This window comes from Azotobacter salinestris (assembly GCF_009363155.1).
Taxonomy (GTDB): Bacteria; Pseudomonadota; Gammaproteobacteria; order Pseudomonadales; family Pseudomonadaceae; genus Azotobacter; species Azotobacter salinestris.
In genome coordinates, this window is record NZ_CP045302.1 from 2,080,001 (window position 1) to 2,135,901 (window position 55,901).

Annotated in this window: 52 protein-coding genes and 2 pseudogenes; 20 read left to right on the forward strand and 34 right to left on the reverse strand. The window is 67.3% G+C overall.

Translation table 11 applies throughout. From position 1 onward, the window contains the following. Positions 1–447: 447 nt before the first annotated feature. The 12 genes from GCU53_RS25690 to bioB form a co-directional block, all read right to left on the reverse strand. A complete protein-coding gene (locus GCU53_RS25690) occupies positions 448–612 on the reverse strand; it encodes a hypothetical protein (protein WP_208845469.1) in 165 nt (54 codons plus the stop codon). Positions 613–617: 5 nt separating this feature from the next. Next, positions 618–1,109 (reverse strand): tetratricopeptide repeat protein, encoded by a 492-nt coding sequence (locus tag GCU53_RS09755; protein ID WP_208845470.1) that lies wholly within the window; start codon positions 1,107–1,109, stop codon positions 618–620. 94 nt (positions 1,110–1,203) lie between these two features. After that, on the reverse strand, positions 1,204–2,037 hold the full coding sequence (locus GCU53_RS09760; protein ID WP_152387436.1) for an arylamine N-acetyltransferase family protein: 834 nt from the start codon (positions 2,035–2,037) through the stop codon (positions 1,204–1,206). Positions 2,038–2,130: 93 nt separating this feature from the next. Further along, a complete protein-coding gene (locus GCU53_RS09765; RefSeq protein ID WP_152387437.1) occupies positions 2,131–2,682 on the reverse strand; it encodes a pyridoxamine 5'-phosphate oxidase family protein in 552 nt (183 codons plus the stop codon). Positions 2,683–2,781: 99 nt separating this feature from the next. After that, on the reverse strand, positions 2,782–3,162 hold the full coding sequence (locus tag GCU53_RS26770) for an HIT domain-containing protein (protein WP_425278166.1): 381 nt from the start codon (positions 3,160–3,162) through the stop codon (positions 2,782–2,784). 139 nt (positions 3,163–3,301) lie between these two features. After that, entirely contained in the window at positions 3,302–4,234 is a 933-nt protein-coding gene (locus GCU53_RS09775; protein ID WP_152387439.1) for a phosphatidate cytidylyltransferase, read from the reverse strand. Further along, complete coding sequence (locus GCU53_RS09780) at positions 4,234–4,926, reverse strand: lysophospholipid acyltransferase family protein (protein ID WP_152387440.1); 693 nt, start codon at positions 4,924–4,926, stop codon at positions 4,234–4,236. Before GCU53_RS09780 ends, GCU53_RS09775 begins: the two co-directional genes overlap by 1 nt. Before the next feature lie 31 nt (positions 4,927–4,957). Next, positions 4,958–5,581 carry a CDP-alcohol phosphatidyltransferase family protein gene (locus GCU53_RS09785; protein WP_152387441.1) on the reverse strand — a complete coding sequence of 208 codons (624 nt, stop codon included), beginning with the start codon at positions 5,579–5,581 and terminating at the stop codon, positions 4,958–4,960. 84 nt (positions 5,582–5,665) lie between these two features. After that, positions 5,666–6,469: a malonyl-ACP O-methyltransferase BioC gene (bioC, locus tag GCU53_RS09790; protein ID WP_152387442.1), complete on the reverse strand. Its 804-nt coding sequence runs from the start codon at positions 6,467–6,469 to the stop codon at positions 5,666–5,668. Then, positions 6,462–7,184: an alpha/beta fold hydrolase gene (locus GCU53_RS09795; protein WP_152387443.1), complete on the reverse strand. Its 723-nt coding sequence runs from the start codon at positions 7,182–7,184 to the stop codon at positions 6,462–6,464. Before GCU53_RS09795 ends, bioC begins: the two co-directional genes overlap by 8 nt. After that, positions 7,181–8,365 carry an 8-amino-7-oxononanoate synthase gene (gene bioF / locus GCU53_RS09800; RefSeq protein ID WP_152387444.1) on the reverse strand — a complete coding sequence of 395 codons (1,185 nt, stop codon included), beginning with the start codon at positions 8,363–8,365 and terminating at the stop codon, positions 7,181–7,183. Before bioF ends, GCU53_RS09795 begins: the two co-directional genes overlap by 4 nt. A 116-nt stretch (positions 8,366–8,481) precedes the next feature. Next, positions 8,482–9,534: a biotin synthase BioB gene (gene bioB / locus GCU53_RS09805; protein WP_152387445.1), complete on the reverse strand. Its 1,053-nt coding sequence runs from the start codon at positions 9,532–9,534 to the stop codon at positions 8,482–8,484. Positions 9,535–9,646: 112 nt separating this feature from the next. Here bioB and GCU53_RS09810 point away from each other — a divergent pair, with 112 nt between their 5' ends. The 5 genes from GCU53_RS09810 to dsbG all read left to right on the forward strand — a co-directional run bounded on the left by GCU53_RS09810 (position 9,647) and on the right by dsbG (position 14,317). Beyond that, positions 9,647–10,384, forward strand: a complete 738-nt coding sequence (locus GCU53_RS09810; protein ID WP_208845471.1) for a ComF family protein — start codon at positions 9,647–9,649, stop codon at positions 10,382–10,384. A gap of 117 nt (positions 10,385–10,501) precedes the next feature. Next, entirely contained in the window at positions 10,502–11,476 is a 975-nt protein-coding gene (locus GCU53_RS09815; protein ID WP_152387447.1) for a serine/threonine protein kinase, read from the forward strand. A gap of 111 nt (positions 11,477–11,587) precedes the next feature. Continuing rightward, complete coding sequence (rarD, locus tag GCU53_RS09820) at positions 11,588–12,484, forward strand: EamA family transporter RarD (protein ID WP_152387448.1); 897 nt, start codon at positions 11,588–11,590, stop codon at positions 12,482–12,484. A 256-nt stretch (positions 12,485–12,740) separates the two neighbouring features. Then, positions 12,741–13,556, forward strand: a complete 816-nt coding sequence (locus tag GCU53_RS09825) for a TlpA family protein disulfide reductase (RefSeq protein WP_152387449.1) — start codon at positions 12,741–12,743, stop codon at positions 13,554–13,556. Continuing rightward, entirely contained in the window at positions 13,553–14,317 is a 765-nt protein-coding gene (gene dsbG / locus GCU53_RS09830; protein WP_152387450.1) for a thiol:disulfide interchange protein DsbG, read from the forward strand. The genes GCU53_RS09825 and dsbG overlap by 4 nt, the downstream gene beginning before the upstream one ends. A 6-nt stretch (positions 14,318–14,323) precedes the next feature. Here the strand turns inward: dsbG and GCU53_RS09835 are convergent, their stop codons facing one another. Beyond that, entirely contained in the window at positions 14,324–14,845 is a 522-nt protein-coding gene (locus GCU53_RS09835) for a glycine cleavage system transcriptional repressor (RefSeq protein WP_152387451.1), read from the reverse strand. A gap of 302 nt (positions 14,846–15,147) precedes the next feature. Here GCU53_RS09835 and GCU53_RS09840 point away from each other — a divergent pair, with 302 nt between their 5' ends. From GCU53_RS09840 to GCU53_RS09850, 3 genes are all read left to right on the forward strand, one after another. Further along, entirely contained in the window at positions 15,148–17,322 is a 2,175-nt protein-coding gene (locus tag GCU53_RS09840) for a malate synthase G (protein WP_152387452.1), read from the forward strand. Positions 17,323–17,535: 213 nt separating this feature from the next. Further along, positions 17,536–19,473 (forward strand): putative nucleotidyltransferase substrate binding domain-containing protein, encoded by a 1,938-nt coding sequence (locus GCU53_RS09845; protein WP_152387453.1) that lies wholly within the window; start codon positions 17,536–17,538, stop codon positions 19,471–19,473. Next, positions 19,470–20,192, forward strand: a complete 723-nt coding sequence (locus tag GCU53_RS09850) for a 3'-5' exonuclease (RefSeq protein WP_152387454.1) — start codon at positions 19,470–19,472, stop codon at positions 20,190–20,192. Before GCU53_RS09845 ends, GCU53_RS09850 begins: the two co-directional genes overlap by 4 nt. A gap of 216 nt (positions 20,193–20,408) precedes the next feature. Here the strand turns inward: GCU53_RS09850 and GCU53_RS09855 are convergent, their stop codons facing one another. Both GCU53_RS09855 and GCU53_RS09860 read right to left on the reverse strand, forming a co-directional pair. After that, positions 20,409–22,178, reverse strand: a complete 1,770-nt coding sequence (locus GCU53_RS09855) for a sodium:solute symporter family protein (RefSeq protein WP_152387455.1) — start codon at positions 22,176–22,178, stop codon at positions 20,409–20,411. 10 nt (positions 22,179–22,188) lie between these two features. Continuing rightward, positions 22,189–22,458: a DUF4212 domain-containing protein gene (locus tag GCU53_RS09860; RefSeq protein WP_152387456.1), complete on the reverse strand. Its 270-nt coding sequence runs from the start codon at positions 22,456–22,458 to the stop codon at positions 22,189–22,191. 230 nt (positions 22,459–22,688) lie between these two features. On the opposite strand from GCU53_RS09860, the gene GCU53_RS09865 reads away from it, so the two are divergent. Beyond that, a complete protein-coding gene (locus GCU53_RS09865; protein WP_152387457.1) occupies positions 22,689–23,579 on the forward strand; it encodes an acyltransferase in 891 nt (296 codons plus the stop codon). A 3-nt stretch (positions 23,580–23,582) separates the two neighbouring features. Here the strand turns inward: GCU53_RS09865 and GCU53_RS09870 are convergent, their stop codons facing one another. Further along, a complete protein-coding gene (locus tag GCU53_RS09870; RefSeq protein ID WP_280115873.1) occupies positions 23,583–24,305 on the reverse strand; it encodes a TraX family protein in 723 nt (240 codons plus the stop codon). A gap of 64 nt (positions 24,306–24,369) precedes the next feature. Then, on the reverse strand, positions 24,370–24,675 hold the full coding sequence (locus tag GCU53_RS09875; RefSeq protein ID WP_152387458.1) for a hypothetical protein: 306 nt from the start codon (positions 24,673–24,675) through the stop codon (positions 24,370–24,372). 170 nt (positions 24,676–24,845) lie between these two features. On the opposite strand from GCU53_RS09875, the gene mdtD reads away from it, so the two are divergent. Both mdtD and GCU53_RS09890 read left to right on the forward strand, forming a co-directional pair. Beyond that, positions 24,846–26,267 (forward strand): multidrug transporter subunit MdtD, encoded by a 1,422-nt coding sequence (mdtD, locus tag GCU53_RS09885; protein ID WP_152387460.1) that lies wholly within the window; start codon positions 24,846–24,848, stop codon positions 26,265–26,267. A gap of 147 nt (positions 26,268–26,414) precedes the next feature. Next, the gene (locus GCU53_RS09890; protein WP_152387461.1) at positions 26,415–28,325 is read left to right on the forward strand and encodes a diguanylate cyclase; all 1,911 of its coding nucleotides are present in this window, start codon (positions 26,415–26,417) and stop codon (positions 28,323–28,325) included. Between the two features lie 24 nt (positions 28,326–28,349). On the opposite strand, the gene GCU53_RS09895 is transcribed toward GCU53_RS09890, so the two are convergent. The 7 genes and pseudogenes from GCU53_RS09895 to GCU53_RS09925 form a co-directional block, all read right to left on the reverse strand. Then, on the reverse strand, positions 28,350–29,039 hold the full coding sequence (locus GCU53_RS09895; protein ID WP_152387462.1) for a glutathione S-transferase N-terminal domain-containing protein: 690 nt from the start codon (positions 29,037–29,039) through the stop codon (positions 28,350–28,352). Between the two features lie 12 nt (positions 29,040–29,051). Then, positions 29,052–29,738 carry a glutathione S-transferase N-terminal domain-containing protein gene (locus GCU53_RS09900; protein ID WP_244307099.1) on the reverse strand — a complete coding sequence of 229 codons (687 nt, stop codon included), beginning with the start codon at positions 29,736–29,738 and terminating at the stop codon, positions 29,052–29,054. A 48-nt stretch (positions 29,739–29,786) separates the two neighbouring features. After that, complete coding sequence (locus tag GCU53_RS09905; protein ID WP_152387464.1) at positions 29,787–30,374, reverse strand: TetR/AcrR family transcriptional regulator; 588 nt, start codon at positions 30,372–30,374, stop codon at positions 29,787–29,789. 170 nt (positions 30,375–30,544) lie between these two features. Then, positions 30,545–30,940 (reverse strand): annotated as a pseudogene (locus GCU53_RS09910) (IS4 family transposase); the annotation flags it as partial. Between the two features lie 115 nt (positions 30,941–31,055). Further along, positions 31,056–32,507 (reverse strand): GntP family permease, encoded by a 1,452-nt coding sequence (locus tag GCU53_RS09915; protein WP_152387465.1) that lies wholly within the window; start codon positions 32,505–32,507, stop codon positions 31,056–31,058. Further along, on the reverse strand, positions 32,504–33,592 hold the full coding sequence (locus GCU53_RS09920) for a patatin-like phospholipase family protein (protein ID WP_152387466.1): 1,089 nt from the start codon (positions 33,590–33,592) through the stop codon (positions 32,504–32,506). Before GCU53_RS09920 ends, GCU53_RS09915 begins: the two co-directional genes overlap by 4 nt. A 233-nt stretch (positions 33,593–33,825) precedes the next feature. After that, positions 33,826–34,170: a DUF3175 domain-containing protein gene (locus GCU53_RS09925; protein ID WP_152387467.1), complete on the reverse strand. Its 345-nt coding sequence runs from the start codon at positions 34,168–34,170 to the stop codon at positions 33,826–33,828. A 297-nt stretch (positions 34,171–34,467) separates the two neighbouring features. Here GCU53_RS09925 and GCU53_RS09930 point away from each other — a divergent pair. Then, a pseudogene (locus GCU53_RS09930) lies at positions 34,468–34,863 on the forward strand (IS110 family transposase); the annotation flags it as partial. Between the two features lie 117 nt (positions 34,864–34,980). Here GCU53_RS09930 and ald read toward each other — a convergent pair. The 3 genes from ald to GCU53_RS09945 all read right to left on the reverse strand — a co-directional run bounded on the left by ald (position 34,981) and on the right by GCU53_RS09945 (position 38,412). Next, entirely contained in the window at positions 34,981–36,102 is a 1,122-nt protein-coding gene (gene ald / locus GCU53_RS09935) for an alanine dehydrogenase (RefSeq protein ID WP_152387468.1), read from the reverse strand. A gap of 140 nt (positions 36,103–36,242) precedes the next feature. After that, positions 36,243–37,001 carry a slipin family protein gene (locus tag GCU53_RS09940; RefSeq protein ID WP_152387469.1) on the reverse strand — a complete coding sequence of 253 codons (759 nt, stop codon included), beginning with the start codon at positions 36,999–37,001 and terminating at the stop codon, positions 36,243–36,245. Position 37,002: 1 nt separating this feature from the next. Continuing rightward, positions 37,003–38,412, reverse strand: coding sequence for an NfeD family protein (locus GCU53_RS09945; protein WP_152387470.1), 1,410 nt, complete (start codon positions 38,410–38,412; stop codon positions 37,003–37,005). 215 nt (positions 38,413–38,627) lie between these two features. On the opposite strand from GCU53_RS09945, the gene yccS reads away from it, so the two are divergent. From yccS to GCU53_RS09960, 3 genes are all read left to right on the forward strand, one after another. Beyond that, positions 38,628–40,802: a YccS family putative transporter gene (yccS, locus tag GCU53_RS09950; protein ID WP_152389846.1), complete on the forward strand. Its 2,175-nt coding sequence runs from the start codon at positions 38,628–38,630 to the stop codon at positions 40,800–40,802. A gap of 123 nt (positions 40,803–40,925) precedes the next feature. Then, positions 40,926–42,323, forward strand: a complete 1,398-nt coding sequence (locus GCU53_RS09955; protein ID WP_152387471.1) for a cytochrome B6 — start codon at positions 40,926–40,928, stop codon at positions 42,321–42,323. 151 nt (positions 42,324–42,474) lie between these two features. Next, positions 42,475–42,957: a GreA/GreB family elongation factor gene (locus tag GCU53_RS09960; RefSeq protein WP_152389847.1), complete on the forward strand. Its 483-nt coding sequence runs from the start codon at positions 42,475–42,477 to the stop codon at positions 42,955–42,957. 43 nt (positions 42,958–43,000) lie between these two features. Here GCU53_RS09960 and GCU53_RS09965 read toward each other — a convergent pair whose 3' ends face one another. The 3 genes from GCU53_RS09965 to GCU53_RS09975 all read right to left on the reverse strand — a co-directional run bounded on the left by GCU53_RS09965 (position 43,001) and on the right by GCU53_RS09975 (position 45,117). After that, a complete protein-coding gene (locus GCU53_RS09965; RefSeq protein WP_152387472.1) occupies positions 43,001–43,936 on the reverse strand; it encodes a DUF808 domain-containing protein in 936 nt (311 codons plus the stop codon). Between the two features lie 213 nt (positions 43,937–44,149). Next, positions 44,150–44,428 (reverse strand): DUF3509 domain-containing protein, encoded by a 279-nt coding sequence (locus GCU53_RS09970; RefSeq protein ID WP_152387473.1) that lies wholly within the window; start codon positions 44,426–44,428, stop codon positions 44,150–44,152. 173 nt (positions 44,429–44,601) lie between these two features. After that, positions 44,602–45,117 (reverse strand): YgjP-like metallopeptidase domain-containing protein, encoded by a 516-nt coding sequence (locus GCU53_RS09975; protein ID WP_152387474.1) that lies wholly within the window; start codon positions 45,115–45,117, stop codon positions 44,602–44,604. Between the two features lie 283 nt (positions 45,118–45,400). Here GCU53_RS09975 and GCU53_RS09980 point away from each other — a divergent pair, with 283 nt between their 5' ends. The 3 genes from GCU53_RS09980 to GCU53_RS09990 are packed head-to-tail and all read left to right on the forward strand — an operon-like array spanning position 45,401 to position 47,662. Beyond that, a complete protein-coding gene (locus GCU53_RS09980; protein ID WP_152387475.1) occupies positions 45,401–46,180 on the forward strand; it encodes a DeoR/GlpR family DNA-binding transcription regulator in 780 nt (259 codons plus the stop codon). After that, a complete protein-coding gene (locus tag GCU53_RS09985; protein WP_244307101.1) occupies positions 46,173–47,198 on the forward strand; it encodes an oxidoreductase in 1,026 nt (341 codons plus the stop codon). The genes GCU53_RS09980 and GCU53_RS09985 overlap by 8 nt, the downstream gene beginning before the upstream one ends. Then, complete coding sequence (locus GCU53_RS09990) at positions 47,195–47,662, forward strand: heme-degrading domain-containing protein (protein WP_152387476.1); 468 nt, start codon at positions 47,195–47,197, stop codon at positions 47,660–47,662. The genes GCU53_RS09985 and GCU53_RS09990 overlap by 4 nt, the downstream gene beginning before the upstream one ends. Before the next feature lie 45 nt (positions 47,663–47,707). Here GCU53_RS09990 and fba read toward each other — a convergent pair whose 3' ends face one another. The 4 genes from fba to tkt form a co-directional block, all read right to left on the reverse strand. Further along, on the reverse strand, positions 47,708–48,772 hold the full coding sequence (gene fba / locus GCU53_RS09995; RefSeq protein ID WP_152387477.1) for a class II fructose-bisphosphate aldolase: 1,065 nt from the start codon (positions 48,770–48,772) through the stop codon (positions 47,708–47,710). Between the two features lie 144 nt (positions 48,773–48,916). Continuing rightward, a complete protein-coding gene (locus GCU53_RS10000; protein ID WP_152387478.1) occupies positions 48,917–50,077 on the reverse strand; it encodes a phosphoglycerate kinase in 1,161 nt (386 codons plus the stop codon). Positions 50,078–50,107: 30 nt separating this feature from the next. Then, the gene (epd, locus tag GCU53_RS10005) at positions 50,108–51,154 is read right to left on the reverse strand and encodes an erythrose-4-phosphate dehydrogenase (protein ID WP_152387479.1); all 1,047 of its coding nucleotides are present in this window, start codon (positions 51,152–51,154) and stop codon (positions 50,108–50,110) included. A gap of 127 nt (positions 51,155–51,281) precedes the next feature. Then, entirely contained in the window at positions 51,282–53,279 is a 1,998-nt protein-coding gene (gene tkt / locus GCU53_RS10010) for a transketolase (RefSeq protein ID WP_152387480.1), read from the reverse strand. 268 nt (positions 53,280–53,547) lie between these two features. Between tkt and GCU53_RS10015 the strand changes: the two genes are divergently transcribed. Further along, on the forward strand, positions 53,548–54,558 hold the full coding sequence (locus tag GCU53_RS10015; protein WP_152387481.1) for an ArsR/SmtB family transcription factor: 1,011 nt from the start codon (positions 53,548–53,550) through the stop codon (positions 54,556–54,558). A 60-nt stretch (positions 54,559–54,618) separates the two neighbouring features. Then, on the forward strand, positions 54,619–55,809 hold the full coding sequence (metK, locus tag GCU53_RS10020) for a methionine adenosyltransferase (protein ID WP_152387482.1): 1,191 nt from the start codon (positions 54,619–54,621) through the stop codon (positions 55,807–55,809). Positions 55,810–55,901 lie beyond the last annotated feature (92 nt).

A 55,901-nucleotide genomic window follows, 5' to 3' on the forward strand; every position in this document is an offset into this window, starting at 1 on the left:
GCGACCACCGGTTCTATCCACAAGCACCCACACGAATTGCTTGATTCGACTTGTTAAAGAGCGTTTCGCTTGAGCTTTCGTCTCAACCGAGGCCGCGCATTCTACAGCAGCCTTGAAGCCTGTCAAGCGTTTCGATGAAGGTCGTTTCGCATCCCTCTCGAGCGCCTGCCCCCGCTACCAGCCTCACAGGCAAGCCCTTGATTTTCAAGGGTTTCCGGTGCCACTGCGCAGGAAGTGGGGCGCATTATAGGGCCTCGAAGCGGGGCGTCAACAGTTAATTGAAATATTCTTTTAAGAACATCTGAATACCACAAGTAAGCCACGCCCTAACCTGAGGCCCTTCGCCAACATAACCTGGCAATGATTGCTTGACCGGTGCATATGGGAAGCCTATCCGCCTACCTTGACGTACTTCCCCTCGGCGGAAACGTTGTGGCCGAAGCCACACTAGTTGCCGGACAGCCGGGTCACCTCCAGTGCATCCTTCCCGGCCGAAAAGTCGTAGACGCAGTCCAGATCGCCCTCTCCGCCTTCGTCCATCGAGTAGCGCGCATGACCGCCCGACAGGTCCAGCGAGGCGGAAAACTCGCCGATGTTGGGGCCGTGATACATGGCCATCAGGCCAGGGGTAATAGCCCTCGAAGTCGAGGCGATAGCCCCTTGCCCTCGCGACCAATCCGAATGACGTTCCAGAGCGACTTCCCGGCGTACTGCCAGTACTCGCCCTCGGCAGAGGCGGACACCTCCGCCAGCGCAGCGGGCAGCTTGTCTTCGATCAGGCCCAGGTTGTGGACCGACTTGCTGTCGTCCGGCATCAGTTGCAACCAAGCTCGGGCCTTCAGGTAGTCGCCCTCGCGGATGTAGGTCACGGCGACATTGTTGTAGGCAGTCGCGATCCTGGCATCATCCAGCTGGCGACTCTCGGACCAGGCAGCCTGCTGTTCGTACAGCTCCCTTGCCTTCGCATAGTCGCGCTGCCGGTAGTGATCACCCCCTTGGGCGGAATACGAGGCTATTGTCAGGCAGTCGGCCTCGATCTGCTGCTCGGTGATTTCCGCCCTGGCCGAAAGCGCCACCCAGCCCAGGAACAGCAAGCGATACCTTTTCATCACACTCCTCATAAAGGAAGGCATCGGAAACAGCCTATTACCTGACACTCGGGTCAAAAACCCCTTTCCCGGACAGGAGCAGGCCGGCCGTGGCTCACCATTCAAGCTCCGGCCCTTTTCCCTGTCCCGCACCGGAAAGCGGGCGGAGCGCCTCGTAGGGCGCATCAAGCTCGATGCCGAAGTGGGTCTTCAAGGCATCGAGATAGGCCTGGCCCTCCGTCAGCTCCCATACCTGCTCTGCCCCCGCACTGACGGTTCTGAGCGTACGGTTGAGGAGCGAGACACGTCCGCCCGGGGTCGGCAGCGCGACGACACGGGCCAAGGAGAAGAGAGAGCCGGGATGGGTCGAGGTGAAGTGGTTGCCCAGCGCGATATCCGCCGGGAACACGTGGCCCAGATCGAAACTGTAGAGGTCGAGCCACTGCCCCTGCTTCAGGGTCTGCAGCATGACGCCGAAGGGCCCGGCCTCGACGAAGCGGAACGTCAGCCCGTCGCGGCTGGCCGGGCGATCGAGCTCGAACGGAATGGGCGCGCGAAAGCCGGGTCCGCCGAAACCGACGTCGGCGATCCACGGCCTCCCCTGCAGCGTCACCAGGATAAACAGATGCTCCCGTCCCGACGGCGGCTCGACCAGATGCACCCGCCCCAGCAGCGGACGCGCCTCGAAACCGATGGCCTGGAGCGCCATCAGGAACAGGCCGTTGAGCTCGAAGCAATACCCCCCGCGCGCCCGGTGCACCAGCTTGTCGCACAGCGCCGCGGGCTCGAGCGAGATGCCGCGCCCGAGCTGGATATCGAAATTCTCGAACGGAATCGTATAGAGCTGGGCACGGTGGAGCGCCTCCAGGCAATCCTGCGTCGGTTGTACGGGGCCGGAATGGTTCAGGCGGGCGAAATAGGCGTCGAGGTCGAAGCTTTTATTGTTCATGACATTACGCTCTGTATTTGTCTGGCCGCCTGGTAGGCAGATTCAGCAGACGGCAAAAGCACAGCTATTTGACGTTACCCGCTGAGTGTTTTGTCAGCCATTTCTTTCGACAATATTGGTTGGGATACCGTCTAGGCTCACTTGATTTTCCTCTTCCCAGTATCGCTTCAAATCTTCATCCCCTTTCTCAACCGCCCAATCAGAAAGCAACTCACGATCACCGACATACGAAAAACAGGGAACGGCCATTCCGCAAGAAGTTTGCACGAGACTAATTGCAACATCGAAAATCTGCCGAGCACCTGGCAATGGTTTGAACAAAGGAAAGAGGTCGTTCCACTCGGAATCGCTTTTGTGGATAACTTTTGCCGAGCCGTAAATTCGAAGAATCAACGGCTTACCATCAAAGGCACAAAACATGACCGTCATCCGTGAATCTTGCTGTACATGGGCAGATGTCTCATTGCCACTACCCGTAACGTTTAGCCAGGCAATGCGGGAGTTGCCTAGAACCCTCAACGAGTCCATGCCTTTTGGAGAGATGTTCACACGGCTGTCTGCAGTGGCCGTCCCAACAAAGAAAATCTTCTGTTCGACGATGAATCGGATATGTTTTTCGGATAGCTCGTTGAATCGCTGACCCATTAGGTGCTCCGTATTTGGAAGCAAACGATGAAGTTGAAGATGCACGCCCCCACGATGTTTGAAGGGAAAAGTTGGCGCGCCCCTCTCAAGCGACAGCCCCTAACCTGGAGGCCATTTCATCTGCCGCCCGCCGAGGACGTGGATGTGCAAGTGATAGATACCCTGCCTGCTTTGCGGATGCGTGTTGATGGCGGTGCGAAAACCCTCCCGTGCGATACCTTCCTGCTCGGCGACACGTCTCACAAGCCCCAGCATCTCACCAAGGAGAGCGTCCGGTGCCTGGAGAACAGTGGAAACCCGCTTTTTGGGGACGACCAAGACATGCACCGGCGCCTGAGGATTCTTGTTACGAAACGCAAAGGCATTCGCGGTCTCGGCGATCCACCTTTTCTTAGGCACGGATTCAAACGAGAACTGTCGCGAATACAGAGGGCAGCTACCTCTTCGTCTGTGATCTATCCGATGCAGATCAGGGACCACAGCAAGGCTATTGGCAAGAGAAGGACGGCGTATCGCAATTTGATGACCTCCAACAATTGGATACCACTAGCGCCATAATATCCAAACGGATGTGATGGATAACATTCCTGCCCATTGCAACCCTCCTCTCCCCCAACCGTCACGCCCACCCCCACCGCAACAGATGAAAAAACACCGGCGCCGCAAAGCACACCGAATCCAGCCGGTCGAGCATGCCGCCGTGGCCTTCGATCATGTGGCCCCAGTCCTTCACGCCACGATCGCGCTTGATGGCGGACATGACCAGGCCGCCGAAGAAACCAAGCAAAGTGACGATCAGAGCGATCAGCGCGGCCTGCCAGACGTCGAACGGGGTGATCCAGTAGAGCGCGGCGCCGGTCAGGCTGGCGAGGGCGATGCCGCCGGCGAAGCCTTCGACGGTCTTCGAGGGCGACAGGCGCGGGGCGATCCGGCGTTTGCCCAGCAGCTTGCCGCAGACGTACTGCAGCACGTCGGAAAGCTGCACCACCAACACCAGCCAGGCGATCAGCAGCAGGTTGCGACCTGCGTAGTCCGGAATGTCGAGGTTCAGCAGGGCCGGCACGTGGGAGATGCAGAACACCGCGATCATGGTGCCCCACTGCACCTTGGCCGCGCGCTCGAGGAAGGCGGTGGTGTCGCCGCCGAAGGCGGCGAGGATCGGCAGCAGGAGGAACACGTAGACCGGGATGAAAATCGAGAACAGTCCGTACCAGTCGTAGGTGATCAGCAGGTACTGCGCAGGCAGCACGAAATAGAAAGCTGCGACCAGCGCCGGGTAGTCGCTGCCGCGGGTCGGGGTCAGGGTGATGAATTCGCGCAGGGCGAAGAAGGACACGGCACAGAACAGCAGGATCACTGCGCCGTGGCCGAGCCAGAAGGCACCGCCGAGCACCGCGACCATCACCCACCAGGCGTTGATCCGCGCGTTGAGGTTGTCGATCACCGGGTTGTCGGCACCGCGGCAGCGCCACTTGAGGACAAAGCCGATCAAGGATGCCAGCGCCAGCAGGGCGCCGATGCCGGCGAACAGCGCGAGGGTGTTGGCTTGCATCAGTCGGCCTCCATGGCCAGGTTCAGCAGGGTTTCACGGGCGCGGGCGAGGAAGGCCTCCTTGCCCTCGCCGGGGCCGAGGCTCAGGGGCGCGCCGAAGGTCACCGTGCACAGCAGCGGCAGGGGCAGCACGCGGCCCTTGGGCATCACCCGGTTGAGGTTGGCGATCCACACCGGCATCAGCTCGACCTGTGGACAGGTGCGGGCGAGGCGGTAGAGGCCGCTCTTGAACGGCAGCAGGCCCTCGCCGGGGTTGCGCGTGCCCTCGGGGAAGAGGATCAGCGAGTCGCCGCCGGCCAGGGCGTCGAGCAGCGGCTGCAGCGGGTTGCTGTGCCGGTCGTGCAGTTCGCGGTCGATCAGCACGCCGTGGAACACCCGGTGGATCAGAAAACGGCGCAGCGCATCGCGCTGCCAGTAGTCGGCGCCGGCCACCGGGCGGGTGCGCGCGCGCAGGGCCGGCGGCAGCGACGACCAGAGCAGCACGAAGTCAGCATGGCTGCAGTGGTTGGCGAAGTAGATGCGCTGCTTCGGCTCCGGGGCGCAGCCGCGCCACAGGCTGCGCGCGCCGGTGAGCAGGCGGGCGAAGCCGGTGATCGGCCAGGCCAGTAGGCGCTGCGCCCGCGAGGGACGCGAGCACGGCGTGGGGGCGGCGGGCAGGTCTTCGCCAGGCGGGGGAATCTGCGGATCGTTCATCGGGCTCGCTCCTTGCGGCGATGCGTTCGGCTCAGGCCGGCGGATGGTTTCGCTCGGCCTCGGCGATGCCCTGGCGCACGCGGTTGGCCAGGGTCCAGAGCAGCAGCGCGGCGATCAGGGCGAGCAGGCCGTCGATCCAGGCGCCGGGCAGCAGGCCGCCGGCGACACCCGCGCCGAGCACGCCGAAGCAGAAGGCGCGGTCGCTCTTGCCCATCGGCCCGTCGTAGCGGCGCCCGGCGCCGGCCAGCGGCCCCATGACTCCGGCGTATTCGACGATCACCGCGAGCAGGGTCACGCCGACCACCGCCAGCGGCGTCACCCCCGGCACCAGCGCGAAAGGCAGGAACAGCGCGCTGTCGGCGATCACGTCGCACAGCTCGTTGAGGTAGGCGCCGAGACGCGACTGCTGGCCGAACTCGCAGGCGAGCATGCCGTCGATGGCGTTCAGCGCCATGCGCAGGAACATCCACAGCGGGATCAGGGCGAACGGCCAGGCGTGGCTGGCAAAGGCGGCGACCAGCGCGCCCAACAGCACGGAAACGACGGCGGCGGCGAGGGTCACCTGGTTGGCGCTGACGCCGCGCTCGTAAAGACGCCGCACCAGGGGGCGCAGCAGGTTCTGGAAACGCGGCTTGAGCTGGTAGATGGAGGGCATGGGCAGGGTCCGTTGCCGGGGGCTTTCCCGAGGGTAGCGCACGATAGCCGCCCTGCCCGGCCGGCGTCCATGTGCCGCGTGCGCCTACTCCGCGCGCCGGCGCAGCACCCCGTAGACCGGCAGCCAGGTGGCCGGAAGCCCCTGGGGCGTGCGCAAGCGCTCGTAGGCCTCGACCAGCGCTAGCAGCCGTGCGCGGCCGGTGAGGCCGTCCGGGCGGCCGGGGTTGAGGTTGTGGGCGCCGAGGGCCTTGAGTTCGTGGGCCAGATGGCGCAGGTCGCGGTAATGCAGCACGCACGTCTCCAGGCGCAGGTCGAGGACGTCGAGGCCGCTGTCGGCACACAGCTGCCGGTAGTCCCGGAAACGGCGGAAGTGGTTGACGTGGACGAAGCCGTCGACCGCCTGCCAGCTGTCCTGCAACTCCTGCAGGGTGCCGGTGCACAGGCTGCTGAAGGCCAGCACGCCGCCCGGACGCAGCACCCGGCGCGCCTCGGCGAGCACGGAGGCGAAGTCGCCGCACCACTGCAGCGCCAGGCTGGAGAAGACCAGATCCTGGCTGGCGTCGGCCAGCGGCAGATGCTCGGCATCGCCGCAGACGAAGTGCGCCGCGCCGCCGCGTGGCCGGGCGTGACGCAGCATGCCCTCGGCGAGATCCAGCGCCATGCCCTGCCCGGCGGGGAAGCGCTCGGCCAGCGCCTGGGAGAAATGGCCGGTGCCGCTACCCAGGTCGACCCAGCGCTGCGCGCGCATGCCGGCCGGCAGGCGGGCCAGCAGTTCGCTGCCGACCGCGCGCTGCAACCCGGCCACCTCGTCGTAGCTGGCGGCGGCACGGGAGAAGGAGGCGGCGACCCGGCGCTTGTCCGGCAGCGGGTTCTGGGGGGTGTCAGTCATCGTCGGCCTCGCGGATGAAGGCGGCCAGCCGCGCGGCGAGCGCCTGCGGCCGTTCGAGAACGAAGGCATGGCCGCTGCCGGCGATGCGCTCGACCGCGCCGTGCGGCAGCAGGGTCTGCAGCGGTTCGGCGGCGGCCGCCGGCACCAGGGCGTCGGCCTCGGCCAGCAGGTGCAGCTGCGGGCCGGCGAAGGCCGCCAGCGCCGCACGGTTGTCCAGCGCGGCGAGCACCGTGAGGCCGGCGAGGCGCTGCGCCGTTTCCTCGGCCGGGATGCCCTGGTTGAGCTGGCGCGACAGGGCGCGGGCCTCGGCGCAGCCCTGGCTGCAGAGCAGCGCGAAGCGCTTGAGGATGGCCGCGGCGTCTCGGGCGCAGCCGTCGCGGAAGGTGGCGAAGGTGTCCCGGGTCATCGCCTGCGGCCAGTCTTCGCGGGCGACGAAGCAGGCGTTGCTGGCCAGGGTGAGCAGTCCGCGGCAGCGTGCGCCGCGCCGCGCCGCCAGCGCCGTGGCGAGCATGCCGCCCAGCGACCAGCCGCCGAGCCAGACATTCTGCGGCAGGCGGGCGTCCAGCTCGGCGAGCCAGCTCTCGGGATCGCCCGCGCCCGGCGCCGGCAGGTCGGCCAACCCGACATCCACGCCCTGCTCGCGCAAGGCGCCGATCAGCGGCTCCAGGGCGGCCGGGCCGAGGCCCCAGCCGGGCAGCAGGATCAATCGGCTCATGCATCATCCTCCGGCAGCAGCGCCCGGCACTCGCCCAGCGCGGCGAGCAGGCGGTCGAGCTGCTCCTCGCTGTGGGCGGCTGAAAGGGTCACCCGCAGCCGCGCGGTGCCGGCCGGCACGGTCGGCGGACGGATGGCGCCGACCAGGAAGCCGCGCTCGCGCAGCAGGCGGGAGAAGTCCATGGCGCGGGCGCTGTCGCCGATCACGAGCGGCTGGATCGGCGTCGGGCTGTCCATCAGGGTCAGGCCCAGCTCGGCTGCGCCGGCGCGGAAGCGGGCGATCAGGCGGTTCAGGTGCTCGCGGCGCCAGCCTTCGCTGCGCAGCAGCTCAAGGCTCTTCAGGGTCGCACAGGCCACCGCCGGCGGCTGGCTGGTGGTGTAGATGTAGGGCCGGGCGAACTGGATCAGCGTCTCGATCAGCGCCTCGCTGCCGGCGACGAAGGCCCCGGCGGTGCCGAAGGCCTTGCCCAGGGTGCCGACCAGCACCGGCACTTCGTCGAGGCCCAGGCCGAAGTGCTCGACGATGCCGCCGCCATGGGCGCCCAGCGGGCCGAAGCCGTGGGCGTCGTCGACCATGACCCAGGCGCCTTTCTCTCTGGCGGTAGCGCAGAGCGCCGGCAGGTCGGCCAGGTCGCCGTCCATGCTGAACACCCCGTCGGTGACCACCAGGGTGTTGCCGACAGCCTTGTCCAGACGGGCGGCGAGGCTCGCCGGATCGTTGTGCAGGTAGCGCGAGAAGCGCGCCCCGGAAAGCAGCCCGGCATCCAGCAGGGAGGCGTGGTTGAGGCGGTCCTCCAGCACCGTGTCGCCCTGCCCCACCAGCGCCGTCACCGCCGCCAGATTGGCCATGTAGCCGGTGGAGAACAGCAGCGCACGCGGGCGGCCGGTGAACTCGGCGAGCGCCTCCTCCAGTTCGTGGTGCGGGGTGCTGTGGCCGATCACCAGATGCGAGGCACCGCCGCCAACGCCCCACTTCTCGCCCCCCTGCTGCAGGGCGCGGATCACCTCGGGATGGTTGGCCAGCCCCAGGTAGTCGTTGGAACAGAAGGCCAGCAGCGGCCGGCCGCCGACGACCACCTCCGGCCCCTGCGGGCTGTCCAGCAGCGGGCGCTGGCGGTAGAGGTGCTCGGCGCGGCGGGCAGCGAGGCGGGCGGCGAGGCGGGCGGCGAGATCAAAGCTCATTGGACTATCCGCAGGGGTAAGGGACGGTGGATAACCGCAAGCGGGTTATCCACCCTACGAACAGGTTTCGGCCTGCGTAGGGTGGATGGCGCTTTATCCATCTACCAAGCGAAGGATCAGGCCGAGGTCGCGTCGTAGAACAGCGCGCTGTTCTTCTGCTCGATCAGCGCCTGCTCGATGGCCGCCTGGTGCACCTCGTCGGCATGCCCCTCGCGCTCCTCCGGCTGGATGCCGAGGCGGGCGAACAGCTGCATGTCCTTCTCCGCCTCGGGGTTGCCGGTGGTCAGCAGGCGCTCGCCGTAAAAGATCGAGTTGGCGCCGGCGAAGAAGGCCAGGGCCTGCATCTGGTCGTTCATCTCGGAACGGCCGGCGGACAGCCGCACGTGGGATTTGGGCATCATGATCCGCGCCACGGCGAGGGTGCGGATGAAGTCGAAGGGGTCGACGTCCTCGGCGTTCTCCAGCGGGGTGCCCTGGACCTTGACCAGCATGTTGATCGGCACCGATTCCGGGTGCTCCGGCAGGTTGGCCAGTTGGATCAGCAGGCCCGCGCGGTCGTCGAGGGACTCGCCCATGCCGAGGATGCCGCCGGAGCAGATCTTCATCCCCGCCTCGCGCACGTGGGCCAGGGTTTCCAGGCGCTCGGCGTAGGTGCGGGTGGTGATGATGTTGCCGTAGAACTCCGGCGAGGTGTCGAGGTTGTGGTTGTAGTAGTCGAGGCCGGCCTCGGCCAGCGCCCGGGTCTGCTCGCGGCTCAGGGTGCCGAGGGTCATGCAGGTCTCGAGGCCCAGGGCCTTCACGCCCTTGACCATCTCCAGCACGTAGGGCATGTCCTTGGCGGAAGGGTGCTTCCAGGCGGCGCCCATGCAGAAGCGGGTGGAGCCGATGGCCTTGGCCTCGGCGGCGGCCTGGATGACCTTCTGCACCTCCATCAGCTTGGCCTTGTCCAGGCCGGTGTTGTGATGGCCGGACTGCGAGCAGTACTTGCAGTCCTCCGGGCAGGCACCGGTCTTGATCGACAGCAGGGTCGACACCTGCACGCGGTTGGGGTCGAAGTGCTGGCGGTGCACCGTCTGCGCCTGGAACAGCAGGTCGTTGAACGGCAGCTCGAACAGGGCCCGGACCTCGTCGAGGGTCCAGTCGTGGCGCAGGGGAGCGGTGGCACTCATGGGTTCTTCCTTGCAAGAAGGGCCCGGGCGGTCGGGCGTTCGGTCGACAAGCCACGACCTGCTAGAGTGCGTGGCGCTATAGGGATGAGCGGCATAAGTTTAGGGAAGCCCGATGCGCTGTCAACCAAACCCATTGAAAGCGGTTTACAACTGGTTAAAAAACAATCAGAACTGTCTCTTGTGCGACGAGCCGGCCGAAACCGGCCTGCCGCTGTGCACCAGCTGCGAGGCCGAACTGCCGTGGCTCGGCGCGCATTGCACGGTCTGTGCCCTGCCGCTGCCGGTGGCAGGCCTGGTCTGCGGCGCCTGTCAGAAAACGCCGCCGGCCTTCACCCGGGTGGAGGCGCCCTGGCGCTACGCCTTTCCGGTCGACACCCTGATCGCCCGCTTCAAGCACCAGGCACGCTGGCCGCTGGGCCGGCTGCTCGGCGAGCTGCTCGCCCGCCATCTGCAACATGCCTTCGCCGAGGGCCTGCCGCGCCCCGACTGCCTGCTGCCGGTGCCTCTGGCGAAAGGCCGCCTGCGCCGGCGCGGCTTCAACCAGGCGCAAATGCTCGCCCGCTGGCTGAGCCAGTCACTGCAATTGCCGGTGGAGGAAAACCTGCTGCAGCGCCCGCAGGACACCCCGGCCCAGCAGGAACTGGATGCCGCCACCCGGCGCCGCAACCTGCGCGGCGCCTTCGCCCTAGCCGATCACGCGGCGGTCGCCGGCCGCCACCTGGCGCTGGTCGACGATGTGCTGACCACCGGCGCCACCGCTACAGCCCTCGCCCGCCTGTTGCGTGCGGCCGGTGCCGCACGGGTCGACGTCTACTGCCTGGCGCGCACGCCGAAGCCGGACGGGAGCTGAGCGGATCCGGACGCGTCGCGGCCAAGGCCGCGCCTACGGGCACTGCAGCGCAGTGCCCACCGATACAGCACGCCTGTGCAACCGCTAGACTGTGGACCATAGTCCCTGGAGTTCCCCATGAGCCATCCCTTCGATTCCCTCACCCCCGACCTGGTCCTCGACGCCGTGGAGAGCCTCGGCTATCTCAGCGACGCCCGCGTGCTGGCGCTGAACAGCTACGAGAACCGCGTCTATCAGGTCGGCATCGAAGACGGCGAACCGCTGATCGCCAAGTTCTATCGGCCGCAGCGCTGGAGCGATGCGGCGATCCGCGAGGAGCACGCCTTCAGCCTGGAACTGGCCGACTGCGAGGTGCCGGTGGTTGCACCGCTTTCCAAGGATGACGAGACCCTGTTCGAGCACGCCGGCTTCCGCTTCGCCCTGTTTCCCCGGCGCGGCGGCCGGGCGCCGGAACCGGGCAATCTGGACCAGTTGTACCGCCTCGGTGGCCTGCTCGGCCGCCTGCATGCAGTGGGTGCGAGCCGACCGTTCGAACACCGCGAGGAGCTGACGGTGGCCAACTTCGGCCACGACTCGCTGGCCACCCTGCTCGACGGCGGCTTCGTCCCAGCCAGCCTGCGCCCGGCCTACGAGTCGGTGGCCCGCGACCTGCTGGCGCGCCTCGACGCGCTGTTCGGGTCGACGACCTACCGGACGATCCGCATCCACGGCGATTGCCATCCGGGCAACCTGCTATGCCGCGACGAAACCTTCCATATCGTCGACTTGGACGACTGCCGCATGGGCCCGGCGGTGCAGGACTTGTGGATGATGCTCGCCGGCAGCCGCCAGGAGCGCCTTGCCCAGCTCGCCGAGCTGATGGACGGCTACCAGGAGTTCCACGACTTCGACCCGCGCCAGTTGGCGCTGATCGAGGGCCTGCGCGCCCTGCGCCTGATCCACTACAGCGCCTGGCTGGCGCGGCGCTGGGACGACCCGGCGTTCCCGCCGAGCTTTTCCTGGTTCGGGACCGAGCGCTACTGGGGCGACCAGGTCCTCACCCTGCGCGAGCAGCGGGCGGCGCTGGACGAGGAACCGCTGCGGCTGTTCTGAACCGGGCCTTGCGGCCCCGGTCGAGACAAGAGTCTGCACGAAACGGACAGACGGCCCGGATCCTTGCCCCTAGAATCGACGGCCTCGCCAGCTGCCGATCGGGACCACCGCATGCATGCCGCCAACCCGCGCCGCGGGTATCTGCTGGGCCTCACCGCCTACGGGATCTGGGGCCTGTTTCCCCTCTACTTCAAGACCCTGTCAAGCATCCCCGCCGAGGAAATCCTGGTCCACCGGGTGCTCTGGTCGGCGCTGTGTGGGCTGCTCCTGCTGCAGCTCTGGCGGCATCCGGGCTGGTGGCGGGAGCTGCGCGCGCATCCACGGCGCGTCGCCGTGCTCGCCGGCAGCAGCCTGCTGATCGCCTGCAATTGGCTGCTCTACGTCTGGGCGGTGAACAACGGGCGCATGCTGGAGACCAGCCTGGGTTACTACATCAACCCGCTGGTCAACGTGCTGCTCGGCCTGCTGCTGCTCGGCGAGCGCCTGCGCCCGTTGCAGTGGCTGGCGGTCGGGCTGGCGGCCCTCGGCGTGCTGCAGCAACTCTGGCAGCTCGGCAGCCTGCCGTGGATCTCGCTGGTGCTGGCCTTCTCCTTCGGCTTCTACGGGCTGATCCGCAAGCAGGCGCCGATCGCCGCGCTGCCCGGCCTGCTGGTGGAAACCTGGCTGCTGCTGCCGCTGGCCCTCGGCTGGCTGTGGCTGCATCCGGGCGCCAGCAGCGCCCAGGACACCTTCTGGAGCACGTCGCAGGCGCTCTGGCTGGCCGCCGCCGGCCCGGTCACCCTGGTGCCGCTGCTCTGCTTCAACGCTGCGGCTCGGCACCTGCCCTATGCCACCCTGGGCTTTCTGCAGTACCTGGCGCCGACCCTCGTGCTGCTGCTGGCGGTGTTTGTCTACGGCGAGCCGCTGGAGCGGGGAAGGCTGTTGGCCTTCGTCTGCATCTGGCTGGGCCTGGCGGTCTACAGCCTGGATATCTGGCGCGGCCTACGCCAGGCGTCCGCCGGCCCATGACCCTGTACGTTTTTCGCGCAAACTGCTACAGGCCAGGTCCCGCCTGGCCTGTAGCCAAGACTCCCAAGCTTATCCACAGAGGCATTCACGCCAGCTGTGCACAAAACCAAGACACTGCTCATTTTTCGATCAAGTTCCGGCAAGCCCCGCCCCGCCTGGCACATCGGCCGGACTCCCCAGGTTATCCACAGCGCTGTCCAGCCGATCTGGGGATTGGCTGCCTGTCTGCTTGCTCTCATGACCCGGGGCCGCAGCGATGCTGACCCTGAACCTGGGCCCCTTGGCCCTGCCCATACCCTACCTGTTGCTGCTCGGCAGCCTGCTGCTGGCCCTGCTGACCGGCTGGTGGACCGGCCGCGCCAGCGCGCGCAATCCCGAGCCACAGCTGTTCCGCCTGCTGCTGGTTGCCCTGCTGGTCGCGCGGCTGACCTTCGTCGTCAGCTACTTCGAGCACTATCAGGAAGCATGGTGGCGGGTTGTGGATATCCGCGACGGCGGCTTCATCGCCTGGCCCGGCGTGCTCGCCGCACTGTTGCTGGGCGCCTGGCAGGCCTGGCGCGACCGAGCGCTGCGCCAGCCGCTCGGCCTGGCACTGGCAGTCGGCGTGCTGGGCTGGGGCGCGAGCAACCTTGTCTGGCAAGCCGTGGAGCGCGAGGCGCACCTGCCCACGCTGACCCTGCACGACATGCATGGCGCGCCGGTGCAGTTGCAGGACTATCGGGGCAAGCCCCTGGTGATCAACCTCTGGGCCAGCTGGTGCCCGCCCTGCCGGCGCGAGATGCCGCTCCTGGCTCAGGCCCAGGCCCGGGAAGGCGGACTGACCGTCCTGTTCGTCAACCAGGGCGAGAGTGCCGGGGACATCGCGCGCTTTCTCGCTGGCAGCGCGCTCCCCCTCGAGAACGTGCTGCTCGACCAGAACGCCCGTCTCGGCCGGCAGGTCGGCTCCGGTGCCCTGCCCACCACCCTGTTCTACGACGCCGGGGGCCGCCGGATCGGCAGCCACCTCGGCGAGCTGTCCCGCGCGAGCCTGGCCCGCGCCCTGGAAACCCTGCACGAGGATACCCAGCCATGATGCGTTTCGAACGCCTTTCCCTCCTGCTGGCCGGCCTGAGCCTGCTGGTGGCGCCTGTCCGGGCCGAGGAGCTGCCGGCGCCGATCAAGGCCGCCGAAGCCCGCGGCGCCGAAATCGTCGGCACCTTCGAGGCACCGGGCGGCCTGAAGGGCTATGCCGCCCGCTATAACGGCCAGGGCATGGCGCTCTACCTGACTCCCGACGGCCAGCACGTGCTGATCGGCAACCTGCTCGATGCCCAGGGCCAGGACCTGACCCGGCCGCAGCTGGAAGAGCTGGTCTACGCACCGATGGGCAAGGAGATGTGGGCGCGCATGGAGCGCAGCGCCTGGATCGCCGACGGCAGCGCCGCGGCGCCGCGCACCGTCTACCTGTTCTCCGACCCGAACTGCCCCTACTGCACCCTGTTCTGGAAACAGGCGCGGCCCTGGGTCGACTCCGGCAAGGTGCAGCTGCGCCACATCATGGTCGGCATCCTGCGCGCCGACAGCGCCGGCAAGGCCGCCGCGCTGCTCGCGGTCGAAGAACCGGAGCGGGCTCTGCGCGAACATGAGGCTGCCGGCAAGGCCAGTACGCTCAAGGCCCTGGCGGAGATCCCGACACAGATCGGCAAGCGCCTGGAGGACAATCTCGAGCTGATGAACGCCTTGGGCGCGATGGCGACTCCAGCCATCTTCCACCTGGACGAGCGGGGCCGTCTGCAGCAACAGCAGGGCGCCCCCGATCCGGAGGCGCTGGCGCAGATCCTGGGGCCGAAATAAGCGGCCCTACTCCTCGTCAGGACGCAGAATCAGCTCCACCATCAGGTCGTCGGCCAGGGTTTCCAGGCGCTGCTGCAACAGCTCCAGCGACAGTTCCATGGGGACCGCCAGCTGGGCCTGGGCATGGAACAGCATCTCGCTGCTCATCGGCGCCGGCGCCACCTCGGTGTCCAGGCCTTCCAGGTTGACGCCGTGCTCGGCGAGCAGGCGGGTGATGTCGCGCACGATGCCGGGACGGTCGTTGCCGACCAGCTCCAGCTGGATCGAGCGCCAGGCGGTAGCCGGCTCGTCGCCGCTCGGCGCCAGCAGCACGCGGATGCCCTGGCCCTCCAGGTCGTGCAGCGCGGCGGAAAGGTCGCCATGCGCCGCCTCGGGCACGGCTACCCGCAGGATGCCGGCGAACTGTCCGGCCATGCGAGCCATGCGGCTCTCCAGCCAGTTGCCGCCATGCTCGGCGATGCACTGGGCGATCTGTTCCACCAGCCCCGGCTTGTCCCGGGCGATTACCGTCAGTACCAGATGATCCACAGTCGTCTCCTTCTGCTGGCGAATTTGTGCCCCGCCTCGGTTAGCGGCGGACACACCGGGCTGCCAGACTCATTTTTCGAAGAGAATGGCAAGGCGAAAAACGCGCTCTCAGAGTATAGGCACGGTACCGCCCTTCAGCCGTTTCGCACGACGGCGAACGCTCTTGTCTGACTTTCGTCGTAGGTAATCCCCTGCGACACAGCTTTCCCCGCAGCCTTTATGTAGTATGCTGCGCCACGCACTACAAAACGAACGGGCGCCGTCCCGGTGCGATCCGGAATTCAACTGAAAACGAGGCAAACATGACCGAGCGCGTTCAAGTCGGCGGCCTGCAAGTCGCCAAAGTCCTGTATGACTTCATCAATGCCGAAGCCATCCCCGGCACCGGCGTCGATGTCGCCGCCTTCTGGGCCGGCGCCGCCAATGTCATCCACGACCTGGCACCGAAGAACCGCGCCCTGCTGGCCAAGCGCGACGAACTGCAGGCGAAGATCGATGCCTGGCACCAGGCCCGTGCCGGCCAGGGCCACGACGCTGCAGCCTACAAGGCCTTCCTGCAGGAGATCGGCTATCTGCTGCCGGAGCCCGAGGATTTCGCCGCCACCACCGAGAACGTCGACGACGAGATCGCCCGCATGGCCGGCCCGCAGCTGGTAGTGCCGATCATGAATGCGCGTTTCGCCCTGAACGCCGCCAACGCCCGCTGGGGCTCGCTATACGACGCCCTGTACGGCACCGATGCCATCCCGGAAACCGATGGCGCCGAGAAGGGCCAGGGCTACAACAAGGTCCGCGGCGACAAGGTCATCGCCTTCGCCCGCGCCTTCCTCGACGAGGCCGCGCCGCTGGAAGGCGCCTCCCACAGCGACGCCGCCGGCTACCGCATCGACGGCGGCAAGCTGGTCGTCGCCCTCAAGGGCGGCAACGCCACCGGCCTGAAGAACCCGGCCCAACTGGTCGGCTTCCAGGGCGAGGCGGCCGCGCCCAAGGCCGTGCTGCTCAAGCACAACGGCATCCACTTCGAGATCCAGATCGACCCGCAGAGCCCGATCGGCCAGACCGACGCCGCCGGCGTGAAGGACGTGCTGATGGAAGCCGCCCTGACCACCATCATGGACTGCGAAGACTCGGTGGCCGCCGTCGACGCCGACGACAAGGTCATCGCCTACAAGAACTGGCTGGGCCTGATGAAGGGCGACCTGGCCGAGCAGGTCAGCAAGGGTGGCAGCATCTTCACTCGCACCATGAACGCGGACCGCGAGTACACCGCGGCGGACGGCAGCACCCTGACCCTGCACGGCCGCTCCCTGCTGTTCGTGCGCAACGTCGGCCACCTGATGACCAACGATGCCATCCTCGACAAGGACGGCAACGAGGTGCCGGAAGGCATCCAGGACGCCCTGTTCACCAGCCTGATCGCCCTGCACAACCTGAAGGGCAACACCAGCCGCAAGAACAGCCGCACCGGCAGCGTCTATATCGTCAAGCCGAAGATGCACGGCCCCGAGGAAGTCGCCTTCACCAACGAGCTGTTCGGCCGCGTCGAGGATGTCCTCGGTCTGACCCGCAACACCCTGAAGGTCGGCATCATGGACGAGGAGCGCCGCACCACGGTCAACCTCAAGGCCTGCATCAAGGCCGCCCGCGAGCGCGTGGTGTTCATCAACACCGGCTTCCTCGACCGCACCGGCGACGAGCTGCACACCTCCATGGAAGCCGGCGCGATGATCCGCAAAGGCGAGATGAAGAACGCCGCCTGGATCAAGGCCTACGAAAACTGGAACGTCGACATCGGCCTGGCCTGCGGCCTGTCCGGCCGCGCGCAGATCGGCAAGGGCATGTGGGCCATGCCCGACCTGATGGCCGCCATGCTCGAGCAGAAGATCGTCCACCCGCTGGCCGGCGCCAACACCGCCTGGGTGCCGTCGCCGACCGCCGCCGCCCTGCACGCCCTGCACTACCACAAGGTCGACGTGTTCGCCCGCCAGCAGGAGCTGGCCAAGCGCGAGCGCGCCTCGCTGGACGACATCCTGACCATCCCGCTGGCCAAGGACACCAACTGGAGCGCCGCGGAGATCCAGCAGGAGCTGGACAACAATGCCCAGGGCATCCTCGGCTACGTAGTGCGCTGGATCGACCAGGGCGTCGGCTGCTCCAAGGTCCCGGACATCAACGACGTCGGCCTGATGGAAGACCGCGCCACCCTGCGCATCTCCAGCCAGCACATCGCCAACTGGCTACGCCACGGCGTGTGCACCCTCGAGCAGGTCATGGAAACCATGAAGCGCATGGCCGTGATCGTCGACCGTCAGAACGCCAACGACCCGCTGTACCGTCCGATGGCGCCCAATTTCGACGGCGTAGCCTTCCAGGCTGCCGTCGAACTGGTGGTCGAAGGCACCAAGCAGCCCAACGGCTATACCGAGCCGGTACTGCACCGCCGTCGCCGCGAATTCAAGGCCAAGTACGGTCGCTGAACCCCTCCGGCAGGGATGCCGACCCGGAGCGCCAGCCGGCGCTCCTCCGCGCCGCGCACTCTTTTCCTCCCTGCGAATGTGCCGCGGGGGCCCGCCGAAAATCCGCATTTTCCCTGTCCGCCGTCAATCCGCGCGGCCCGACCTGAGGCGCCGTGTCCACTGCCTGCATGTCAGAATTGAGGGCGGACATCCAGCCCCCAAGGAGAACACCCGATGAGCAAGACGGACGCCTTCGCCGAGGCCGGCAAGACCGCGGTCATGCAGAACATCCAGGGCACCATGCAGTTCCTCCTCCAGTATCCGCCGTTCGACCAGATGGAGAGCAGCCATCTGGCCTATCTGGTTGAGCATTGCCGGCTGCGCTTCTATGCAGCGGGCGACTCCATCGTCAAGCCGGCCGACGGACGGGTCGAGCACCTGTGCATCATCAAGCAGGGCCATGTCCTCGGCCAGCGCCCGAGCCTCTCCGGCAACGGCATCGACACCACCATGGAGGTCGCCCCTGGCGAGTGCTTCCCGGTGGCGGCGATGGTCGGCGAACGGCCGACCCGTACCGACTACATCGCCGCCGAAGACACCTTCTGCCTGCTTCTCGAACGCCAGGCCTTCGCCAAGCTGCTGACCAGCTCGGACCCGTTCCGCGACTTCGCCCTGCGCGGGGTCAGCAGCCTGCTCGACCTGGTCAACCAGCAGGTCCAGCTCAAGGCTGCGGAAACCCTCGGCGCGCAGTATTCGCTGGATACCCGCCTCGGCGAGCTGGCGGCGCGCCGCCCGGTCTTCTGTACCGCCGGCACCAGTCTGCGCGAAGCCGTTCGGCTGATGAACGAGCAGCACGTCGGCAGCCTGGTGATGGTCGACGAGGCCGAATACCCAATCGGCATCTTCACCCTGCGCGACCTGCGCCAGGTGATCGCCGAGGGCAGCGGCGACCTCGCTCAGCCGCTGGAGGAGGTGATGGTCCACGATCCGGCCCGCCTGCCGCCGTCGGCTACCGCCTTCGACGCCGCCCTGACCATGACCCAGCGGCATATCGCGCATATCTGCGTGGTGGAGCACGATCGCCTGGTGGGGGTGATTTCCGAGCGCGACCTGTTCTCCCTGCAGCGCGTCGATCTGGTGCATCTGGCGCGCACCATCAGCAGCGCCAGCAGCGTGGCCGTCCTGGCGGCGCTGCGCAGCGACATCGCCCGCCTGATCGACCACATGCTCGCCCACGGTGCCAGCCCGGCGCAGTTGACCCACATCATCACCCAGCTCAACGACCATACCGTGAGCCGGGTGATCGAGCTGATGATCGAGAAGCACGGCGGTCCGGGCGTGCCCTTCACCTGGCTGGCATTCGGCAGCGAGGGGCGTCGCGAGCAGACCCTGCACACCGACCAGGACAACGGCATCCTCTTCGAGGCGGCCAACTCCGGCGAGGCCGAAGCCATCCGCCAGCGCCTGCTGCCACTGGCCCGCGAAATCAACCTGGCCCTCGACCGGTGCGGCTTCAGCCTGTGCAAGGGCAACGTCATGGCCGGCAACCCCGAGCTGTGCCTGTCGCGCCAGGAGTGGCTGCGCCGCTTCACCGGCATCATCCAGTCACCGAGCGCCGAAAATCTGCTGCGCTCGACGATCTTCTTCGACCTGCGCCCGGTCTGGGGAACGACCCAAGGCTGCCGGGAGCTCATCGACAGCCTGCTGGCGATGATCGCCGAGAACACCCTGTTTCAGCGCATGATGGCCGGCAATGCCCTGCAGCATCGCCCGCCGATCGGCCGCTTCCTGCGCGACTTCGTGGTGGCCAGCCGCGGCGCAGAGAAGGACACCCTGGATCTCAAGGTGGAAGGCCTGACCCCCTTCGTCGACGGCGCGCGCATCCTCGCCCTGGCCAACGGCATCCACGACAGCAATACCCTCGAGCGCTTCCGCCAGCTGGCGGCGAAGGGGGTGATCGAGCCCAAGAATGCGGCGTCCTACGAGGAGGCCTACCACTTCATCCAGCTGATGCGCATGCAGCACCACCAGCGGCAGCAGCACGAAGGCCGCAAGCTCAGCAACCGCCTCGATCCGGATACCCTCAACAGCCTCGATCAGCGCATACTGCGGGAATCCTTCCGCCAGGCGCAGCGCCTGCAGAGCCGACTGAGCGTGCGATATCAGCTATGAATCCGTTTGCCTTCCTGTCTTCCCTGGGCATCGACAGGCCGTCGCTCGACGACGGCCAGCGGCGGCGCCTGCGCCGCCTGCCGGCACCGCCGCACCTGGACAGCCGCCCGCTGCACGCCCAGCGCTTCGTGGTACTCGACCTGGAGACCACCGGCCTCAACGTCGACCGCGACATCGTCCTGTCGATCGGCGCCGTGGTCATCGAGAACGACGCCATCGACCTGGCCCACCAGTTCGAGTGCACCCTGCAGCGCCGCCTGAGAACCGTGACCGAGAGCGTGCTGATCCACGGTATCGCGCCCAGCGCCCTGGCCGGCGGTACCGTTCCGGCCGAAGCGCTGCTGCAGTTCATGGAGTATGCCGGCGACTGCGTATTTCTCGCCTTCCATGCGCCCTTCGACCAGCGCATGCTGAGCCGCGCCCTGAAGAACGAACTCGGCTACACGCTGCGTCATCCCTTTCTCGACGTCGCCGACCTCGCGCCCATGTTGTTCCCCGAGGCACTCGTCCATCCGGGAGGTCTGGACCAGTGGATCCAGTACTTCAAGCTCGACATGCCCCAGCGCCACCACGCCTCGGCCGATGCCCTGGCTACCGCGGAGATCGCCCTGATCCTGTTCAACCGCGCCCGGCGCATGGCCCTCGACAACATGGCCGAGCTGGGCGAGCGGGCTGCCCGCTGGCATCGCTCGCGCCGCGCCGTCCATCACTCCCTCTGAGCGATAACTCGCGATCTTGCTTGCGCGATCAGTCCGGAGAAACGTGTCCGATTTCGCCAGGTCATTGCTCTCCCGTTTGCGCGAGAGGATTAGGGAGAGAGGTATTGTCACGACCCAGCCCTCTCCTCCGGCCTAGGCATCTGCACGCTGGTCTTTCTTTCGCACAAAAAAAACCAGCGCCCGAAGGCGCTGGTCTTCCTGCTGCAGGTCAGGCGATCAGTGGGCGATGGCCGCACCGGCACCACGCGGAATGCGGATGTCCTCGATCAGTTCCTGAATCTGTGCCGGCGGCGGCGCGGTGATCATCGACACGACATAGGTCACGATCACGTTGAAGATCATGCCCAGGGTGCCGATCCCTTCCGGGGAGATCCCGAACCACCAGTGCTGGGCATTGTCCAGCGACGGGTTGATGAACTTGAAGTAGACGATGTAAGCGAAGGTGAACGTCAGACCGACGATCATGCCGGCAATCGCCCCCTGCTTGTTCGCTCGCTTGGAGAAGATCCCCAGGACGATGGCCGGGAAGAACGAGGCCGCGGCCAGACCGAAGGCGAACGCCACCACCTGTGCCACGAAGGCTGGCGGATAGATGCCGAAGATACCCGCCACGACCACCGCGACCGCTGCCGCGACCCGTGCCGCCAGCAACTCCTGTTTCTCGCTGATCTTCGGCATCAGCGTGCTCTTCAGCAGGTCGTGGGAGATCGAGGTGGAGATCACCAGCAAGAGACCGGCGGCGGTGGACAGCGCGGCGGCCAGACCGCCGGCGGCGATCAGGGCGACCACCCAGCCCGGCAGATTGGCGATTTCCGGGTTGGCCAGAACCATGATGTCGCGGTCCACATACAGCTCGGTCGCGGCAGGGGTCGGAGCGTTGGTCACCTGGCGCTCGCCATGCTCGCCCGGCGCCTTGTCGAAGGTCGGCGCACCGGCGAACGGGGCACCCGGGCCGTACTGGATCTTGCCGTCGTCGTTTTTGTCCAGCCAGGCCACCAGACCGGCCTTCTCCCAGGTCTTGAACCAGCTCGGCACCTCGGCGTAGCTCACGCCCGGAATGCTGGTCAGCAGGTTGGTGCGGGCGAAGGCGGCCAGCGCCGGTGCAGTGGTGTAGAGGATGGCGATGAACAGCAGGGCCCAGGCAGCGGACTTACGGGCATCGCGCACCGTCGGGGTGGTGAAGAAGCGCACGATCACGTGGGGCAGGCCGGCGGTGCCGACCATGAGTGCCATGGTGATGAAGAACACGTCGATGGTGGACTTGGTACCGTCGGTATAGATGTTGAAGCCCAGTTCGGTACCCAGGCCGTTCAGCTTGTCCAGCAGGTAGGTGTCGCTGCCCAGCACGGTGCTGCCGAAGCCCAGCTGCGGGATCGGGTTGCCGGTCAGCATCATCGACAGGAAGATCGCCGGCACCATGTAGGCGAACATCATCACGCAGTATTGCGCCACCTGGGTGTAGGTGATGCCCTTCATGCCGCCGAGCACGGAATAGAAGAACACGATGGCCATGCCGATGATCACGCCGGTGTTGATGTCCACTTCCAGGTAGCGGGAGAACACGATGCCGACGCCACGCATCTGACCTGCCACATAGGTGAAGGAAATGAAGATCACGCAGATCACCGCCACCAGACGTGCGGTGGACGAGTAGTAGCGCGCACCGATGAAGTCCGGCACGGTGAACTTGCCGAACTTGCGCAGGTAGGGCGCCAGGCACATGGCCAGCAGCACGTAGCCGCCGGTCCAGCCCATCAGGTAGACGCTGCCATCCAGGCCGACGAAGGAGATGATGCCGGCCATGGAGATGAAGGATGCCGCCGACATCCAGTCGGCGCCGGTGGCCATGCCGTTGAGCACCGGGTGCACGCCCTTGCTGGCGACGTAGTATTCGCTGGTGGATCCGGCGCGGGTGTAGATCGCGATGCCGATGTACAGCGCAAAGGTCGCGCCGACAAAGAGGTAGATCAGGGTTTGGGTGTCCATGCTCGGCGCCTCAGTCTTCGTGGAAATCGTGCTTGCGGTCGAGCTGATTCATCTTCCACACGTAGAAGGCGATCAGACCGAGGAAGCCGAAGATGGAACCCTGCTGGGCGAACCAGAAGCCGAGCGGGAAGCCGAAGAACTGTATGGCATTGAGCTGTTCGACGAACAGGATGCCGCAGCCGAACGAGATGAAGAACCAGATGGCCAGCAGTATCAACATCAACCGCAGGTTTTCTTGCCAGTAGGCCTGTGCGGCTTCTGGCCGTTTGGGGGACGACATGGGGCAGTACTCCTAATTGTTTTTGTTATGGCCTAGAGAAACTAGCAGGGCTGGCAAATCCCGCTTTAAGACTTTGGTATAGACGAAAGTCCCAGCAAAGAGCTTGACTAACCGAAACGCCTCTAGAACACAGCCTTGCGCCATTGTCCTTCCGCGCTCGACCGGGCCGGACGCTGCGGCTCGCCCTGCTTCGCGCTTATGATGCCCCGCTCTGCCGAAAAGGACTCTCCATGCGCCCGCTGTTCACCGCCCTTGGCGTCCTCCTGCTGCTGCTGATCGATACCCTGCTGATGATCGTCCCGCTGCTGCTGCTCGCCCTGCTCAGGCTGATCCTGCCCGGCCATCGCCTGCGGGCGCGCTGCGCGCAAGGCGTGATGTGGTGCGCCGAAACCTGGGCACGGATCGGCAAGCGGATCTTCGCCGGGCTCACCCCCACCGTCTGGGACATCCGCGGCAGCGCCGGGCTGCGGCGCGACCGTTCCTACCTGCTGGTGTGCAACCACCAGAGCTGGGTGGACATCCCCGCGCTGATGCAGGCCCTCGGCGGTCGGGCGCCCTTCTTCAAGTTCTTCCTCAAGCAGGAGCTGATCTGGGTGCCCTTCCTCGGGCTGGCCTTCTGGGCCCTCGACTACCCCTTCATGAAGCGCCACTCCAAGGCCTACCTGGAGCGGCACCCGGAAAAACGCGGCGAGGACCTGGAAATCACCCGGCGCGCCTGCGGGCGCTTTCGCGACACTCCGGTCACGCTGGTCAATTACCTGGAGGGCACCCGTTTCACGCCGCTCAAGCACGCCCAGCAGGCTTCGCCCTACCGCCACCTGCTGCGCCCCAAGGCGGGCGGAGTGGCCTTCGCCCTCGCCAGCCTCGGCCCGCAGCTGGATGCGCTGCTGGACGTCACCCTGGTCTATCCCGGTCCGCGCGTTCCCGGCTTCTGGGAGCTGATCAGCTGCCAGGTGCCGCGGGTGATCGTCGACATCCGGATCCGCGAACTGGACCCGGCCCTCTGGCAGGGCGACTACCAGAACGATGCAGACTTCCGCCAGTACATGCAGGCCTGGGTGACCCGCCTGTGGGAGGAGAAGGACGCGCACATCGGCCGGCTGCGCGGCGTCCCGGCCTGACCCTCAGCCACCCTGGCGCAGCCACTCGCGCAGCCCGTGGAGCAGCAGGAAATGCGCCGGATAGAAGGCATAGGCCCAACGCCGCAGCGCCGGCACCGGGAAGCCGGGCGCCAGTCGCAGCAGGGCCAGTCCCAGGGGCGCGGCGAAAAAACAGGCGAGGATCACCGAGAGGGCGAAGGGCTGCCCGAGCAGCGCATCGACATAGATCGGCGGCCAGTAATTGGCTACTACCGTCACCCCCGCCGGCAGCAGCCAAGCCCAGCACGGACGCTGCAGGGCGAGCAGAAAGGCGCCCGGCAGGAGCACGCCGAAGGTGCCGAACATCAGCCGCTCGTTCAGCGCCACCGCCAGCACCAGGGCGGCGACGGCGAGCAGGCGCTCGGCCGGCGGGCACGGGAGCGCGCCGTTGGCCAGCAGCAGACCGAGCGCCAGGGTCGGCAGCACGTTGAAGCTGTCCGGCGCGCCGACCAGCAGCCGGTACGGCCACTCGGAGAGCAGGGCGAAGACTAGCAACCAGCCGCAATAGCGGGCCAGGGCCAGGCGCCGCAGCGGCTCCGGACGGGGCCGAACCAGGTTGACGGCGAGAATCAGGCAGAAGAAGGGAAACGCCAGCCGGCCCGGCACATACAGCCAGATCTGCGCCGGCCAGACCAGGCGCAGATGGTCGAGCAGCATGCTGGCGAACGCCAGCCACTTGAGCAGATCGAGCGCCGCATCGCGTGCCACGGGCGACCCGGTGAGGGCTACCGGGCCTGCCGCCAGCCTCAGGGTCGGCACCGCCCGCCCGGCCTCACTGCTTCTGGTTGAGCTGCGACAGGCAGTTGCTGGAACTCTTGAGCAAGCGCTCCTGCATCGGCTCCGGCACCTGCTGCGCACCCTGCAGCTCGCGCAGCTCGGCACTGCTGAACTCGGCGGCAACGCGGTCGGCCGAGCACTCGCAGTAGCGCCTCGCCGGGCCTTCCTCATGCCGGGCCGTGGCACCGGTCAGACAATCGCGGATGAACGCCTCGCGGGCGCCGCCGGGCCACTCGCCGGCGACCGCCGGCAGGGCACCGGCGAGGGTCAGCAGGAAGACGGGCAGAGAGAGGGAACGCATCGCTGATCTCCTTTTCCTCTTCGGACGGGCCCGCAGAAGCGGACCTTGAAGTCATAGAAGATCATCGCCGGTTGCACAAGGCCGACGCCTCGCTTCGCCGCGGGCAACGCAGTGGGGAAATCTTCGCCATCAAGCCCTAAACTGCACGGGCATTCCAGCCAGGACACCCCATGCCCACCGCCTTGCCGCTCTCCCCCCGCACCGCCCGCCTGCTGCCCTGGATCATCGCCACCGCCCAATTCATGCCGATGCTCGACGGCACCATCCTCAACACCGCCCTGCCGGCGATGGCCCGGGATCTGGCCGAGGACCCGCTGCGCATGCAGTCGGTGGTGATCGCCTACATGCTCAGCGTGGCGGTGCTGATGCCGGCCTCCGGGTGGATCTCCGACCGCTTCGGCACCCACCGGGTGTTCCTCGGCTCGATCCTGCTGTTCACCCTCGGTTCGCTGCTCTGCGCGCTCTCCGACTCGCTGCTGCAACTGGTCGCCGCACGGGTGGTGCAGGGCTTCGGCGGCGCCCTGATGATGCCGGTGGGCCGGCTGGTGGTGCTACGCGCCTATCCGCGCACGGAGCTGGTGCGGGTGCTCAGCTTCGTCACCATGCCGGCGCTGCTCGGCCCGCTGCTCGGCCCGCCGCTGGGCGGCTGGCTGGTGGAGTACGCCAGCTGGCACTGGATCTTCCTGCTCAACCTGCCGGTCGGCCTGCTCGGCTGTCTGGTCGCCGTGCGCCTGATGCCCGACCTGCGCGGACTGCAGCGGACACGCTTCGATACTCCGGGCTTTCTGCTGTTCGGTGCCGCCATGCTGCTGATCAGCATCGCCCTGGAGGGCCTCGGCGAACTGCACCTGCCGCACGCCCGGGTCGTGTTGCTGCTGCTCGCCGGTCTGGCCTGCCTGGCCGCCTACTGGCTGCGCGCCACCTTCGCCGAGGAGCCGCTGTTCTCGCCCGGCCTGTTCCGCACCCACAGCTTCGCCATCGGCGTGCTCGGCAATCTGTTCACACGCCTGGGCAGCGGCGCCCTGCCTTTCCTCACCCCGCTGCTGCTGCAGCTCGGTCTGGGCTACTCGCCGAGCCAGGCGGGCATGGCGATGATTCCCGTGGCCCTGAGCTCGATGGCCATGAAGCCGCTGGCGCCCCGGCTGATCGAACGCCTCGGCTACCGTCGCGTGCTGGTCGGCAACACCCTGCTGATCGGCGCCCTGCTGGCCAGCCTGGCGCTGGTCGACGGCGATACGCCCTATGCGCTGCTGCTCCTGCATCTGGGGCTGATCGGCGCGGTGAACTCCCTGCAGTTCTCGGCGATGAACACCGTCGCCCTGATCGACCTGCCCACCCGCGACGCCAGCAGCGGCAACAGCCTGCTGTCGGTGGTGGTCCAGTTGTCCATGAGCCTCGGCGTGGGCATCGGTGCCGCCCTGCTCAGCGGCTTCAGCGCGGACGGAGCAGCCCAGGGCGGCTCGCTGCTCGCCGCCTTCCAGGCCACCTACGTCTGCGTCGGCCTGCTGGCGATGCTCGGCGCCACCCTGTTCTTCCAGTTGCGCCCCGAGGATGGCCGCCCCGGGCGCCGCCACGACGAACTGGCGGATTAGCGACTGGCAGGATCGACCGTTCCGTTCTTCACTGCTAGAGGGTTCGGCGAAGCCCACGGGGGCACCCTTGGCGGTGCCGGTACGGTCCCAGCTCCGCCCGACGATAGATCGAGCCAGCCTTGAGGAGTCAGGGGGAGCGCGTCATTCATGGCTTTGTCGGCATGTGGGGGTCAAGCCCCGAAAGGAACGGGCGGGTTCTTTCCGCGCTGGCGGATCTGTGTACGCCTGGCCCTGCTGCTGAGCCTGCTGCACGGCGCTCCGCCGGCCGTCGCCGGCCAGCAGGACGAACCCGCCGCCCTGCAGCTGGACGGCAGCAAGCAGCCGGTGGACCTGCGCCCCCACCTGCAGCTGCTGCACGACCCCGGTGGCCGGCTGCAGGTCGAGGACGTCATAGCCTACGACCAGGCGTTCGCCCCGGTGGCCGGACGCCGTGACCTGAACCTCGGCTATACCCGCGACACCGTCTGGCTGCGCCTGGATCTCGAATCGCGCGCGAAGGACGTCCGCGACTGGCAGATCGAGTTCCTCTATCCCTCCCTCGACCGCATCGAGCTGTTCGGTGCCGGCGAGGAACCCCTGCTGGGCGGCGACCAGGTGCCCGCCGAACAGCGCGACAGCCCCCACTTGTCGCCGGCCTTCAGCGTGCGCCTGGCCCCCGGCGAGCAACGCAGCCTGTACTTCCGCGCCCAGTCGAGCGGCACCCTGACCCTGGATGCGCAGATCTGGGAGAGCGACGCCTTCGCCCGCCACAGCCGGCAGACCCTGATGCTGCAGACCGGCTACGTGGCCATGCTGGTCGCCCTGTGCAGCTACAACCTGCTGCTGTTCCTCGCCCTGCGCGAGCGCAACTTCCTGCTCTACGTGCTGTTCGCCGCCAGCCTGGGCGGCGGCATGCTCGCCCACTCGGGCCTCGGCGCCCAGTACCTGTGGACCGCCGGCAGCGAGATGGACAATCGCACCCTGCCGTTCTTTCTCGCCCTGGCGATGGCCATGGGCACCCTGTTCACCCGCGAATTCCTCGATACCCGCCATGCCCTGCCGCGCTGGCACGACCTGCTCGGCCAGGCCTGCGCCGTGCATCTCGGCGTGACCCTGGGCACCCTGCTGCTGCCGGTCGACCGGGCGCTGCAGACACTCTCGGTAACCAGCATCGCCGGCATCCTGCTGCTGCTCGCCTGCGGACTGGCCGGCCTGCTGCGGGGCTCGCCGGGCGCGCGAGTCTTCGTGCTCGCCGAACTGGCCCTGATGGCCGGGGCGCTGCTCATGGCGCTGCGCAATCTCACCCTGCTGCCGAGCAACCTGATCACCGCCAACAGCGTCCAGCTCGGCTCGACGCTGGAGATGCTGCTGCTCTCCTTCGGCCTGGCGGCACGCCTGAGCGAACTCAAGCGCCTCAAGCTTGAGGCCCGCGAGGCCGTGCTGCGCAGCCAGCAGGAGGCCCTCAAGGTCCTGCAGGAACAGGAACGGCTGCTCGAACGGCGGGTGGCCGAACGCACCGCCGCCCTCGCCGAGGCCAACGCGCGCCTCAGCGCCATGGCCCTGAAGGATCCACTCACCGGCCTGGCCAACCGCATCGGCCTGAACCAGCGCCTGACCCAGGCCTGGCAACGCGCCCAGCGCAAGCAGGAACTGCTCGCGCTGATCCTGATCGACCTCGACGGCTTCAAGGCGATCAACGACCGCCATGGACATGCCGCCGGCGACCAGTTGCTACTGCAGGTCGCCGGCCGGCTGCAGGCCAGCGCCCGCACCACCGACCTGGTCGCCCGCCTGGGCGGCGACGAGTTCGTGCTGGTCTGCGAGGCCATCGGCTCCGAGGAGCAGGCTCACGCCCTGGCCGAGCGCATCCTCCACTCGCTCACCCAGCCGGTGCAGCTCGGCGAGGTGCAGGTCAGCCTGAGCGCCAGCATCGGCATCAGCATCTGCCACGGGCAGAGCCACGAAAAGCTGCTGCGCGAGGCCGACCAGGCGATGTACCGGGCCAAGGCCGGCGGACGCAGCCGCATCCACCGGGCCGACGTCGACCTGCCGCCGCACCCGGCCTACCGGCCGGGCTGAGACCTCTGACTCAGCGTCCCTGGCTCAGCGCCCCTGCCCGAACAGCAGCCGGCGCGCTTCGTCGGTGAGCAGCGCGCCGGGGTCGGCATTGACCTGCTCGGCCAGGGCATAGGCGCGCTGCACCGCCGGACGCGCGGCGATGCGCTCGAGCCAGGCGGCCATGTTGGGGAAGTCCTCGATACGCTGGCGCTGGCCCTCCCAGAGCCTGGCCCAGGGGTAGATCGCCATGTCGGCGATGGAGTAGTCGCCGGCCACGTAGTCGCGGCCCTGCAGCTGACGGTCGAGCACGCCGTACAGGCGCGCGGTCTCCTTCACGTAGCGCTCGATGGCGTAGGGAATCGGCTCCGGCGCATAGCGGACGAAGTGGTGGTTCTGCCCGGCCATCGGCCCCAGCCCGCCCATCTGCCAGTACAGCCACTGCAGCACCTGGAAGCGCGGGCGGGTTTCCCGGGGCAGGAAGCGCCCGCTCTTGTCCGCCAGGTACTCGAGGATGGCGCCGGACTCGAACAGCGCCAGCGCCTCGCCGCCGTCGTCCGGGGCATGGTCGACGATCGCCGGGATCCGGTTGTTCGGAGCGATTCTGAGGAACTCGGGGGCAAACTGCTCGCCCTTGCCGATGTGCACCGGGCGCAGGCGATACTCCAGCCCGGCTTCCTCGAGAAAGAGGGTGATCTTGTGGCCGTTGGGGGTGGTCCAGTAGTAGAGATCGATCATCGCGGTATCTCCTCAGCGGTGGGTGGCGCGCTGCACCGGCCCCTGGCGCTCCTCGCAGAAGGCCAGCAGGCGGCGGAACCAGTCGCCGGTCGGCGAATCCTCGGGCCAGGGCTGCTCGCCCAGCGTCCAGGCCCAGAAGAGGAAGCCACCGATCAGGAAGTCGGCGCCGGCCGGGGCCGCGCCGTCCAGCCAGGGCTGCCCCTGCAGCATGGCGTCCAGCGGCTGCAGCGCCCGCGCCAGCTGCGCCTGCCCTGCCTCGCGGGCGGCGAAGGCCTCCAGGGACATGCCCATCCTCTTCTCGCGGCTCTGGCGGAAGTAGTCGCGGTCGACCGGATCGATGCAGGCCATCACGCGCGGCACCAGCAGGCGGGCCAGCGCCGGAAGCAGGTCCTGGGCGCTCAGCCTGTCGATCAGCAGCAGACGGCTTTCGCCCAGCGCGCCGCCGAGCAGACCGGGCTGCGGATAATGCTCGTCCAGGTAGTGGAAGATCGCCAGGCTGTCGTGGACCGTGGTTCCGCCGTCGCGCAGTACCGGCACCAGCTTCTGGCCGGAGAAGGCCAGGGCCTCCTTGTCGGTGAAGCGCACCGGGCGGCTGACGAAATCCAGCCCCTTGTGTGCCAGGGCCAGGCGCACCCGCCAGCAATAGGGGGAAAACACCAGCTCGGGAGAGCTTCCGCAGAGTTCGTAGAGTTCGCGCATATCCATCTCCTTTTATCGGGACTTACCGGTCCAAAAGCAGGCGAAACATCACCTCAGGCAGCCCAGGGCCACCTCGATCGTCGCACGCAGGGCCTCGGGCGAGGCGCCTGCCTTACGCTGGGTACGCAGGCCGCTCATCACGCACAACAGATAGCCGGCCAGCACTTCCACATCGGCCGCCGCATCCAGCTCGCCGCAGGCCCGGGCGCGCTGCAGGGCCTCGACCAGCACCTGGCGCAGCCCCTCGATGCCGCTGCGCAGCAAAGAGGCGATCTGCGGATCGGCCTGGGAAAACTCGCTGGCCACGTTGGCCAGCATGCAGCCGCGCGGCGCCCCGCCATCGCACTCCTCTTCCAGGGCACAGAGCAGCCAGGCGTGCAGGAAGTCGCGCGGCGAGGACGCCGCCTGCAGGCGTTCGCGCAGCTCGCGGCGGCGCTGGGCGCAGTAGTGGCGCAGCGCCGCTTCGAACAGGGCGCGCTTGCTCGGATAGATCTGGTACAGGCTGCTCTTCGACAGGCCGGTCGCCGCCAGCAGGTCCTGCAGCGAGGTGGCTTCGTAGCCGCGCTGCCAGAACACCTGCATGGCCTGCTCGAGCATCTGCTCCGGATCGAAGGTACGGGGTCGTCCACGGGTCATCGGGTAAATTTAGGACCGGTCGGTTCACAAGTCAAACCGGCCGGCAAAGCCATCGCAGAGGAGACGCTGAATTGTGGGAGCGAATTTATTCACGATGCTCCTGATTTTGCCAATAATCGCCGACAAATCTGCTCCACAGCCCTGCTGGCAAGCAGCCGACTGGCGTTCAGCCGAAGACCTTGAAAAGGCTGGCTTGAGCCCTTTTCCGTGGACGGCAGGTGGTTGCCATCGACAATGCACAGTTGCCAGCCCGGCAGGCAGGACGTGCTACCCAGTCCCAAGACGACCGGCGCCAGCCGCTCGGCGCTGCCGCGCACCAACGCTCGCAACAACGCCGGCTCGGTGCGGCCGACCTTGTCGTACAGGGCCGTCACGGTCACCGGCAAGTTGTTCATCCGGCGCGCGGCGGCATGCAGCGAAGGGCGCAGCCCCAGGGAAGCCAGCGACATCAGCTCGACGACGGTGGAAAACAGCAGCTCCCGGAGATACTGGCGCTGCCGGTTGACCTCGAACACGTCGTCAACCCAGGCAGCCGGCATCGCCCGCTCCACCGCCAGAGGCGCCATGGCGCTGGCCGGTGCCTGCTTTTCGAATCGTGCCAGAACCTCGTCCCACATCACCTTGCCCCTCGCTGGTTTTCGGGAGGGGAATTTATGTAAAAACCTTGAAAGGGGGTGCCATTCAGAAGGTCCCGATGAACGTGCCGGCCGTGATCAGGAAAACCAGGGACAGAATGGGTACCAGAACCGCCACGACGGCAATATCCAGATAGGCCTGGCGGTGCGTCAGGCCGCAGATGGAAAGCAGTGTGATCACCGCGCCGTTGTGTGGAAGGGCGTCCAGGCCACCGGTGGATACCGCGGTGACGCGGTGCATCAGCTCCGGTGAAATGCCCATGGCCCGGCCCATGGCCATATAGGTGTCGCCCAGCGTGGCCAGAGCGATGCTCATCCCGCCCGAGGCGGATCCCGTCATTCCGGCCAGCACGTTCACGGCGATGGCCAGGGAGATCAGCGGGTTGTCGCCACCCACGGCGGTGATCCATGCGCTGATCGTTTCGAACGCTGCCAGCGAGGCGATCACGGAACCGAAGCCGACAAGGCTGGCAGTGTTGAAGATCGGAAGCAGTGCGGCGTTGGCGCCACTGTCGAGCGTTGCGGTGAGTTTCGGCAGCCGCCGCAGATGGGTGACGATCAGCACCACGATGGAGATCACCAGTGCCGCGATGACCGACCAGACCCCACGCACGGCGTCGATGGAGATGGCGCCATACTGCGGCTCGGCAAGGTAGTCCGTGTCCATGGCGGGAATCACCAGCGCGGTGAAGAGCAGATTCAGCACGATCACCAGCACGATGGGCAGGATCGCCAGCGGCAAGGGGGGCAGCCCCCGGGGCGCCTCCTCCGCCGGAACCTCCACCGGATCGAAGCCCTCCCTGGACGCGAGTTCGCGCAGGCTTTTGTCGATATTCAGGTTGTCCCCTCCGTGATCCCCGTACCGCTCGCCGGTTGCGCGTGCCTGGCCCGCCCGGTAGTTCAGCCAGGCCTGGCCCAGCACCAGCATCAGCAGCCCGGTGAGAATCCCGAGTCCCGGAGCGGCGAAGGGCGTGGTTCCGAAATACGGCATGGGAATCGCGTTCTGGATTGCCGGCGTGCCGGGCAGCGCGGTCATGGTGAACGTGAAGGCGCCCAGGGCGATGGTGCCGGGGATCAGCCGCTTGGGCAGACTGGACTGCTGGAACAGGGCCGCGGCAATGGGGTAGACAGCGAAGGCCACGACAAAGAGCGAGACGCCGCCATAGGTCATGATTGCGCAGGAGAGCACCACCGCCAGGATGGCCCTGGCCTCGCCCAGATGCCTGACGACCGCTTGTGCCAGCACTTCGGCGCTGCCGGAGTCCTCCATGAGTTTGCCGAAGATCGCACCCAGCAGAAACAGCGGGAAATAGCGGGCGATGAAATCCCCCGCCGCGCCCATGAAGACCTGCGTGTAGCTGGCCAGCAACGGCGTCTCCACCGAGAGCAGTGCCACCAGCGCACTCAGTGCCGGCGCCAGGATCAGCAGGCTTATGCCGCGATAGGCCAGATAGATCAGCAGCGCCAGTGCAATGACGATCGCGAAGATGCCGATCATTGCCCGCGGCCTTCCCTTGCGCCCGTGACCGGCCTCCGCTGGGGAGGGAGGGGGCGGAGGGCATCCCGGAACAGCTCGGCCAGATCGAAGGTGGAATGTTCGCCAATCGCGTTGAAACGCTTGTCCAGCCACTCACCGGCCCATGCGCGCCCCCGGTCGTGGAGCCGGGTGAGAAAACCCCATTCGGCGTTCATCTTGCTGGATGCGCTGAGCTCCTGGACTTCCTGCTCGACATGGATCAGGTGCAACCGCATCGCGCGATAGCTTTCCAGCTCCAGACCTTCGGCCTCGATCAACCGATGCAGCAAGTGGATAGAATGCAATTCCTTGATGAGGCTCGAATTGAAGGTGATTTCGTTGATCCGGTTCAGGATCTCCCTGGCGCTGACGGGCAGTTGCCGACGCACCATCGGATTGATCTGCACCACCACCAGATCGCGGCACAACTGGTCATCCACCAGCGGGTAGAGCGCCGGGTTACCGCTGTAGCCGCCGTCCCAGTAGGCTTCGCCGTCGATTTCCACAGCCTTGAAGGTGAACGGCAGGCAGGCGGAGGCCATGACGGTGTCCACCGATAGATGGGGCTGACGGAAGATGTGCGGGTGGCCGGTGCGGACATTGGTGGCTGTGACAAAGACCTTCAGCTTTCTGCAGGCGTTGACGCACCCGAAATCCACCTGCCTGGCGATCAGGTCGCGCAGTGGGTTGAAGCCGAAGGGATTGAGCCTGGCCGGCGGTATCAGTCGCGTAAGGCTCTCGAGGAACAGGTAGCTCGGCGAGCGATCCAGGTTGTAATTGCCGGTGAGCCGGTCCCAGAGAGTGCGCTGAATGGGTGAAAACCGCGCGGCGTCGCTTACCGCGCGCCAGAATGCACGAAGGGATTCGCGTGCGGCGTCACGGCCGCCGCGCTGCAGGCCGTCAGCCACGACGACGGCATTCATGGCGCCCGCGCTAGTGCCGCTGATGCCGTCGATTTCCAGGCGCTCGTCTTCCAGAATCCGATCCAGTACGCCCCAGGTCAGCGCACCATGCGCCCCACCGCCTTGCAGAGCGAGGTCGATGAGTTTGCGGTCGGTATTCGGCATGAGCGCTCCTGTCCCGACTCGAATACCCCTTTATGAATAGTAGGCTTTGCACAATGTACAAGGGTTCTGGCGCTATCCCGCGCCGCTCGCTGAACCGGAACATCGCCGCCAGGCATCCGGCACTACCCGGGCTGGCATGAAAACACGACTGCGCCGAACCCTCGAAGAGCTCGACGAGCACCAACTGCAGCATCGCCGGCCGGGCACACTGGCAGTGCCTGGCGCAATGCAGGCTACTTGCGTGACCTGGCGGGAAGCGACTCGCCCTGGCGAGGGCGATCGAAGAGTGCACGAAGCTCATTCTTGGCGGCTTCGAGGCATGCGCGCTGCTCCGCAGGGAGCTGGCTTCCGGCACGGTTGATGTAGAAGGTGAGCATCGACATCGCGGACCGGAAGGGCATCGACTTGCGACGCTGGCTGGCTTCCGCGGAGGCCTTGAGCGACTGGGCAATCGCGCGCGGATCGTCCCACGTAAATACGCCGGGCGCGAGATCCAGGGCATTGCTGTCCTGCGTGACCCGCTGAGACCAACGCTCCTGCTTGTCGGATGGGCGGTTTGGGTTGGGGGATGGGGCCATGGGGGTTTGATGGGTGCTTGGCGCCATCCCTTTCAAGGTCTTGCACGTTCCTGTCGGAAGATAGCCAAGGGAGTGAGGCCGATACCCGCTGGTAGGCAGCCGGTCGGCGCTCAGCCGAAGACCTTGAAAGGGCTGCTCCTTAGGCCATGAGCCTGCTTCGTAGAGAGTGCTCCAGCCCTCCGCATTCACTCGTCAAGTTCGAACGGTATCTGGAGCCCACCCGAGGTGAAAACTCGTATTCACAGGATTGGACCGAGTGTGGTGACGATCGTCCTGAAGCGATAGAGAAGAGTTTTCATGTTCCAGGTCGTCGGTATCGATGTCGCCAAGCACAGCTTCGACATCGCCACCCTGCAAACCAACGGCAAGTTCCGCACCAAGGGCAAGCTGAACAATGACGCGCAGGGCTTCCAGGTAGTCCACCAGTGGCTGAGCGAACACGCGCAGTCGGACGCCTGGATCGTGATGGAAGCGACCGGAACCTACCACGAGCCTCTCGCCGAACACCTGCATGGACTGGGCTACCGGATCTGTGTGATGAATCCCGCCCGGATCGCCAGCTATGCCAGGAGCGAATTGCAGCGAGTCAAGACGGACCGGCTCGACGCCAAGCTGCTTGTCAGCTACGGCCATCGTCATATGGACCAATTGCGCGCCTGGCAACCCGATCCTCCCGCGCTGCGTCGCCTGCGGGCGCTGGTGCGCCGTCTGCAGGATCTCAAGGAAATCGAGCAGATGGAGCGCAACCGCCTGGAGGTGTCGGATGCAAGTGTGCATTGCCGCCATCGCGGCCGGGCCGCTGGCCGGCGCTCACAGCCTTGCCAGCAGCTCGCTGGCGTTGCGGTACGGCAGACCGTGGGCCTCGGCCACGCTGGCACAGGTGAGCTGGCCGCGGGCCAGGTTGAGGCCGTCGCGCAGGTGCGGATCGTCCTCCAGGGCGCGGCGCACGCCCTTCTCGGCCAGGGCGACGACGAACGGCAGGGTCGCGTTGTTCAGCGCCAGGGTCGAGGTACGCGCCACCGCGCCGGGCATGTTGGCCACGCAGTAGTGCACCACGCCATCGACCACATAGGTCGGCTCGGCATGGGTGGTCGGGTGCGAGGTTTCGGCGCAGCCGCCCTGGTCGATGGCCACGTCCACCAGCACCGCGCCGGGCTTCATCCGCGCGACCATCTCGGCACTGATCAGCTTGGGCGCCGCCGCACCGGGGATCAGCACGGCGCCGATCACCAGGTCCGCCGCCAGCACCTGCTCGCGTATCGCCGCCCCCGTGGCGTGTAGGGTGGCGATGCGATTGCCGTACTGGGCGTCCAGCCGGCGCAGGGCGTCCAGGCTGCGATCGAGCACGGTGACGTCCGCGCCCAGGCCGACAGCCATGGCCACCGCCTGACTGCCCACCACCCCGCCGCCGAGGATCACCACCTTGCCGGCCGGCACGCCCGGCACCCCACCGAGCAGCACGCCGCGCCCGCCCTGGGCCTTTTCCAGGCAGTGGGCGCCGGCCTGGATCGCCATCCGCCCGGCGACCTCGGACATCGGCGCCAGCAGCGGCAGGCGGCCCTGGGCGTCGCTGACCGTCTCGTAGGCGATGCAGGTGGCGCCGCTGGCCAGCAGGTCGTCGGTCTGCACCCGATCCGGGGCCAAGTGCAGGTAGGTGAACAGGGTGTGGTGCGGGCGCAGGCGGGCGCGCTCCTCGGCCAGCGGTTCCTTGACCTTGACGATCAGCTCGGCGGCCTCGTAGAGCGCCGCACCGTCCGTGGCAAGGTGTGCCCCGGCGGCCCGGTAGTCCGTGTCGGTGAAGCCGATGGCGGCGCCGGCCTGGCTCTCGACCCAGACCTCGTGGCCGAGGGCGGTCAGCTCGGCCACCGAGGACGGCGTCAGGCCGACCCGGTATTCGTGGTTCTTGAGCTCCCTGGGTATCCCGATGCGCATGGCAGTCTCCTCGCCCGGCGGGCATTGCCTGTCGTTCCTCGACGGATTTCCTTCCACAACCCGACGCGCCGGTTTCATGGACCGGCTTCTTCAGTGTCGCAGGGAAACCGGCAGCCTGCAGAAGCCGGCGCCAGAGCGCTTTACGTCTTGCTCTCCCGGTCCCGGAGCAGCTGCAGCAATTCGATGGGTAGCGGAAAGACGATGGTCGAACTCTTGTCGCCGGCGATGGTGCCGAGGGTCTGCATATAGCGCAGCTGCATGGCGCCGGACTGGCGGCCGAGCATTTCCGCGGCCTGCATGAGCTTTTCCGAGGCCTGCAGCTCGCCCTCGGCATGGATCACCTTGGCCCGCCGCTCGCGCTCGGCCTCGGCCTGCTTGGCGATGGCGCGGATCATCGACTCGTCGAGGTCGACGTGCTTGATCTCCACGTTGGCCACCTTGATGCCCCAGGCGTCGGTCTGCACATCCAGCGCCTGCTGGATATCGCTGTTGAGCTTCTCGCGCTCGGCCAGCATGTCGTCCAGCTCGTGCTTGCCGAGCACCGCACGCAGGGTGGTCTGCGCCAGCTGGCTGGTCGCCGAGTGGTAGTCCTCGACCTGGATGATCGCATTCTGCGCATCGAGCACCCGGTAGTAGATCACCGCGTTGACCTTCACCGAGACGTTGTCGCGGGAGATCACGTCCTGGGTCGGCACGTCCAGCACAATGGTCCGCAGGTCGACCCGCACCATTTGCTGGATGCCCGGCACGATCACGATCAGCCCCGGTCCCTTGACCTTCCAGAAGCGGCCGAGCTGGAACACCACGCCGCGCTCGTATTCGCGCAGGATGCGGAACGCCGACAGCAAGAGCGCCACCAGCAGCGCCAGAATGAAGCCGAAACTTAGCTCGAAGCCCATGTCAGTCTCCTTGTGGATTAGGTTGCTCGGCCGCCGTCACCTCCAGCAGCAGTCCCTGGCGGGCCACCACGCGCACCGCCTGGCCGGGATGCAGTGGCTCCGGACTGCGTACCTGCCAGCGCTCGCCCTGCAAGTGCACCCAGCCGACCAGCGGATCGTCGGCCGCGACCGCGATCACTGCCGCCAGGCTGCCGATCAGTCCAGCGCCGCCGCTCTGCACCGCACGGTGACGTGCCTTGAGCGCCATGCTGACGATAAAGACGATCATTCCGGCGCTGACGACGGCCACGGTCAGGATCAGCGGCAGCGGGATGCCGAAGCCGGGCACTTCGGTATCGATCAGGATCAGCGCGCCGATAACGAAGGCGACCACCCCGCCGATGCCCAGCACGCCGAAGCTGGGCAGGAAGGCCTCGGCCGCCATGAAGGCGATGCCGAGCAGGATCAGACCGACCCCGGCGTAGCTCACCGGCAGCAGTTGCAGGGCGTAGAGAGCGAGGATCAGGCAGATGGCGCCGAGCACCCCGCCGAGACCGAAGCCGGGGCTCGAGAACTCGAAGAACAGCCCGTAGACGCCGAGCATCATCAGGATCAGCGCCACGCTGGGATTGGTGATCACCGCCAGCAGCCGGGTGCGCCAGTCCGGCTCGTGGTGGATCAGCTCGACGCCGGCGGTCTGCAGGGTCGCCATGCCGTCGGCCACCGCGTAGCGCTTGCCGTCTACCTGGCGCAGCAGGTCCGCCAGGTCGACCGCCTGGTGGTCGATCACCTTCAGCTCGAGGGCCTCCCGGGCGGACAGGCTGACCGCCTCGCGCACCGCCTGCTCGGCCCACTCGGCGTTGCGCCCGCGCAACTGGGCGAGACCGCGGATGTAGGCGGCGGCGTCGTTGATCTGCTTGCGGCTGAGGGCGTCGGCCGGCTCGCCGGTGGGCGCCGGCTCCTTGTCACCCTTGTCGTCCTTGTCCGCCGGTGGCGGCCGTCCGGGCTGCTGCGGCGGCGTACCGGGCATGCCGCCGATCTGCACCGGGGTCGCCGCGCCCAGATTGGTGCCCGGCGCCATGGCGGCGATATGGCTGGCATAGAGGATGTAGGTACCGGCGCTGGCCGCACGCGCGCCGCTCGGCGCCACGTAGCTGGCCACCGGCAGCGGACTGGCGAGGATCGCCTTGATGATCGCGCGCATCGAAGTGTCCAGCCCGCCGGGGGTGTCGATGCGCAGCACCACCAGCTGCGCACCTTCCTCCTCGGCGCGGGCCAGGCCGCGGATCAGGTAGTCGGCGCTGGCCGGACCGATCGCCCCCTCCACCGTCAGCACCGTGACCGGCGGGGAGGCGGCGAAAGCCGGCAGCGCGGCCAGCAGTAGCAACGACAGCGCCAGGGCCCGGCGCAGGCAACGGGCGGAAGCGGGCATGGGTTCCCCGACTGAGGCGTGTGGATGGGGAAAGGATAGACGAGGGGCTGTGTGGCCTGGGTGGTGACCTTGATTCAGTGCGCAAGCTGGGGATGTCGGCCCGTTCTCCAGGCGTCGTGCCGAGGAACGCGCGACGTCCGAACGCCGCGACCGAGGCCTCCCGTCCCACTCCCCCGCTGTCTACAATGACCCGCCCCCACCACCAGGCCGACCCCATGCCCTCGACCTCCCTCAGCCAGTCCCTTCGCCAGCTCTGGGCCCACCACGTCTTCAGCTACAGCCTGCGGGTGTTCATCGCCCTCACCGGCAGCATGGCGCTGTGCTGGACCCTGGGCCGCATGGATCTGCTCATCCCGCTGTTCCTCGGCATCATCGCCAGCGCCCTGGCGGAGACCGACGACAGCTGGGAAGGCCGCCTGCAGGCGCTGCTGGTGACCCTGGCGTGCTTCGCCGCCGCGGCCTTCGCCGTCGAGCTGCTGTTCCCCTACCCCTGGCGGTTTGCCGCCGCCCTGGCGCTGTCCAGCTTCGGCCTGACCATGCTCGGGGCGCTGGGCGAGCGTTATGCCACCATCGCCTCGGGCACGCTGATCCTGTCGATCTACACCATGATCGGCATCGACCAGCGCGGCGGGCCGCCGGTCGACCTGTGGCGCGAGCCCCTGGTGCTGGTCGCCGGCGCCGCCTGGTACGGCGTGCTCTCGGTGCTCTGGCAGGCGCTGTTCAGCACCCAGCCGATCCAGCAGAGTCTGGCCCGGGTGTTCCGCGAGCTCGGCCAGTACCTGAAGCTCAAGGCGTCGCTGTTCGAGCCGGTGCGCCATCTTGACGTCGGACAGCGCCGCCTGGAGCTGGCCCAGCAGAACAGCCGGGTGGTCGCGGCGCTGAACGCCGCCAAGGAGATCATCCTGCACCGGGTCGACAACGGCCGGCCGGCGCCGCAGGTGAACCGCTACCTGAAGCTGTACTTCCTCGCCCAGGACCTCCACGAGCGCGCCAGCTCCTCGCACTACCCCTACAACGCGCTGGCCGAGGCCTTCTTCCACAGCGACGTGCTGTTTCGCTGCCGCCTGGTGATCCGCCAGCAGGGCAAGTCCTGCCTGGCCCTGGCCCGGGCCATCGAGCTGCGCCAGCCGTTCGACTGCGTCGACCAGACCCAGGCCCTCGAAGACCTGCAGACCTCGCTGGCGCACCTGCGCCTGCAGAGCAATCCGGCCTGGCGCCACCTGTTGCGCTCGCTCGGTGCGCTGGCCGACAACCTCGTCCACCTCGACCGCCTGCTGCACGATGCGCGCAACCCCGACGCACTCGCCGACGCCCAGGACAGCAGCCTGTTCGACCGCGAGCCGCAGTCGCTCGGCGAGGCCTTCGGCCGCCTGCGCCAGCAGATGACCCCGGCCTCGCGGCCGTTTCGCCACGCCCTGCGCCTGGCCGTGGCGCTCTCCGCCGGCTACGGCCTGCTGCACCTGATCCACCCCACCCAGGGTTACTGGATCCTGCTGACCACCCTGTTCGTCTGCCAGCCCAACTTCGGCGCCACCCGCCGCCGGGTCCGCCAGCGCATCGTCGGTACCGTGCTCGGCCTGTTGGCCGGCTGGGCGCTGTTCGAGCTCTTCCCCAGCCTGCTGGTGCAGTCGCTGTTCGCGGTGATCGCCGGGGTGGTGTTCTTCGCCACCCGCGCCAGCCACTACACCCTGGCCACTGCGGCGATCACCCTGCTGGTGCTGTCCTGCTTCAACCAGGTCGGCGACAGCTACGGGCTGATCTGGCCGCGCCTGGTCGACACCCTGCTCGGCAGCCTGATCGCCGGCCTCGCGGTGTTCCTAATCCTCCCCGACTGGCAGGACCGCCGGCTGAACCGGGTGCTGGCCAACACCCTGGCCTGCAACGCCCGCTACCTGCGCCAGCTGATGCAGCAGTACCGCAGCGGCAAGCGCGACGACCTGGCCTACCGGCTGGCCCGGCGCGACGCGCACAACGCCGATGCGGCGCTGTCCACCACCCTCGCCGGGATGCTCATGGAGCCCGAGCATTTCCGCCGCGAGGCGGACGTCGGCTTCCGCTTCCTGGTTCTTTCCCACACCTTGCTGAGCTATCTCTCGGCGCTCGGCGCGCACCGCGAGCAACTGCCCGAGGCCGAATGCCGCCCGTTGCTCGACGAAGCCGCCGAGCGTCTGGCCGACAGTCTCGAGGAGATCGCCCGGGAACTCGCCGGCAGCCGCCCGGTGGCCATGCACAACGAGACCGAGCAGACGCTGCTCCAGCGTCTCGAGCAGTTGCCCGAGGAGCAGGACGACAGGCTGCGCCTGGTGCAGAACCAGTTGGCGCTGATCGCCGGCCAACTGATGCCGCTGCGCAGCCTCGCCGCGCCTCTGCAGCCGGGCCCGACACACTGACCTGCCGGCAGCCGGAGCCGAGCGTCCCGGCTGCCGGGCGTGCTCACGGCATTTCGCCCTCCCTGGCACGCTCGGCTATACCTGTTGCTGTTCCCCTGGGACATCCATCGCAGGAAAAACCCTATGAGCAGAGCAGCAGTAACAGCGGGCCTGGCGCTCCCCTTCACCCTGGCCTTGGGCTTGGCCGGCAGCGCCCACGCCGCGCCGGAGGACAGACCGACCAGCTACCATCCGGTGGTGATCACCGAAGACTTCGCCGCCATCAAGGAGCGCATGGAGCGCGAGAAGCCCAACCTGGCGCAGACCCAGCGGCGCCTGCTGGATGCGCGCTACGACCTCGCCGACCGCCCCGCCCCGGGCGTCACCATGAGCAAGGGCAAGCCGGTGCAGGGCGGCGTGCGGGTCAAGCTGCCGAGCGGCACCAACTGGGACGACCTGGGCCGGATGAGTCCCGAGGACATTCGCGGCAAGCACCTGTTCCCGGCCGGCTTCATGCCGCTGCCCCACCCCAACCACGCCGAGGGCGGCATGCTCTTCCCGCAGTTCGCCATCGACGAGATCAACAACCTGGAGCAGCGCGACCTGACCCGCTTCGACCTGGACTACGACCTGCCCGACCACTTCCTCCCCGAGTTCCCGGCACCGATCTTCCTCACCACCCGCCCGGACCTGGGCGACGTGTCGCAGGGCAAGCTGGTGAGCATCCGCAACTACTTCGAGCTGTTCAACGGCATCCTCAATCCCAAGCAGCTCGAAGGCCTGCGCCTGCTGGTCACGCCCTTCACCCAGCAGCAGTTCAACCCCACCGACGACCGCCGTAGCGAACATCCGCACCAGGGCGTGACCTGCCTGGACTGCCACGCCAACGGCCACACCAACGCCGCCACCCACCTGGTCGGCGACATCCGCCCGCAGGAAGCGCGCCACCGCCTCGACACGCCGACCCTGCGCGGGGTGAACATCCAGCAGTTGTTCGGCTCGCAGCGCGCGCTGAAGACGGTGGAGGACTTCACCGAGTTCGAGCAGCGCGCCGCCTACTTCGACGGCGACATCGTCATGGCCGCCAAGAAGGGGGTCAACGTGCTCGAGCGCGGCAGCCAGGTGCACTTCATGGGCGAGTTCCAGGCCCTGCTGGACTTCCCGCCGGCACCCAAGCTCAACGTCGAGGGCCGGCTGATCAAGGGCCAGGCCAGCGAGCAGGAGCTGCGCGGCGAGGCGCTGTTCCACGGCAAGGCCGCCTGCGCCGGCTGCCACGCGCCGCCCTACTACACCGACAACCTGATGCACAACCTGAAGACCGAGCGCTTCTTCGAGCCGCAGAACATCAACGGCCGCCTCGCCAGGGCCGACGGGCCGATCAAGACCTTCCCCCTGCGCGGCATCAAGGACTCGCCGCCGTACCTGCACGACGGCCGTCTGCTGACCCTGGACGACACCGTGGAGTTCTTCAACCTGGTGCTGCAGCGCGGCCTGACCGCGGAGGAGAAGGCCGACCTGGTGGCCTTCCTGCGCACGCTCTGAGGAGGCCGGGCGAGCAGACGCAAGACTTGCAGGCGCGCCCGGATCGCACTCCACTATCGGCCTCATGGCGCCGGCCGCATGCCGGCGCCCTCCGCCTGGCCGGACGCCGCCAGGCTTCCATTTCCCCCTGCCTTTCCGATACCTGCCGATGATGACCAAAGCCCACGTGTTACAGCTGATCCTCGCCCGCCTGGAGGACGACCTCGCCCTCGCCCGGCAGGCTGCGCAAGCCGCCCATGAGGCGGCGACCCATGAAGAAAGCCTCGCCGAGAACAAGTACGACACCCGCGGGCTGGAGGCGGCCTACCTGGCTGCCGGCCAGTCGCGCCGGGTGGAGGAGCTCCGCCAGGCCCTGAACCTCTATCGGAGTCTGCAGCTGCGCGCCTTCGATGCCGAACGGGGCATCGAGTTGACCGCCCTGGTGCGCCTGGTCGATGGGCAGGGGGAGGAGCAGACGCTGTTTCTCGGCCCGAACGCCGCCGGCCTCAAGGTGCAGGCCGGCGACCGGCAGGTGATGGTCATCACCCCGCGCTCGCCGCTCGGCCAGCGCCTGATCGGACGGAGCGAGGGGGATGAGATCGAGCTGACGCTGGCCGGGGCGAGTCGGTGCTACGAGGTGCTGGAGGTCGGTTGAAGGGCTCGGCCCGCCGTGGCCGGCGCACGCGCCCCGCACGCTCTCAGCGGCCGAAGGCTTTCATGATCCGCTTGACCAGCATGACGCCGGCCAGCACCAGGCCACCGGCGACGATGCCGACCAGCGCGTTCATCAGCATCGGCAGCAGCGCCGAGAGGATGCTGCCGACGGTCGGCAGGCCGTTGGTGGAGGCCTCCAGTCCGTGCAGCCAGTGGGCGAGGAACGGCAGGCCATGCACCAGGATGCCGCCGCCGACCAGGAACATCGCCGCGGTGCCGGCCACCGACAGGCCCTTCATCAGCCAGGGCGCCGCCGCCAGCAGGCCCTGGCCGAGACGGTTCGACAGCGCGCTCGGCTGGCGCTCCAGGTAGAGGCCGAGGTCGTCCAGCTTGACGATGCCGGCGACCAGCCCGTAGACGCCGACGGTCATGATCAGCGAGATGCCCACCAGCACCGCGACCTGACTGGTGAAGGCGGCCTGCGCCACGGTGCCGAGGCTGATGGCGATGATCTCGGCGGAGAGGATGAAGTCGGTGCGCACCGCGCCCTTGATCTTGTCCTTCTCGAAGGCGACCAGGTCGATATTCGGATCGACCAGCGCGGCGGTCAGCTCGGCGTGCTCGGTCACGTCCTCGGCGGCGCTGTGGGTCAGCTTGTGCGCCAGCTTCTCGAAGCCCTCGTAGCAGAGGAAGGCACCGCCCACCATCAGCAGCGGGGTGATCAGCCAGGGCGCCAGGGCGCTGATCAGCAGCGCGGCGGGCACCAGGATCGCCTTGTTCAGTAGCGAACCCTTGGCCACTGCCCAGACCACCGGCAGCTCCCGCTCGGCCTGCACGCCGGCGACCTGCTGGGCGTTGAGGGCAAGATCGTCGCCGAGCACGCCGGCGGTCTTCTTCGCGGCGAGCTTGGTCATCACCGAAACATCGTCGAGCAGGGTGGCGATATCGTCGATCAGGGTCAGCAGACTGCTACCAGCCATGGAGGAACTCCTTGTGGGGGATGGCCAGGAAGGTTGACGGGCCTGGCACGGGCCGTCAGTAAAGCAGGTCGGCAAGAGGCGGCAAAGATGGCCGGAGAAAGCGGAGGGGATTTTGCCGACTGCTCCGAAAGGCCCGACGGAATGCCGGGCCGGCAGGGGGTGAACTTCTCCCGAGGACCGAACCGCGCCTCGGAACGGCAGCGCTCCTGGCTATCAGTGGACGGCGTAGGTGGGCAAACGGAGGCGGCTCTGGCTCTGCAGCCTGGCGACCATCGGCGCCTTGCCGGCCTCGATGGCCAGATCGCGCTGTATGGCGCCGATCAGCCAGTCGAGCTGCAGGCTGTTCTGCATCTGAGTGGGAGACAGGGCTCGGCGCATCACCGGGTGCTCGTCCTGCTGCAAGGTGAAGAGCAGGCTGCCGTCCGGACGCTGCTCGAGGAGAACATCGTATTCGGGAAAGGCAGCGATAAGGGTTTCTTCTATCTGCTTCATGGGCTACTCCCTAATCATATGGTCCCGCGGCGGAGAGAAACGGCAGGTTTCATGCCAAAAGGCAATTACCCTATGAATCAATGAGTTGCGGAAAAAACCCTAGAAGCACATCCTGCAAAATGCAAGAAAACGCCCAAGCACAACGTGCATTTTGCAGGGTGGAGAGAGCGGACTCAGCGGCCCGCCAGGCTGCTCTGCCCGGGTAGATCGCGCCAGGTCAGGTAGACGCGCAGGTCGAACTCGAGCTGGTGGTACCCCGGCAGCATGTGCTCGCAGAGCTGGTAGAAGGCCTTGTTGTGGTCGAACTCGCGCAGGTGCGCCAGTTCGTGTACCACGATCATGTTGAGGAACTCCGGCGCCGCCTCGCGGAACAGCGCGGCCACGCGGATCTCCTTCTTCGCCTTGAGTCTGCCGCCCTGCACCCGCGAGACTGCGGTATGCAGACCGAGGGCGTTGCGCAGCACGTCCAGCTTGCTGTCGTAGAGCACCTTGTCGATGCCCGGCGCGTTGCGCAGGTACTGCTGCTTGAGGTCCATGGTGTAGGCGTACAGCGCCTTGTCGCTCTGCACGGCATGGCGGTCGGGGTAGCGCCTGGCCAGATAGTCGCCCAGGCGCTCCTCGGCGATCAGCCGGCGGACCTGATCCTGCAGATGGGGCGGGTAGGCGGCGAGGTACTTGAGCGGGGTCATGCTGGAGCCTTCCTCGATTGCACAGGCGATGCGGCAAGAGCGCCTTCCCGGGCGGCGTCAGCCCCGCAGCCTACCAGCATCCGGGCCGCAGGCCCATCGGACAGCCGGCCACCACGGCAGGCCCGCCCCTATCCCAATGGCCGGCCGCATCGCCGCCAGCTTCGAGAACGGCTATCCCGATCCCGGCGACAGATCACTTAAGGACACTTAACAAAGTATTTGACCAAGGCTTTTTTAGCAGAATACGCTTAATATCACTTATAAAAATGCACAATCACTTGAAATGAATGCCGTGACCCAGGAAGAGCGCCTCGCCGTCATCGTCAACCTGCTGGAGCGCCAGCAGCGCATCACCCTGGATGAGATCTGCCGGCACTTCGGCATTTCCCGCGACTCGGCGCGGCGGGACCTGATCAGGCTGACCGAGCAGCCCCGCTTCCAGCGCATCCGCGGCGGCGCCCGCCTGCTCACGGTGGCCAGCGAACCGCTGCCCTTCCAGCAGCGTCCACGCAACGGCACCAAGGTCGCACTCGCCAGGCGCACCCTGGAAGTGCTCCAGCCCGGCGCCAGCCTGTACCTGGACGCAGGCAGCACGCTGCTGGAACTGGCCCGGCTGCTCGCCGCCCAGCCCCGCCCCTTCACCCTGGTCAGCGCCGCGCTGGATGCCCTGCAGCTGCTGAGCCAGAACCCGGCACTCGGCCTGCATGTGCTGGGCGGGGAGTTCGATCCGCTGCAGCGCATGATGCTGGGGGCGGAAACCGAACGGCAGCTCGGCCAGTTCCGCCTGCAGCACGCCGTCATGGGCATCTGCGCCCTGAGCGAGCACGGCCTCAGCGCTCCGACGGCCGCCGAGGCCACTCTGAAACGCCGGGCGATCGCCCAGTCCGAGCACCTGATCGCAGTCGGCAGCGCCGCCAAGTTCGACACCCAGCAGCTGCACCAGGTCTGCGAGCTGGCCCGGCTGGATTTGCTGGTCTGCGATGCCATGCCCGCCGGGCCGCTGCGCCAGGCGCTCGCCGACCTCGAGATTCCGATCCTCACCCTGGAGGCCCCCGTTGATTAAGACCGCCGTGATCGGCTACGGGCTGTCGGCCCGCATCTTCCACCTGCCCTTCATCCACCACCAACCCGAGCTGCAACTGGTGGCCATCAGCAGCAGCCAGGAACAGCTGCGCCAGGATTACCCACGGCTGCAGCATTACGCCGATGGCAGCGAGCTGATCGCCCACAGCGATGCCGAGCTGGTGATCATCACCTCGCCGAACCACAGCCACTATCCGCTGGCCCGGCAGGCCCTGCTGGCCGGCAAGGACGTGCTGGTGGAGAAGCCCTTCGTGGTGACGGCGGCGGAAGGCGAGGAACTGCTGGCCCTGGCCGCACGCCAGCAGCGGATTCTGGCGGTCTATCACAACCGCCGCTTCGACGGCGACTTCCTGACCCTGCAGCACCTGCTGCGCGGCGGCCAATTGGGCGAGATCCGCCATTTCGAATCCCACTTCGACCGCTTCCGCCCGATCCCGCGCGCCCGCTGGCGCGAGCAGGCCGTTCCCGGCGGAGGCATCCTCTACGACCTCGGCCCCCACCTGATCGATCAGGCGCTGCTGCTGTTCGGCCCGCCCGAAGCCATTACCGCCCGTTGTCGCCGGTTGCGCGCCGGCGCCGAGGCCACCGACTACTTCCATCTGCAGCTGCACTATGCGGACAAGGAGGTGGTGCTGCATTCGAGTCCGTTCTGCGCCGCGCCCACCCCGCGCTTCGTGCTGCAGGGCACCCTGGGCAGCTACCACAAGTACGGGCTCGATCCGCAGGAGGATGCGCTGCGCGCCGGCGCTGCGCCGGGCGGCCCGGACTGGGGCCTGGAGGCGGAAAGCCAGCATGGCCGCCTGTACACGGAGCAGGAAGCCTGCACGCTGCCAACCCTGGCCGGCAACTACCAGCTGTTCTACCGGCAACTGGCGCAGGCCTTGCAGCGGCGCCTGCCGCCGCCGGTGACGCCTGCCGACGCCCTGCTGGGCATCCGCCTGATCGAGCTGGCCTGTCGCAGCTACGAACAGGGCCGCACCCTGGAGGTGAGCCGATGAGCCCGTCCGAGCTGCTGGAGCAGGAGGCGCAGTTGCGCCTGCCCGCCTTCGACCTGAGCGGAGCCTGGCAGCTGGGCCGGCACCTGCACCGGCTCGCGACCGCCGCCCAGGCCCCGGCCGTGCTGGAGATCCATGCCTACGGGCGCATCGTCTTCAGCGCCGCCCTGCCCGGCTCCAGCGCCGACAACCACGACTGGGTCCGGCGCAAGCGCAACACGGTGCTGCGCTACGGGCACAGCTCGATATATCTGGGGGAGTACAACCGCAGCAAGGGGCGGGAATTCGAAACCCAGCCCCATATCGATGCGCGGGAATATGCGGCCCACGGGGGCAGCTTTCCGCTGCGCCTGGGTAACGGGGAGCTGATCGGCGCCCTGACCCTGTCCGGCCTGCCGCAGTGGGACGACCACCGGTTGGTGGTGGAGGCGCTGCAGGCCTGGCTGAAGGAAGACCGGCCCGCCTAAAGCACGAGGCCCGCGCGAAGCGGGCCTCGTGGGACACTCCGGGGCTCAGTTGACCTTGGCGGCCAGTTCGCCCTTGGCATAGCGCTGGAACATGCCTTCCAGGGAGATCGGCTTGATCTTCGAGGCGTGGCCGGCGGTGCCGAAGGCTTCGTAGCGGGCGATGCAGATGTCGCGCATGGCCTCGACGGTCTTGGCCAGGTACTTGCGCGGGTCGAACTCGCTGGGGTTCTGGCCCATGAAGCGGCGGATGGCGCCGGTGGAGGCCAGACGCAGGTCGGTGTCGATGTTGACCTTGCGCACGCCGTACTTGATGCCCTCGACGATCTCCTCGACCGGTACGCCGTAGGTTTCCTTGATGTCGCCGCCGTATTCGTTGATCACCTTCAGCCAGTCCTGCGGCACCGAGCTGGAGCCGTGCATCACCAGGTGGGTGTCGGGGATGCGCTTGTGGATTTCCTTGATGCGGTCGATGGCGAGGATGTCGCCGGTCGGCGGCTTGGTGAACTTGTAGGCGCCGTGGCTGGTGCCGATGGCGATGGCCAGGGCGTCGACCTGGGTTTCCTTCACGAAGCGCGCGGCCTCTTCCGGGTCGGTCAGCATCTGGCTGTGGTCCAGGGTGCCCTCGGCGCCGACGCCGTCTTCCTCGCCGGCCTGGCCGGTTTCCAGGCTGCCCAGGCAGCCCAGCTCGCCCTCCACGGACACGCCGCAGGCATGGGCGAACGCCACGGTCTGCCGGGTCACGCGCACGTTGTACTCGTAATCGGCCGGGGTCTTGCCGTCTTCCTTCAGCGAGCCGTCCATCATCACCGAGCTGAAACCGAGCTGGATGGAGCGCTGGCAGACGTCCGGGCTGGTGCCGTGGTCCTGGTGCATGCACACCGGGATGTGCGGGAACTCCTCGATGGCGGCGAGGATCAGGTGGCGCAGGAAGGGCGCACCAGCGTATTTGCGCGCGCCGGCGGAAGCCTGGACGATCACCGGCGAATCGGTCTTGTCGGCCGCTTCCATGATGGCGCGCATCTGCTCGAGGTTGTTGACGTTGAAGGCCGGCACGCCGTAGCCGAATTCGGCAGCGTGGTCCAGCAGCTGACGCATGCTGATAAGTGCCATCTTTCTACTCCCAGTGATGATCGTTGGATCGCTGCCCGGCTGGCCGCGGGGGCACAGCCAGGGTCAAGAATTTCGGATAGCGCGCCCGTAGGAGCGAGCTGATCGTTCCCACGCTCCCGCGTGGGAGCCATCAAGACACGGGTATTACTTGGCGCGCTCTTCCAGCACCGCCACGGCCGGCAGCACCTTGCCCTCGACGAACTCGAGGAAGGCGCCACCCCCGGTGGAAATGTAGGAGATTTTCTCGCCCACACCGTACTTGTCGATGGCTGCCAGGGTGTCGCCGCCGCCGGCGATGGAGAAGGCCGGGCTCGCGGCGATGGCCTCGGCCAGGACCTTGGTGCCGTTGCCGAACTGATCGAACTCGAACACACCGACCGGACCGTTCCACAGGATGGTCCCGGAAGATTTCAGCAGTTCGGCGAACTGCGCGGCGGTCTGCGGGCCGATGTCGAGGATCATGTCGTCGTCGGCCACCTCGCCGATGGCCTTGACGGTAGCCTCGGCGGACTCGGCAAACTCCTTGGCGACCACCACGTCCACCGGCAGCGGCACGCTGACCTTGGCGGCGATGGCCTTGGCGGTGTCGACCAGGTCGGCCTCGTAGAGCGACTTGCCGACCTTGTGGCCGGCCGCGGCGAGGAAGGTGTTGGCGATGCCGCCGCCGACGATCAGCTGGTCGCAGATCTGGCTCAGGGAGTTGAGCACATCGAGCTTGGTGGACACCTTGGAGCCGGCGACGATGGCGGCCATCGGCCGCTGCGGGTTGTCCAGCGCCTTGCCCAAGGCATCCAGCTCGGCGGCCAGCAAGGGACCTGCGCAGGCGACCCTGGCGAACTTGGCGACGCCGTGGGTCGAGCCCTCGGCACGGTGGGCGGTGCCGAAGGCGTCCATCACGAACACGTCGCAGAGCGCGGCGTACTGCTGCGCCAGCTCATCGCTGTTCTTCTTCTCGCCCTTGTTGAAACGCACGTTCTCGAACAGCACCACCTGACCCGGCTGGATCTCCACGCCGTCGAGGTAGTCCTTGAGCAGCGGCACCTCGCGGCCGAGGGCCTTGCTCAGGTAGTCGGCGACCGGCTGCATGCTGTTCTCGGCGGAGAACTCGCCCTCGGTCGGGCGGCCCAGGTGCGAGCAGACCATCACCGCCGCGCCCTTCTCCAGCGCAAGCCGGATGGTCGGCAGCGAGGCGAGGATGCGGGCGTCGCTCTTCACCACGCCGTCCTTCACCGGCACGTTGAGGTCTTCGCGGATGAGTACGCGCTTACCCTTGAGGTCGAGGTCGGTCATCTTCAACACGGTCATGCGGTCGGTCCTTCCCGGAGGCAGAAAATTTTATTGTCGTGCAGCAGCGACGCCCAGCCAGTGGCCGGCGACGTCGAGCATGCGGTTGGCGAAGCCCCACTCGTTGTCGAACCAGGCCAGCAGGTTGACCAGCCGGGGGCCGGAAACGCGGGTCTGGCTGCCATCGACGATGGCCGAGTGAGGGTCATGATTGAAATCGCAACTGGCGTGGGGCAATTCGGTGTAGTCCAGCAATCCCTTGAGCGGACCCTGCTCGGCAGCCTGGCGCAGTACGCGGTTGACTTCCTCGGCCGAGGTGTCGCGGGCAGTCTGCAGGGTGATGTCGAGGCAGGAAACGTTGAGCGTCGGCACGCGCACGGCTTTGGCCTGGATGCGCCCGGAAAGTTCCGGAAGCAGGCGCTCGATGCCGCGGGCCAGCCCGGTCGACACCGGGATCACCGACTGGAAGGCCGAGCGCGTGCGGCGCAGGTCCTCATGGTGGTAGGCGTCGATGACCGGCTGGTCGTTCATCGCCGAATGGATGGTGGTGATGGAGATGTATTCCAGACCGATCGACTCGTTCAGCAGTTCGAGCAGCGGCACGCTGCAGTTGGTGGTGCAGGAGGCGTTGGAGACCAGCCGCTCGGCGCCCGTGAGGCGCTGCTGGTTGACCCCGTAGACGATGGTGGCGTCGACGTCGTGCTCGCTGGCCATCGGCTGGGAGAACAGCACCCGCGGCGCGCCGGCACGCAGGAAGCGCTCGCCGTCGGCGCGGCTGTGGTAGACGCCGGAACACTCCAGCACCAGGTCGATGCCCAGCGCCGCCCAGTCGACGGCTTCCGGCGTCGACGCCCGCAGCACCTGCAGGGCGTCGCCGTTCAGGCACAGCCGGTCGCCCTCCACCCGCACCGCGCCGGGGAAGCGCCCATGGGTGGAGTCGAAGCGGGTCAGGTACTCGATACTCGCCTGGTCGGCCAGGTCGTTGAGCGCGACGATGCGGAACTCCGACGTCGCGCCCCGTTCATAGTGGGCACGCAAAACGCAGCGGCCGATGCGGCCATAGCCGTTGAGGGCAACGCGGTAGGGAGGGTTGGGCATGAGAGGTCTCGGAGATAGGCGGTTCGCGCCCTCTTCCCCGCCGGGGAGGGGGCCGGGGAGCGGGCGGCGCCGGCCACTCCCTCTCCCCCGCCCCCTCCCCCGCGCAGGGGAGAGGAGAGCCGGCACATCAGTCTTCGAGCAATTCCTCGACGGTGGCCAGCACGTTGTCGAGGGTGAAGCCGAAGTGCTCGAAGAGCGCAGTGGCCGGGGCGGATTCGCCGAAGCTGGTCATGCCGATGATGCGGCCATCCAGGCCGACATACTTGTACCAGAAGTCGGTATGGGCGGCCTCGATGGCGACCCGGGCACCGACCTCGAGCGGCAGCACGGCCTGCCTCCAGGCGGCGTCCTGGCGGTCGAACACGCTGGTCGAGGGCATGGAGACCACGCGCACCCGGCGGCCCTGCCCGCTCAGCCTTTCACAGGCCTGCACGGCGAGCGCAACCTCGGAACCGGTGGCGATGAGGATCAGCTCCGGCGTGCCAGCGCAGTCGCGGAGCACGTAGCCGCCGCGGGCGATATCGGCCAGCCGCTGGGCTTCGCGCGCCTGATGCGGCAGGCTCTGACGGCTGAACACCAGGGCGCTCGGGCCGTCCTGACGCTCGATGGCGCATTTCCAGGCCACCGCGGCCTCCACCGCGTCGCACGGACGCCAGGTGTCGAGGTTCGGCGTGCTGCGCAGGCTGGCCAACTGCTCGACCGGCTGGTGGGTCGGGCCGTCCTCGCCGAGGCCGATGGAGTCGTGGGTGTAGACGAACAGCACGCGCCGCTTCATCAGCGCGGCCATGCGCACGGCGTTGCAGGCGTACTCCATGAACACCAGGAAGGTGGCGCCGTAGGGAATGAAGCCACCGTGCAGGGCGATGCCGTTCATGATGGCGCTCATGCCGAACTCGCGCACGCCGTAATACAGGTAGTTGCCGGCGGCATCGTCCGCCTTCACCCCCTTGCAGCCTTTCCACAGGGTCAGGTTGGAGCCGGCCAGATCCGCCGAGCCGCCGAGGAACTCCGGCAGCAGCGGGCCAAAGGCGTTCAGCGCATTCTGACTGGCCTTGCGGCTGGCGATGCTTTCTCCCTTGCCGGCGACCTCGGCGATGTACTCGGCGGCCTTCGCGGCGAAATCGGCGGGCAGCTCGCCCCGGCTGCGACGCAGGAACTCCGCGGCCAGCTCGGGGAACTCTGCCTGATAGGCGGCGAAGCGCTGGTTCCACTCGGCCTCGCGGGCGGCGCCGACGGCCCGGGCGTCCCAGGCGGCGTAGATCTCGGCGGGGATCTCGAAGGGCGCGTGCTTCCAGCCCAGCGCGGCACGGGTCAGGGCGACTTCCTCGGCGCCCAGCGCGGCACCGTGGCACTCCTCCTTGCCCTGCTTGTTCGGCGAGCCGAAGCCGATCACCGTCTTGCAGCAGATCAGGGTCGGCCGGTCGCTCTTGCGCGCGGTCTCGATGGCGGTCTTGATCTCGTCGGCGTCATGGCCGTCGACATTGCGGATCACCAGCCAGCCGTAAGCCTCGAAGCGCGCCGGGGTGTCGTCGGTGAACCAGCCCTCGACCTCGCCGTCGATGGAGATGCCGTTGTCGTCGTAGAAGGCGATCAGCTTGTTCAGCCCCAGGGTGCCGGCCAGCGAGCAGACTTCGTGGGAGATGCCCTCCATCAGGCAGCCGTCGCCGAGGAACACGTAGGTGTGGTGATCGACGATGCGGTGGCCGGGCCGATTGAACTGCGCGGCCAGCACCTTTTCCGCCACGGCCATGCCGACGGCGTTGGCCAGCCCCTGGCCGAGCGGGCCGGTGGTGGTCTCGACGCCGGCGGTGTAGCCGTACTCCGGGTGGCCCGGGGTGCGACTGCCGAGTTGGCGGAAGTTCTTCAAGTCGTCGATGGAGAGGTCGTAGCCGGTCAGGTGCAGCAGCGAATAGATCAGCATCGAGCCATGGCCGTTGGACAGCACGAAGCGGTCGCGGTCCGCCCACTGCGGGTTGCCCGGGTTGTGGCTGAGATAGTCGCGCCACAGCACTTCGGCGATATCCGCCATGCCCATGGGGGCGCCGGGGTGGCCGCTGTTGGCTTTCTGCACGGCATCCATGCTGAGGGCACGAATGGCATTGGCACGCTCACGACGGCTGGGCATCGCTGGATCTCCTGCGGGGGGTACTGAATCGAAAAAGTCGGCTATTTTCGCCCAGCCGCACGGGCAGCGGCAATCGCAGATGGTCGAAGTGGCCGCAACCGGCCAGATTAGCAACCTGTAGCGGAGCTGCACCCTTGCCTGCGGGCATTCCCGACCAAGCGCAGCGGAGCTCGCCGCCCTGGCGCGCACGCTCTGCGGCAAGGCCAATATCAAAACTTTTTGATACAGCCTTGCTGGGCGAAAATCGACCGACTAGACTGCCGGCCCCATGAACCTGCGTGTCCCCACCCTGCGCCGTGACGACGATTGCGACGAACTGGCCGCCCTCTGCAAGGCGGGCGGCGATGCGCTGCGCCTCAAGGTGCTGCGTGTGCTGGCCAGCGATTCCTTCGGCGTGCTGGAGCTGGCGCAGATCTTCGCCATCGGCCAGTCGGGCATCAGCCACCACCTCAAGGTGCTGGCCCAGGCCGGGCTGGTGGCGACGCGGCGCGAGGGCAACGCGATCTTCTACCGCCGCGCCCTGCCGGCCGCCGCCGGCTTCGGCGGCATGCTGCGCACGGCGCTGCTGGCGGAGGTCGACGCCCTGGAGCTGGAGGACGCCATCCGCGCGCGGATCGGCGAAGTGCATGCCCAGCGCGCCGCGGTCAGCCGCGACTTCTTCAGCCGCATGGCGGACAAGTTCCAGGCGCAGCAGGACCTGATCGCCGGCCTGCCGCAGTACCGCGACAGCCTGCTGGTCCTGCTCGATGCGCTGGGCTTCGCCGGCTCGGCCTGCGCGCTGGAAGTCGGCCCCGGCGACGGCGCCCTGCTGCCCGAGCTGGCGCGACGCTTCGCGAAGGTGACGGCCCTGGACAACAGCCCGGCGATGCTCGAGGTGGCGCGCCAGCGCTGCGCCCAGGAGCAACTGGAGAACGTCGAACTGAAGCTCGCCGACGCGCTGCAGGACGCAGAGGACAGCGCCGACTGCGTGGTGCTGAACATGGTGCTGCATCACTTCGCCGCACCGGCCGAGGCGCTGAAGCGGCTGGCCGGGCGGGTCAGGGCGGGCGGCAGCCTGCTGCTGACCGAGCTGTGCCGCCACGACCAGGCCTGGGCCCGCGAGGCCTGCGGCGACCTCTGGCTCGGCTTCGATCAGGACGAGTTGGCGCGCTGGGCCGCGGAGGCCGGCCTGGAACCCGGCGAAAGCCTGTACATCGGTCTGCGCAACGGCTTCCAGATCCAGATACGGCACTTCGCCAGGACACCGCCGGGCGCCTTCGAACGACAGTGCCCCCCTTGAACATTGGATGACACGGCCGCGAGGCCGACTCAGCCACCGGTAAACAACAGGAACCGATAGATGAGCGAATACTCCCTTTTCACCTCCGAGTCCGTGTCCGAAGGGCATCCGGACAAGATCGCCGACCAGATCTCCGATGCGGTGCTGGACGCCATCATTGCCGAAGACAAGCACGCCCGGGTGGCCTGCGAGACCATGGTGAAGACCGGGGTCGCCATCGTTGCCGGCGAGATCACCACCAGCGCCTGGATCGACCTGGAAGAGCTGGTGCGCAAGGTCATCGTCGACATCGGCTACGACAGTTCCGACGTCGGCTATGACGGCCATACCTGCGGCATCATCAACATCATCGGCAAGCAGTCGGTGGACATCAACCAGGGCGTCGACCGCGCCAAGCCCGAAGACCAGGGCGCGGGCGACCAGGGCCTGATGTTCGGCTACGCCAGCAACGAGACCGACGTGCTGATGCCGGCGCCGATCTGCTTCTCCCACCGCCTGGTCGAGCGCCAGGCCGAGGCGCGCAAATCCGGCCTGCTGCCGTGGCTGCGCCCGGACGCCAAGAGCCAGGTCACCTGCCGCTACGAGAACGGCAAGGTGGTCGGCATCGACGCGGTGGTGCTGTCCACCCAGCACAACCCGGAGATCACCCAGGCCGACCTGCAGGAAGCGGTGATGGAGCTGATCATCAAGCACACCCTGCCGGCCGAGCTGCTGCACAAGGACACCCAGTTCCACATCAACCCGACCGGCAAGTTCGTCATCGGCGGCCCGGTGGGCGACTGCGGCCTGACCGGACGCAAGATCATCGTCGACTCCTACGGCGGCATGGCCCGTCACGGCGGCGGCGCCTTCTCCGGCAAGGACCCGTCCAAGGTCGACCGCTCGGCCGCCTACGCCGGCCGCTACGTGGCCAAGAACATCGTCGCCGCCGGCCTGGCCGAGCGCTGCGAGATCCAGGTGTCCTACGCCATCGGCGTGGCCCAGCCGACCTCCATTTCCATCAACACCTTCGGCACCGGCAAGATCGGCGACGACAAGATCGTCCAACTGGTCCGCGAGCATTTCGACCTGCGCCCCTACGCGATCACCCGCATGCTCGACCTGCTGCACCCGATGTACCGGCCGACCGCGGCCTACGGTCACTTCGGCCGCACGCCGCTCGAGATGACCGTCGGCAACGACAGCTTCACCGCCTTCACCTGGGAGCGCACCGACAAGGCCGAGGCGCTGCGCGCTGCTGCCGGCCTGTGAGGTCCCGACGACCGTCGTCACAGTGGCGGCGGTCGTCGTCTTCCCCCTCTGCAGCCGAGGACTACAATCGGCTAAGATCGCCCGTCGATGCT

Bases quoted from the DNA above. Each gene is read 5' to 3' on its own strand.
- GCU53_RS09860 (WP_152387456.1), bottom strand. From the start codon at position 22,458: ATGTCGTCCCCCAAACGGCCAGAAGCCGCACAGGCCTACTGGCAAGAA.
- epd (WP_152387479.1), bottom strand. From the start codon at position 51,154: ATGCCCAACCCTCCCTACCGCGTTGCCCTCAACGGCTATGGCCGCATC.
- GCU53_RS09940 (WP_152387469.1), bottom strand. From the start codon at position 37,001: ATGGGCTTCGAGCTAAGTTTCGGCTTCATTCTGGCGCTGCTGGTGGCG.
- GCU53_RS09960 (WP_152389847.1), top strand. From the start codon at position 42,475: ATGACCAAAGCCCACGTGTTACAGCTGATCCTCGCCCGCCTGGAGGAC.
- GCU53_RS25690 (WP_208845469.1), bottom strand. From the start codon at position 612: ATGTATCACGGCCCCAACATCGGCGAGTTTTCCGCCTCGCTGGACCTG.
- metK (WP_152387482.1), top strand. From the start codon at position 54,619: ATGAGCGAATACTCCCTTTTCACCTCCGAGTCCGTGTCCGAAGGGCAT.
- GCU53_RS09900 (WP_244307099.1), bottom strand. From the start codon at position 29,738: ATGCGCGAACTCTACGAACTCTGCGGAAGCTCTCCCGAGCTGGTGTTT.
- GCU53_RS09905 (WP_152387464.1), bottom strand. From the start codon at position 30,374: ATGACCCGTGGACGACCCCGTACCTTCGATCCGGAGCAGATGCTCGAG.
- GCU53_RS09895 (WP_152387462.1), bottom strand. From the start codon at position 29,039: ATGATCGATCTCTACTACTGGACCACCCCCAACGGCCACAAGATCACC.
- GCU53_RS10015 (WP_152387481.1), top strand. From the start codon at position 53,548: ATGAACCTGCGTGTCCCCACCCTGCGCCGTGACGACGATTGCGACGAA.
- yccS (WP_152389846.1), top strand. From the start codon at position 38,628: ATGCCCTCGACCTCCCTCAGCCAGTCCCTTCGCCAGCTCTGGGCCCAC.
- rarD (WP_152387448.1), top strand. From the start codon at position 11,588: ATGCATGCCGCCAACCCGCGCCGCGGGTATCTGCTGGGCCTCACCGCC.
- GCU53_RS09780 (WP_152387440.1), bottom strand. From the start codon at position 4,926: ATGAACGATCCGCAGATTCCCCCGCCTGGCGAAGACCTGCCCGCCGCC.
- bioB (WP_152387445.1), bottom strand. From the start codon at position 9,534: ATGAGTGCCACCGCTCCCCTGCGCCACGACTGGACCCTCGACGAGGTC.
- GCU53_RS09865 (WP_152387457.1), top strand. From the start codon at position 22,689: ATGCGCCCGCTGTTCACCGCCCTTGGCGTCCTCCTGCTGCTGCTGATC.
- GCU53_RS09810 (WP_208845471.1), top strand. From the start codon at position 9,647: ATGCGCTGTCAACCAAACCCATTGAAAGCGGTTTACAACTGGTTAAAA.
- GCU53_RS09765 (WP_152387437.1), bottom strand. From the start codon at position 2,682: ATGGGTCAGCGATTCAACGAGCTATCCGAAAAACATATCCGATTCATC.
- GCU53_RS09840 (WP_152387452.1), top strand. From the start codon at position 15,148: ATGACCGAGCGCGTTCAAGTCGGCGGCCTGCAAGTCGCCAAAGTCCTG.
- bioF (WP_152387444.1), bottom strand. From the start codon at position 8,365: ATGAGCTTTGATCTCGCCGCCCGCCTCGCCGCCCGCCTCGCTGCCCGC.
- GCU53_RS09990 (WP_152387476.1), top strand. From the start codon at position 47,195: ATGAGCCCGTCCGAGCTGCTGGAGCAGGAGGCGCAGTTGCGCCTGCCC.
- GCU53_RS09785 (WP_152387441.1), bottom strand. From the start codon at position 5,581: ATGCCCTCCATCTACCAGCTCAAGCCGCGTTTCCAGAACCTGCTGCGC.
- GCU53_RS09825 (WP_152387449.1), top strand. From the start codon at position 12,741: ATGCTGACCCTGAACCTGGGCCCCTTGGCCCTGCCCATACCCTACCTG.
- GCU53_RS09815 (WP_152387447.1), top strand. From the start codon at position 10,502: ATGAGCCATCCCTTCGATTCCCTCACCCCCGACCTGGTCCTCGACGCC.
- GCU53_RS09970 (WP_152387473.1), bottom strand. From the start codon at position 44,428: ATGAAGCAGATAGAAGAAACCCTTATCGCTGCCTTTCCCGAATACGAT.
- GCU53_RS09945 (WP_152387470.1), bottom strand. From the start codon at position 38,412: ATGCCCGCTTCCGCCCGTTGCCTGCGCCGGGCCCTGGCGCTGTCGTTG.
- GCU53_RS09975 (WP_152387474.1), bottom strand. From the start codon at position 45,117: ATGACCCCGCTCAAGTACCTCGCCGCCTACCCGCCCCATCTGCAGGAT.
- GCU53_RS09890 (WP_152387461.1), top strand. From the start codon at position 26,415: ATGGCTTTGTCGGCATGTGGGGGTCAAGCCCCGAAAGGAACGGGCGGG.
- GCU53_RS09925 (WP_152387467.1), bottom strand. From the start codon at position 34,170: ATGGCCCCATCCCCCAACCCAAACCGCCCATCCGACAAGCAGGAGCGT.
- GCU53_RS09760 (WP_152387436.1), bottom strand. From the start codon at position 2,037: ATGAACAATAAAAGCTTCGACCTCGACGCCTATTTCGCCCGCCTGAAC.
- GCU53_RS09875 (WP_152387458.1), bottom strand. From the start codon at position 24,675: ATGCGTTCCCTCTCTCTGCCCGTCTTCCTGCTGACCCTCGCCGGTGCC.
- GCU53_RS09850 (WP_152387454.1), top strand. From the start codon at position 19,470: ATGAATCCGTTTGCCTTCCTGTCTTCCCTGGGCATCGACAGGCCGTCG.
- mdtD (WP_152387460.1), top strand. From the start codon at position 24,846: ATGCCCACCGCCTTGCCGCTCTCCCCCCGCACCGCCCGCCTGCTGCCC.
- GCU53_RS09955 (WP_152387471.1), top strand. From the start codon at position 40,926: ATGAGCAGAGCAGCAGTAACAGCGGGCCTGGCGCTCCCCTTCACCCTG.
- GCU53_RS09775 (WP_152387439.1), bottom strand. From the start codon at position 4,234: ATGCAAGCCAACACCCTCGCGCTGTTCGCCGGCATCGGCGCCCTGCTG.
- bioC (WP_152387442.1), bottom strand. From the start codon at position 6,469: ATGACTGACACCCCCCAGAACCCGCTGCCGGACAAGCGCCGGGTCGCC.
- ald (WP_152387468.1), bottom strand. From the start codon at position 36,102: ATGCGCATCGGGATACCCAGGGAGCTCAAGAACCACGAATACCGGGTC.
- GCU53_RS09855 (WP_152387455.1), bottom strand. From the start codon at position 22,178: ATGGACACCCAAACCCTGATCTACCTCTTTGTCGGCGCGACCTTTGCG.
- dsbG (WP_152387450.1), top strand. From the start codon at position 13,553: ATGATGCGTTTCGAACGCCTTTCCCTCCTGCTGGCCGGCCTGAGCCTG.
- GCU53_RS09755 (WP_208845470.1), bottom strand. From the start codon at position 1,109: ATGAAAAGGTATCGCTTGCTGTTCCTGGGCTGGGTGGCGCTTTCGGCC.
- tkt (WP_152387480.1), bottom strand. From the start codon at position 53,279: ATGCCCAGCCGTCGTGAGCGTGCCAATGCCATTCGTGCCCTCAGCATG.
- GCU53_RS10000 (WP_152387478.1), bottom strand. From the start codon at position 50,077: ATGACCGTGTTGAAGATGACCGACCTCGACCTCAAGGGTAAGCGCGTA.
- fba (WP_152387477.1), bottom strand. From the start codon at position 48,772: ATGGCACTTATCAGCATGCGTCAGCTGCTGGACCACGCTGCCGAATTC.
- GCU53_RS09915 (WP_152387465.1), bottom strand. From the start codon at position 32,507: ATGATCGGCATCTTCGCGATCGTCATTGCACTGGCGCTGCTGATCTAT.
- GCU53_RS09795 (WP_152387443.1), bottom strand. From the start codon at position 7,184: ATGAGCCGATTGATCCTGCTGCCCGGCTGGGGCCTCGGCCCGGCCGCC.
- GCU53_RS09980 (WP_152387475.1), top strand. From the start codon at position 45,401: ATGAATGCCGTGACCCAGGAAGAGCGCCTCGCCGTCATCGTCAACCTG.
- GCU53_RS09920 (WP_152387466.1), bottom strand. From the start codon at position 33,592: ATGCCGAATACCGACCGCAAACTCATCGACCTCGCTCTGCAAGGCGGT.
- GCU53_RS09965 (WP_152387472.1), bottom strand. From the start codon at position 43,936: ATGGCTGGTAGCAGTCTGCTGACCCTGATCGACGATATCGCCACCCTG.
- GCU53_RS09845 (WP_152387453.1), top strand. From the start codon at position 17,536: ATGAGCAAGACGGACGCCTTCGCCGAGGCCGGCAAGACCGCGGTCATG.